Consider the following 57671-nt stretch of genomic DNA (forward strand, 5'->3'; position numbering starts at 1 on the left):
TTTCTTTAAGAATTTAACTAGAAAAATAACAAACTTCGTCAGAAAATTGTCGTTTTTTTATCTAAAATTCATCAAATCTTCAATAAAATAAAGTATTTATACGGTTGTTACAAAATAAGGCAGGAGAAAGAGTCTGTTTTACTGCTTTTAGTACAGCGGGATGTAGCCAATTCTGACTTATGAATTATGTCCTTTGTCATACGGCAGATGTCATGCTGGTAGCTGTATTAGAGATAACTACATTTGTTTGAGTGCGCTGTGGTTCACCAAGCATGACAATAGAGCAGGTGAGTTGTCTGGCTAACTCAGTAGTGACATCGCTGATGGCTAACCCTCCAGGGCTAGTACGATTACGTATAAAAGGTAAAACGACTAAATCATATAATCGTGCTGCTTGCAAAATTGCTTGAGCAACATTTTCATGAGCAATAATTTGAATTTCTGGGGTATTGGGCAAAGCCAATTTAGAGACTAATAAGGAGAGATGCGATCGCCTCCAAGCAATTTTACTGGAACTGGTGCGGCGATCGCACACATTTAGTACAGTAATGTGGCTCTGATTAGCCTCTGCCAACATCTGAGCAAATTGTACAGGCTGTAATATGGGTGCGGTTAAATTTTCTACTGGCACTAAAATGCGCTGAATTTTTTTTGGTGATTCTACCAAACGTGTAACTGCTACCGGGCAATGAGCTGCCCAAAGCACACCATCAATGACATTACCAAATAACAGCGCTCGCAAGCCAGTACGTTTACCCCAACCCGTCAGAATTAAACTAGCTTTTTGTTCGCGGGCGGCTCTGCTAATTCCCTGAGCAAAAGCATCATCAATTCGCAGCACTGATTCTGCGGCTACACCTAAGGCTCGACTTTGGGCGGTGGCTTTTGTTAATAATCGCTCACTTCGTTCTAGAGAGGCTTCTAATTGGGGTGCATCCATATGAGCAGTAGCAGTAGCGATCGCTAGCGGTACAATTTTACCCTTTGACTGATGTGCCAATAGCGCGGCCATTTCAATCAAATACTGCTGGGTTTGAGGATTATAGACAGGTACAACTATAGTAAAAGCACCATCTGTTTCCGGTGTATCTCCATCGGATAAAGTTGTTGGTGATGGATCTGTCGCTAGTGAAGAAGTCAAACCGACAGCTATTCGACCAGTTATAAACGGTCCCAAAGTTGATGTGACGAGCATTAAAACAATAATGCTGTGTAATATTTCTGTTGAGAGTAACTCAGCGCGATATCCAACTAACGTTGCTGCTAAGGTTATACCAACTTGGGGAAGTGATAGCGACCACATTGTGAGCATTTCTCGCCAGTTATAGCGGTAAAGCAATTTTGTTAAAAAAGCTGCGATCAATTTACTGGCAATCAAACCAACTATAATTAATAACGTTAACTTCAGGGTGTTGGGGTTCTTCAAAAACGTTGGTAAATCGATTAGTAAACCAAGGTCAACAAAGAAAATGGGAATCAACAGAACACTGCCAATAAACACCACCTTTTCTTTCACTGGCCCTTCACCCACAGCTTCATTTACCGCCAAACCGACTAAAAAAGCACCAACAATTTTATCTACTCCGATCAATTGAGCGCCCACAGCAGCGAGAAACACAGAAAGCAATACAAATAAAAACTTGTTTCCTTCATCGTCTCCGGAACGCCGAAAAAATTCTTTACCAGCCCAATCAAATCCAGCGACAACAGCAACAGAGTAAATTGTTAACCAACCCGACAAGGTGAGTAGTTTAGCTAAGCTGAATGCCCCAGGATGACCGACAGCTACACAAACAGCTAGTATTAGGATTGCGCCAATATCTGTAAAAATCGTAGCTCCAATGGTGACAGTAACAGCTTCATTATTGACGACTCCCAAACGAGTGATTATGGGATATGCCAAAAGGGTATAGGAAGCGAATAAAGAGCCAATTAAAATTGAAGTGTTCCAGCCATAGCCGATAATCAAGCCTAGTAAGATTCCCATAAGTAGGGGTACACTGAAAGTCAAGCTAGCAAACCCAAAGGCACGACTTTTCCTTTTGCGGAATTGTTCTAGATCGACTTCTAGTCCGGCGACAAACAGCAAGTAAATTAACCCAATGTCTGATAGTAGGTTAATCATCGGTGAGTCAGACTGAAATATATTCCAGCCCGAAGGTCCAAGAACTAGCCCAGTAAAAACCAAACCCACCAATCCTGGTAATCTTAGTCGCTCAAAGATTATGGGTATAACTAAAATCACCACCAGTAAAATAGCAAAGGAAATAATTGGTTCCTTGCCAAGAAGTTGGGAAGTTGGTTCCAGAGCAAGAACTTGTAATGTGAGTTCCATAGGTAGGAATTGAAGGGGCTATGGTAAAACTGCGATGACCTTTGGGGCGATCGCTTGATTGATATAAATGAATGTAGAAGCCACTTGAGGAAAAATCAAAAATCTTAATTTACACTAAACTAGACAATTGTCTAACAACTAACTACCTACGGGTGGATTTGACTCAAAATGAACCGCAAGCGATCGTAGTCGTCTTTCAGTAACACGCTCAGATTTCGCCCAGCTTTAATTAGCCATTCTCGGTCAGCTTTGCGTAACTGGTATACATCTCGAATGGCAGCTGCGGTCAAGGATTCTATGGGCGCACCATTGATACAAAGGAGTGTCCGTAAAAAATCTAGTTCTTCAGTAAATTTAACGATCGCTTCTGGTTCGCACCGATAAACAGCTTGATGAATTTGCGGAGGACGGGGTGGTAGATACTGATATACTCTTCGGTTATAACTTGGATTTTGTGAAGATAGTTCAAATCCAACAATTGCAGATCGAAATTCGGTTCTGAGCATAGCAAAAATCTGGGGTTGTTCCTCACGTAAGTCTTGCAAGGACAACCCCAAAGCTCTAGCGCGGTGTACGGAGTCTATAGGCATGGTCGTGGCATAATACACCACAGCGTAAACGATATTCCCCGATTCTTCATCCACAGCACAAACCCAACTACCAAAAGGCGGCATCGAGGGAAAGCTCAAATCCTCCGGTTCTAAACACTGAGCCAAAAATTCGGTAGTAGTAGTTTCAATCACCTCCGCAAAGTGGTTAGGGTGGCGATCGCTTCTGTCAAACTGTGGTAAAGGGAGGCGCATGTGAGTGCTGAGTTAGGAGTGATGAGAGTTAAGAGTTAGGAGTGATGAGTTGACAAATCCTAACTCCTAACTTCTCACTCCTAATTTCTAACTCCTAAGTAATCTTATTTGGCTTTTTTACGTCCAGCTGTAGTTTCTACAAGTTCCAATTCCTTCAGGCGGAAGGTAACTAATTTATCCCAATTACCACCTTCAAATAATACGGCGACCTTACCATCACTCACCCGTTGAACGAGTCCTTCAGAGCGATAATAGGTATCTGCGGGATTGTTGACGCGAACAGTTGCTCCAGGCAGAATCATCTTTTTAGCCTCGCTTGTTTCCTGTTAATAGCTTAATACTTCTTAATGGGCATTGGACATTGGGTATTGGTGAGGAAGGAGAGATCTGTCAACGACAAATGACTAATGAAAAATAACGAATCAATAATACTTCTGTCTTTGACGAAAATTTGCTACCGATTCGACTATTCCCAAGGAAATGAAGTTGGTCAGCATAGCAGAACGCCCGTAACTCATCCAAGGTAGGGGAATTCCTGCTACGGGTGCTAAGCCAACAGTCATACCAACGTTGACAATCACCTGAAATACAATCATCGACAAAACACCAATAGCCAACAAAGAACCAAAATTATCTTTGGCGGTTTGAGCAACATGCAGTAAACGGAAGCAAATGAGGCAGAAGACAAATAATACTATCAAACAACCAACAAAACCGAATTCTTCGCCCACTGCAGAGAAAATAAAGTCTGTATGCTGTTCAGGTACGAAATTCAGTTGCGTCATTGGACCTTTAAACAAACCCCATCCCCAAATTTCGCCAGCACCAATGGCAATGCGAGATTGAATCAGGTGATACCCAGCGCCTAAGGGATCGTGATCGGGGTCCATGAATACAGTTAGTCGGTCTTTTTGATAGGGTTTGAGAATATGGTTCCAGGCAAAAACTCCTAATTCGCCGCCTAGTATATTCAGACTCCAAGCGCTGATAGCACCCAAACCAAATCGACGCCAAGGAAGAGTTTGCCAGCCCACAATAACCATAGCAAGTGACCAAGCTATCCCTAATGGACCAAAAGATAGTTCTTTAAATAAAACTATCGGCTTTGCTAAAGGCCAAGATATACTCAACAAGATGGCAGCAACCACAGGAGAAATCATCAGAATTAACCAACCTGGGTTGGCATTTGCCCAATACAGCATTCCGACAACGATCGCCCCAAATACCAGTGATGTTGCTAAATCTGGCTGTAGAAATACCAATCCCCAAGGGATAGCAGTAATTGCCAGAACGCGGAAAACACTTTCGAGGTTAGAAGCGGTACGTTTATGTAACAAAGCTGCTAAGGTGATGATGATACCGACCTTGGCAAATTCTGAGGGTTGTACATTAAAGCCAGCAATACTAATCCACCGCTGCGCTCCTTTGGCGCTGGTACCAGCAATCATCACGGCGATTAAGCTGAAGTTCGTCAGTCCGTAGATTACCCAGTGCCACTGCATTAAGATTTCATAACGGGTACGAGCTAAAAACACGGCTATCAAAACGCCGATACCCGCAACTAACCAGTGCCACCACCAATCAGTTACCGGCTGTTTCAGTTCTGTACTGAGAATCATAGTGCCGCCAAAAATACTGACAGCAATCGGTAAGCAAAATAGTAACAAATCTACATATTGCCAGGGCTTAACCCAAGACTTCCAGCGAATTTTGGGGAGCGATCGTTTTAATAACATTGTGCCAGTTTAGACTTTAGCTTTAATTGTTGGGGATTGGGCAAAAGAGTGCTGAGTTAAGAGTTTTGTTTAGGGACTTCCAGAAAATAAATTATCCCATTTTCATCGTGGCAGATTCTTTCTCCTCTGCGTCCTCTGCGTCCTCTGCATACACAACGATGGAATATTTTTTTACTTGGAAATCCCTCATCTCCCTCATCTCCCTATGCCCAATCCCTAGTATTCCCAGACAACAGCCCAAGAAGCAGGTAGAAATTAAAATTATGTCAAAGCTGCAACCGATACTTTACCAGCAATTGTAAGGGCGATCGCTTTTAATGCTTTTGCTGAAGCTGAATCTGGATCGCCAACGACTATTGGCACACCGCTATCACCACCAACTCGTGTGGAAATTTCTAGTGGTACACAGCCCAAAAGTGGCACTCCTAATTCAGCAGCGGTTTTTGAGCCACCGCCCGAACCAAAGATATCATACTGCTTATCTGGTTGATCGGGGGGTATAAAATAACTCATATTTTCCACGATACCCAATACCGGAACGTTCATCTGTTGGAACATCCGCAATCCCTTACGAGAATCTAAGAGTGCTACGTTTTGCGGGGTAGTAACAATTACTGCTCCTGCCATCGGTACTGCTTGGGTTAAAGTTAGTTGAGCATCTCCAGTTCCCGGAGGCATATCTACAATCAAATAATCCAGATCTCCCCATTCCACTTGATAAAGAAACTGGCGAATTACACCATTTAGCATTGGTCCCCGCCAAATTACTGGTTGATCTCGGTCAATCAAAAAGCCCATTGACACTAATTTAACGCCGTGATTAAAAGCAGGTTCCAGGATCTCACCTTTTTCGGTTGACCGCACAGTAATTTGGGCATCCGCTAGTCCCAGCATAGTGGGATCGTTGGGTCCGTAAATATCAGCATCTAGCAAGCCGACTTTCGCCCCAGTTTGTGCCAAAGCCACTGCGACATTCACCGCCACAGTGCTTTTACCAACGCCACCTTTACCACTGGAAACAGCAATGATATTTTTTACCCCAGAAATTCCAGTTCGGTCAGGTAAACTTTTTTGTTGTGGTGTTTCTGCCGTCACTTCTATGCTGACATCTGTAACACCTGGTAGCTTATTGACAGCTTTTTTACAGTCTTCAACAATAAATTCACGTAAAGGACAGGCGGGAGTAGTTAAGACCAAAGTGAAGCTAACCTTCCCACCATCAATTTTGACGTTGCGAATCATATTCAGTTCTACCAGACTTTTCCGCAGTTCTGGGTCTTCCACTGGTCGCAACACTTCTAAGACAGAGCCGGAATCAAGCACATCGTACATAAAAAATTCAAAATTCAAAATTTACCGAAGTTCTCATCTAAACAAAGCCAGAAGTTTCTGACTAATCTGAAAATGAAGAAATACAATCGTAGTCAGCATCTTAGCTATTAATGGGATGCAAATAAAAGCCAGAGCAGATTAGTATTATCACTATTACTGCCGTAATAAAACTTAGGAAATTGCATTATTGCCTAATAGAATCTTAACTTTCTTTAGGGATTGAAGATTGGGGGCTGATTGAGAAGAAATTTTCCCAGTCCCCAGTCCCAATTCCTAAAAATCTAAACAACTATCATTAAGGGATTTTTTCTTAGTTGATACTGCTGGTAATGCCGTCTTTTCTGCTGCTTCAACTAAAGAGCGTGCAACCCGGTCTACATAAGGACGAGATAAAGACCAAATCAGGGGCGATAACCAACCGCGTAGGGTTACAGAATAAGATAAACAAGTACCACAAACCGTTGACTCTACTTGGTAAGTCACTCGTTCTTCTATCCCCGGAATTGCCAGCACTCGGATACTCAGCATTTCTCTCGGATTGACGCGCTCGACAAAAATTCGGATGGGAATCGGCGAAAAGCGTGTTACAGCCTGAAAAATTAATCCTGGTTTTGGTACTAATCCATAGGGGACATTAGTACTTTTAAGTAGGGGATGCCAAGAAACATCTGTTAAATCAACTACTTTTTGCCACAGTTCATCTACAGAAGCAGAACTAATCTCTCGATACGTCCGCACCAGAGAAGCGCAAAACCGACGACGTTTGCGGTGGATGAATTTGGATAACCAACCTTGCATTTTCCTAATCCTCCTCCTCGCTAGACACTTTCTGGTAACTTTAGTATTTTATAAAACTACGGTTAACCCTTAGATCAAAACTTTCTCAAAATTGCTTTCAGCATACTAAGGCAATATTTGGTGCAGATCCCAACCGCCAACATGATAATATGGCGCATAAGTTTTTAGCAGACCAGTCAAACCCTTGATACCTCAAGGTCGAGACAAAAGTCTAGTGTTTATAGCAGAATATTTCCATTAAAAATTTCAAAAAAAACTCAGTCAATATACAAGCCTATACGCATTTGAGGGAAAATAACTCTAATGATGCCCATCAATCCTATAAATACTTGACCAGTAAGAAAAAAGCCGGTTGGGTAAATAGAGCTTGATTGGTGCGGTGTGTTTCCCCAAATTTTTAAGATGAGAAATTTGTGGCTTTCTGGAAATTGTAATTTAGGTTCGGGAATCTATGTTGATCGACTCGCAAAAACCAACTGTAGTAGCAGAATTATCGAAGTCTTTGCCACCAACTGACTCTCAAGCCAGAGTCAGTCAGTTTATGAAACAGCTGCAAGACGAAATTACGCAAGCGTTAACAAAACTAGATGGTGTGGGCAAGTTTCTCGAAGATAGTTGGGAACGTCCAGAAGGGGGTGGAGGGCGATCGCGCGTGTTGCGCGATGGTGCAATATTTGAACAAGGTGGCGTAAATTTCTCGGAAGTTTGGGGCTCCCATTTGCCACCCTCAATTTTAACTCAACGTCCGGAAGCCGCAGGACACGGTTTTTATGCCACGGGGACTTCAATGGTGTTACACCCGAAAAATCCTTACGTGCCTACAGTCCATCTAAATTATCGCTACTTTGAAGCGGGGCCAGTGTGGTGGTTTGGTGGCGGTCTGGACTTGACGCCCTATTACCCTTTTGCCGAAGATGCGACACATTTACACAAAACATTAAAACAGGCTTGTGACCAACATCACCCAGAGTATTACTCAGTGTTTAAGCGATGGTGTGATGAATACTTCTACCTCAAGCATCGAGATGAGACACGCGGTGTAGGTGGTCTATTTTTTGATTACCAAGATGGACAGGGTGCTTTATATCGCGGTCCCAATCCCAATGGAGACGCGGCGATTCATAGCAACAAAGTAGGAGAGCCAGCGCCACGTAATTGGGAAGATTTATTTGCTTTTGTGCAAGATTGTGGTAGAGCATTTTTACCAGGTTACGTGCCAATTGTAGAACGGCGACATGGAATTGAATATGGCGATCGCCAACGAAATTTTCAACTCTATCGCCGAGGACGGTATGTAGAATTTAACTTAGTTTACGACCGAGGCACCATTTTTGGTCTGCAAACCAACGGCCGCACCGAATCAATTCTCATGTCCCTACCCCCCCTAGTCCGCTGGGAATACGGCTATCAGCCAGAACCTAATTCCCCCGAAGCCGAATTGTATGAAACATTCTTAAAACCTCAAGATTGGATCAATTGGAAATATTAGACAGTAGGGAGTAGGGAGTGGTGAGCCATCATAACTTTCCCTAATTTACGCAATTCTCCACTCCCTCTTGAATTGGCTCAGTGAAACTACTCAAGGTAAGCACCTAGCATAAAAAAGTGACAATTTTAGCTGGAGTTTGTTAATCTCAAGTGGCAGCGTTAAATGATTCTGTAGTTAGTTAATCTTTAAGAGGAATGCCACGGGGAGGGCTTTAGTGATTCATATAGACCAAAAAAGTTATACAACCCAAGACGGGAATACCGTTATTGTCTTGACACCAGCAGGCCGACTAGATATTACAACTGCTTGGCAATTTCGCCTGAAGTTACAGGAGTGTATTTCCAAACTCAGCCGCCATGTAGTTGTAAATCTGGGTCAGGTCAATTTTATTGATAGTTCTGGTCTCACATCTTTGGTGGCTGGAATGCGTGATGCTGATAAAGTCAAGGGTAGTTTCCGGATTTGCAATGTACATCCAGAAGCCAAACTCGTGTTTGAAGTGACAATGATGGATACTGTATTTGAAATCTTTGAAACTGAAGAGGAAGCTTTAGAAGGTGTACCTCGTAGTATCGCCAGCTAAAAGAGTGCTGAAGGGAGTAAAATAACTCAGCACTCAATACTGATTTCGCTTGGTGTAGCGATAAGGACCCAGAATTGCTCCCCAAGTTGCTTGTCCAGTTGCTTGGTCAATTCCTTTGTCGTAGCTATGAAATTCTGTTGCTGTGGCTTCAAAACCCAAGGAAACTTGGACGGTATTACCAAGATAATTGAAGGTACAAGCAGTTTCTGGTGGTGGGGTAGCGGTAAACTTGTAGCGATCGCCTACTAGTGTTTGTTGAGTAACTATCAAGATACAACCTGGTAGTAAATCTAATTCACTTGGTGAAAGTGTATTCAGTAGGGCAGAGTTCTGACCTGCGCCTCTTAATGCATCTGGATTTTTAGGCATATAATATTGCACTTCCAGAGGTGCATAAGAATCACTTCCGTGACGCAACCGAATAATTCGCTGGCGGTAAGGTTGATCTAGCTTAATCACATTAGCCTGTTCCGCAAATAGGGTGATACTATCTTCTGTGAACAGATTCACTCGTCTTTGCCACAGACACAGGTGGACATACCAAACCGGTTCTGCTATGGCTTGTTCCCGATTATCAAATTCACCAGCTAGGTACTCACCTAAAGCAATTAACTGTGGCGAGAAGATCATAAATGGAATAAATGAATTATTTAAGGATGATTATTTCTAATTAGTTGTTTAAGCCAGAAAGTTCTTAGCCCTTGTGGCTACTACTTACAAAGTACTTGTGAATTGTTTATATTGTAAATGAAACCGTCACTAGCCAAAACCTAGCCTTGGCAAAGTAGCCTTTAAGCGAGAAAATAAAGATACGTCGCCCTTAACATTTTCTTTGTGAATAACGTCCGTACTGTCTCTGATACAAAGCGAACTTTCTACAATCTGCATACCCGTCCGATTAACACTATTTATCGGCGGGTGGTGGAAGAGTTGATGGTAGAAATCCATTTACTCTCAGTAAATATCGATTTTAGCTACAATCCAATTTATGCCTTGGGCGTCGTCACTACTTTTGACCGCTTTATGGAAGGCTATCAACCAGAACGGGATAAAGAATCAATTTTTAACGCCTTATGTCAGGCCATAGAGCAAGACCCGCAACGCTATCGACAGGATGCCGAAAGATTACGAGTTTTAGCTAAAAGTTTGCCAGTTAAAGATTTAATTGCGTGGCTAGGCCAAACGACTAACTTAGATCGAGATGCTGACTTACAAGGACAATTGCAAGCGATCGCCAATAATTCTAACTTTAAATACAACCGTTTGTTTGCAATTGGTGTATTTTCGTTATTAGAATTATCAGATCCCGAATTAGTCAAAGACGAAAAGCAACTGACTGAAGCACTCAAAGCGATCGCTGCTGGCTTGCACTTGTCTGATGACAAATTCCAAAAGGATTTGGAACTATATCGTTCTAACCTAGATAAAATGGCTCAAGCGCTGATAGTAATGGCAGATATGCTTTCGGCCGATCGCAAAAAACGGGAACAACGCAAACAACAATCAACTACCCCAGTTGCTCCCCCAAGTTCTAACGAATAGTCAAAAGTTAAGAGTGAGGAATTAAAAGTTGTCAATAACTCCTCACTCCTAACTTTTAACTCTATAGCTTTATACACCCAATATTTTGTAGATTAAGCTGTTAATTAAAGTCAGTGCAAATGCACCAATAACAGCACTCCAAACACCATAACGTAAGCGAAAGCCTTCGACTAACCAAGCAGCAATACTAAAACAAACCACGGCTATCATAAATGTGAAAATGCTGGATAATAAGTCCAACGTGAGTAAATTTGGTACTGCAAAAACGAGGCTTAGAATAGGTCTAACTATTGCTGTCACAATACCAAGCACTGCTGCGGACAAGAAGGCTTTACCTGGAGTATCAATTTCAACTCCTAAAGGTAATTTACTAATTATCAACAAGCTGATAGCTGTTACTATCCAAACAATTAAAAGCGTCACAATATTCATGCCACAACCCCTGAAACGTGAATGGCAATTGGCGATCAATTAGTCAATCTACCTATGGAAAAATCTTTCAAACTCAACCAATTATTTGTAAATTAACAGAAATTTTTTCTCTAACCGAATTTTATTCTGGATATCTTTAGCTTTGGGAAAAAGCTTGAAGCAGGAGTGAGCAAGAGGGACAAGGAGACAAGGGGACAAATCAATTCAAAATTCAAAATGACGCTCTCTACGAGAGGCTAAAAGCATAGCTTGCAACTCTTACAGAGTAAGCGGACTCGCTAACGCTGCGCTAACAAAATTCAAAATTAAAGAACTTCTGCCTCCTGCCTCCTGCCTCCTGCCCCATGCCCTTATCTCATCTTTTTAGAGTAGATCGCCTTGGTTGAGGAGCTACAGGTGGTTGTGATGCTGGTGGGTTGGAAATACTAGGATTGATGTCTTGCCCACTTGGAGGTGGCAAGGGGACAGAATTAGGCGCTAAGGGAAATGTAGGAGTAAGACTGCCTTCGGAATTGTTGTTTGGAAGTGGTGCTTCGCCAGGGTTAATTGGGAAAGAAGGGGCAGGAGGCTGATTGAGTGAGTTTGTGGGTGATTGAGATGGTCCAGGAATAATTCCCAAAGAAACGCGATCGCCCCCTACTTGGCGCAGCAAGTCTAATGTTTCAATTACATCATTGTAAGTTGCTGTCCGCGAAGCATTTAAGACCACAACGGAGCCGGGGTTAGCTTGGAGATATACTTTTAACCTTTGTGCTAAATCTTCACGTTTTACAGGCTGTTTTTCTATGTAAGTGTTGCCAACAGCATCGATAGTGACAATTTGACTGGCAGTTGATGCCGTTATCCCAGATCCAGTACTAGGGCTGACTTTAGGTAAATCAACATTTATTGCCTGTTGGCGCGTAAATTGTAATGCCGCTAACAAAAAAAACGTCAAGATACAAAAAACGACATCAATTAAAGGAATGATTTGAATTTGGACTTCTTCAATTGGAGTATGTAGATTAACTTTCATTTTTTCACTCTAAAACCTGGTTTTGAAGTTGAATTTTTGATTATTACTCAGGTAAATTCGGGGGTGGAGGAGGTTCAGGAAACCTATTTTTCCCTGGCTTGCGAGGTGGAGTGAAATTTTCCCGCACAATTGCTGATGTACTATTACTAAAGTCAGGCGGGGACTGGCGGTAGAGTAATTCCAACTCATTTCCGGCCTTACGAAAAACTTTGACTTGATTGACTACAAAACTTTGAAATAGGCGGTAAAATACCAAACTAATGATTGCAACTATTAGTCCTGTTGCCGTACTAATTAAGGATTCACCAATACCAGTAGTCACTCCAGCGGTAGATTCAGTTCCCAAATCGCCAATGCGAATTGAGCGCAAAGAGTGGATTAGACCCAAAACTGTACCCAATAATCCTAGCAGCGGCGCCAGAGCAATCACGGCTTCTAAAAGTTTTTCGCCCCGCCGCATTCCTGCTAATTCATCTTCGGCTGTGGACTCCAGTGCTAGACGGAATGTTTCCACATCAGCTTTGCCCAAGTGTAAGGGGGCATAGAGAAAACGCCCCACAGGCTGATGGGTTGCAACTCTGGCAATTTCGGCAGCTGCTTGCCAATTATCATGGGCAGCATCTAAGACGCGATCGACTATTTGCTTTTCTTGAGTTAAAATTCGCAACCAGAACCATAAACGCTCGAAAATCACACTCAAAGAAAAAATCGACAGAACAAGCATTGGCCACATTGCTGGCCCGCCCTTGTAAAACAAATCTAAAATATCCACTGTTTTAGCTTCCTCCCTCCATAACTAAAGCAACTATCCCCAAGCATTATTAATTTTAGAGATTAATGCACAACTACCGTAATCGTGAGTCAAATTTCAGCATAGTTATATTGGGCATTAGGCATTGGCAAAACAGTTCTGACTGGTAGTTAGTCTTATCTCCTTGTAATTGGTAGCGTGGTAGCGTCTTCCAGACCAGATGGGACGGTTATTCCCACCAGAAATTAAAAAGATAATTTGTCAAAATAAAAAATAACTAGAGGTTCAAAATATGAAATTTTCAATTCAATCAGTTTATACCTGGTATCGCAATTTGCTTCGTAACCCCAAGTACCGTTGGTGGGTAATTTTAGGAACATTAGTTTATTTGGCCAGCCCAATTGATTTTATCCCAGACGTTTTCCCCATCGTCGGACAGATTGATGATGTTTTCTTGTTGACCCTGCTAGTTAGTGAGGTATCTGGCCTAGTGATTGAAGGCTGGAAAGCTCGTAAGGGCGATCTAAATACCGAAGCACCCAATAATACTCCAGAGGGTTCTACCTCTGCTGCAAGCACCATTGATGTCGATGCTGTCTCAGTTAAGTAGTTTTAACAACAAAATAAAATTTAATAAACCCCTGCTTTTGGCGTCTGAAGTAGGGGATATTTTTTTAACGCATAGCCACGAGTTTAAAAATCTTTCACAAACTCAGTCAAGAAACGGAAAGCCTTCAAAATATAACTAGCGCAATCTCTAGGAGAGGTGTTGTAAAACGATCGCCACGCACTCGCTTTATCTTCATCATAGCGATCGCTGCGTTGACTATGATTCTCTAACCACGCCAATCGTACTGCGTGTCCAATTAACACATCCAACACGATATATTCTTCGATTTGCAGCTTGGGATTATTGGCGGCGATCGCAGCTAATTCGATTAATGCTTCAATATTAACTTGGCGATATTCTGGAGCTTCGATTTTATTCAGCAAATGCTCAACTAACAAGGCAAAATTTCTTTCCCCGGCTGTCATTTCCGACAGCATGATGTCACTATCTAAACGATTGCGGCGCTCTAGTTTATCGCCAATTACTAGACCTTTGCAATGCTGCATTAATAGCCAAACTTCTTTAAAAAATTCTTTTGGTACGCGCCCCGTCGCACCTTCAGCTTGGCGAAACCGTCGCCAACCCCCCGGCGGCACTTCTATTCCTTCGGCGATTCCTGGTAATACTACCCAAGCAATATCACTTTCTTTTTGTTTGACGTGCAGTGATTCTTGTTGGCGTAACAGGTTACTCATGCCAGTATATCCAGTTAATACCTGACGCAAGCGCATTTTCACTTCAAAGGGTGAAAGTTGCATTAGGTAATCGTAAGCTTCATCTTGAGTAACGTGTAATTCCCGCGCTAGTTCGCTGGTTATCAACAGGATGAGATAGCCTACTCTCAGCGTTAATAGCCCCTGGAATAATTCGGGTTCTGAGCGAATTAAGATACCAAGATAGATTAAAATTTCTTGAGTGAGGACGCGATCGCGGATATCCTCACGACAAAAATGATTAATTTTATCGGCAATTTCATCGTGGGACATGGGTACGGTAATCAAGGACGCTTCACTGTAAGCTTTACCCACAGCAATTTGCTTACCCCTTACCAAAATACTCGTTACTGCATCTGATAGGCTGATATCAACCATCTGCCGTAACCCCGCAGCCCGACGCACTACTGCCCAAATGCCTAAATCTCCAGCTTTGGTGTAAACTTCATCGAGTAAATCGCCTACAGTGACAGGATATCCTGGACCACCATACCCGGTATCAAATTCCATCCCCTGCAAGCGAATTAAAGTTTGTAATAACTCAATTTGCTCATAGATATTTTCTGATGAGCGCAAATAAGAAAGTAATAATCCGAAGTTAGTTTCATACTCCATTTGAAATTCTTGGGTATGTCCTAAGCGCCAGTTTTTCTCAGGATGATAAGCTAAATAATAGCAACGTGGGCTAGCATTTTTTACTGGCGATCGCGAGAATTCTGCATTGGGGAGAAAATCAATTCTTTGGATTCCAGCTGTTAGCATTAGCTGATTTAGCCGCCCTAATTTCACTCGCACACCATTACAAACACCATCTTTCAGTTCTTGCATCAATTCTAGTAATGCTTCCGAACCGATTTCTAGCATAGTGTGCGTTAACATTAAAGTGAGAGTAGGACGCCCTAAATCGCTCCAATATTTTTGAATGTAAGCTAGTTCGCTTCTAATTTGATCTAACAGAAAATGGTAATCAAGGGTTAAGTAAAACTGTTGAGAATCGGAAAATGAAGGTAAAAATACAATTGTTTCACCGCGAATCCGAAAAATTCTAGATGTTGTTAAACTCCTCAATCGCCTGACTGGACGACCAGTTAAACCAAGTTTATCATTACGTCCAATTTGAGTATAAATAGCTGAAAATTCTCCAGCTTTTCTCACCTGAATTGGTTCTACTTGGGCTGGTGTTTGTGTTTCAATTCCGTGAACTTCTAGTTTAGCTTGTAAATCTTCATCTTCTGATAATAAAGCAATTTGTACCAATGACTCGCGCTGTTTTCCCACGCACAAATGTCTTCCCAAAGGATCGATATCACCAACCGCCAGTAAACCCTCACTCAACATTTGACTGAGAAAATATAGACTTTGCGCCCAGACCAAGGGAATATTTTCATTAGGTAAACGTAGTTGCGTTTGGGGTGCTAATTTTTCTGCTTCTATGTTTTCTGCTGGAACATAATAGAGTTCTGGTAGTAAACGCAAACCATCTTGTTCTATAAGTAATGATTCTAAAAGATTTTGGTATTTTTTAACTTGTTCTTGTTCGCCGCGAAATAATCCATCTAAAACTAAATAAGTGAAAAATAACGGCCATTCGCATTCAATATGCTCAAATTGCTTGAGTTCCCACGGTTCGTAATGTAAACGTTGATGATCTTCTAAAACGGTTTGGTGTCCATCACGCAGAAAGCGTTTGCAGCCGTATTTACCTGCGAGTTTATTGATAATATCGTTTAAAGTGCGATCGCGTAACTCCAAATCTTCCACTGCAAAAGCAGGATAACTAATAATACTTAACAGCGCCGCATCAATTTCTTTGGAACCAGATTCTCTCGGTAATAGCGATTCTAAAGTAATGCGGGCGCGGGCGATTTCATCTGGTAGCACATGAATTACCGATGCTTGACTACCACGCACACCAAACAAATCCAGTCCATTGATAGCTTCTAAAGCAGCTTTGGCCATACCTACAGAACTGGCATTTAACTCAGCACTACCACGATTAATTTTATTACCACGTTCCCAAATGCCATAATCTGGAGTGCGGTAAGCTCGTCCAATGTAGTAAACCAAATTTTGGACGAAATTTACTTCATCAATGGTATAAGTTATTTGCAATCCCGCAGCCGTCATTTGCCCCAACATCAGCAAAAATATAGATGTGGCATCAAGTTGCAAATGTCCCCATTCATCATCACCAACAACAATGTCACCAGTCGCGGTATTATATTTGGCGTGCAGTCCATCTAGTAGCGACTGAGTATGTTTAAATGTCTCTACTTTATGAGCCTGTCGCATCATCGCAAATAGTAACCCGCGCATCAATTTAATGACACTGTGTTCTAGTTCATAGGTGCGTCCTTCATCGTCGTCAATCTTGCGGTATGCAAGTCCTAAACCCCAAACTGCCAAAATGCTATAAACATTGTCTCGCACCCAGGCATCAGTATAATCGCCGTGGGCTGTAATCGCTGTACTCGCAGGTAGCAAACCAGTAATCGGATTTTGGCGAGTCAGGATGATAGTTTTAATTTGCTGGTAGTAATAGTCCAGGCGAGCTAGCAATTTGGTAGATGTTTTCATGGTTTGGTTCAGAACTACTTGCAAAATTTAACCCTGTGACTGTGAAGTAAATGACTTAAACCAAGCCAGAACAAGCTCTGTAATGCTTGATGGAACAACAGATGAGGGTGGTGTAAGTTTATTATTATCTCCTGTTAATAGGTTTCTGGGTACTTAATTTTAGTGATTTTATTTCGGCGTGGCACTGGCGAAATAGTGAAAAATTGGGGAGATTTTTGGGTGTGGTCAGAATTACGTGCTATTGAGTGCAATCTGGGAGATATGAGCTAGTATGCTAGTATAACAGCAGATTAACTTTTTTCATCATGGAAACTCGAATTAACAAACGCACCCATAGCGATTACACTCAAAGTGCTGCCTATCTGCCCAAGGATTTAGTTAAAATTTTCAAACAGCTAGCTCTTGAGTTAGAAATAGGGCACAGTGAGGCAATGGAAGAAGCTATCAGAATGTGGTGTGATGCGGCAATCAAAAAAGTAAGTCAACCTTAATGAGGTATCCTACACCCAAACAAAATCTGATTTGTTTTATTCTCTGTCAAAACCTCACAACATTTCTACTACCTATCTTTATAGTCAGATTAGATGAACGAACAGGAGACATCTATATCTTGGCTGGTGATGAAACAGGTATTGTAATTAACTCTAATGGTGAATGGAGATACGACGAATGACCAAGCCTAAGTTTGCTGCAATGAGTAAAATAGAGTTAAAACGTTATTTATTAGAGAATCGTAATGATACAGAAGCTTTTCACGCTCTAATGGATAAAATTAACGCTGAACCTAACCCGAAGTTTTATACCATAGATGAAATTGGTGAACTGGAAAAACTAATAGAAGCAAAACGGACACGAGAAAATCTCTAAAAATTACCTTTATCAACTCGCTTAAACAAAGTTATGAAGGATGAATTTTTCTCTTATGGGCTAAACAGCAATGCTTCCTTACCTTGGATAAAGCTATCTGAAGATGAGAGAAAAAAATATTTATCGCCATTAAAACTGTTTAAAGTTTTGCGATCGCATAATTCAGCTAACGCTATCACAAAGATTGCTATTGATGAATCCCAAGAAATTTTTGCTTGTTCATCAGCAGATGGAAAAAAGAAGTTTTGCAAGAATTTCCAGGTGAACACGAAACAGAAATAAGCTCATTAGCTATAAGTAATAGATATTTGATATCTGGAGATCATGATGGAAATCTTAAACTTTGGCAATTTACTGCCTAATAGACCATTTATCCATTTATAAAGTAGATCTCAAGAAGTTAATATCCGAGGGTTCATGGTCTTTTGTTGATCCCCCTAAATACCCCTTAAAAATACGGTAACCAGAATTAAAGTCCCCCTTTTTAAGGGGTATTTAGGGGGAGCTAGAACGTTTTGCTACCAACAACACGACTTTTCAAACACCTCTTAAACTCAATTAAAACTCTGAGGAATTTCCCAGTAGGGAATAAAATAGAATAGCAAAATATCCTGCTGGGATAACTTAATGAAAAGTTATAGATTTTTAAATAAAATTACCATAGCTACTATCATAGCTGCCCTTTCTTTTTCCTGTGAATCCAATGTTACTAGAAAAAATGAACAGGCAAAAGCAACTGATAAACCTAAAGCACAACCAAATATTGTCTATGGTGACTTAATTATCAAAGAACAATTAGATTATCTGATGATTCCAGTTAATCTCCCAGACCAGTATGAAGATGAAAAAAGTAATTTAACGTCTTCACGTTCTTACGAAAGAAATAACAAATTGTCTAACTTCATATTTTATCGCAAGCAAGATGGTGAATCTCATCTTTTATTGAATAAAAAAGCCATTATTAACTCCTTCGATTTATTGGAAGTCAAAGCAGTCAATAAGCCAACCACAAGAGTTTGGTTATATAAAATAGTTGACCAAGATACAAATGCAGATAAAAAAATAAACGGCGAAGATGCTATTATTGGCTATCTTTCTGATGTATCAGGTAAGAACCTCCAGCAAATCACTCCAGATAATACCCAAATAATTAATTGGGTGATTGTTCCCAGCCAAAATGCAATTTTTCTAAAAATTCTCAAAGATTCAGATAATGATAAAAAATTTACAGAAAAAGACAAGACAAATTTTGTTAGGGTTAATTTAGATAAACCCGCTATGGGAAATGAGATTATTAGCGATCAAATAGAGCAAGAAATTAAATCATACGTTTTTAAATAATTTAAGGTAATTCTCTTGCAAACTCAAATTTAGCTATTTTTAATAAAATCAGGTGAAATTGGGGGAAATTTGCGTCTTTGTAAAGGAGTTAAGTGCTTCCCAAATTATTTGTGAGATTTTGCATCTCTATATACCTAAAGTTATTGCTCACAGATTCTTAATTTTAATACCATAGGAATATCTTAGGGAAGAATAGATAATCTCTGAGAAATTATCTATTCTTCCCCTCGCAAGAGGACACAACTATAGAATTTTGGGACACTAAAACCATAGAAGTCAAGAGCTTGATGACTTTTAGAAGTGTCGGAGGTAAATAAATATGAAACCAATATTTTTGACGGCAGCAGCCTTACTCACCACGCTATCTTTAGCTGCACCCATTCCCGTCAAAGCTGAAAACTCCGCCCCTGTCCGGCGCTTGCTGGAAACTAGAGAATGTTCTGGATGTAATTTAACAGGAGCAAACCTCAAAGGCGCTCATTTGATAGGTGTTGACCTGAGGAATGCAAATTTAAAAGGTGCTAATCTTGAAGGCGCTAATTTAGAAGGTGCTGATTTAACTGGTGCTAATTTGAAGTCTGCTAATCTCACAGAAGCATTTGTGAGTGATACTATCTTAAATAATGCTAATCTCACCAATGTTAATTTGAGTAATGCCCGTTTATATAATAGTGATGTAAATGGTGCTGTTTTGGCTAATATTGATTTAACCGGTGCTGATGTGTTTAATACTGCTATAAGCGTTGGTGGTGAATATTAACGAGCAGTGAAGTAAAAGTACAGAGTTAAATTTAACTCTGCACTTATTAGATTTTATTCACCAGTAATCGACAACTCATTAACCCAGATTTTTGGACAAACTCCCCCTGGTGTTAATTCTGCCTCTTTTTCTACATAAATAATTGACTTCAAAAGTTCTAAGAAGTCGCCAGCAACGGTTGCTGATTCAATACTCGTCCTCACACCCTTGTTAACTAGCCAACCATCAAACGGCAAGGAAAAGGAACCTTGTAAGGATTTAACTCCTGCATGGAGAGCTTGTAAATCATCGATAAAAATGACATTTTCAGCAGTTTCTAAACTAAACTCCTGTTCAGGAGTTGCAGTTGTAAAAACATGATAAAAATTTGGGCTGACGCTGACTTTTGCGCCAATACTGGCATTACCTGTTGGCTGAGCATTTAATCTTTTGGCAGTGCCGGCACTGTGAAGAAAGTTTTTTAAAATACCATTTTCAATCAGCGAAATCTGACGAGTTGGAGTTCCTTCACCATCAAAACTTTCTGCGCCTATATTGGCTGGATGAAGTGCATCATCATAAACCGAAATTAAAGGAGATGCGATTTGCTTACCTAAATCATCAGCAGTAGATAAACTTTGGTTGTCCAAAATACTTTGGGCATTGAATAAGTTAGAAAAAGCGCCCAACAAACTTAAGAAAGCTTCCGCAGAAAAAACTACTCGATATTTACCAGTGGGAATTTTTTCATAGTTCAAGTGGCTGATAGTTTTCTCGGCGGTTTCTTTGATACAACCATTAATGTCTAGATTATCTAAACTGTAATTGATTCTAAAAGCGCCTCCACTACGAGGTTTTTTTCCTTCTTCTTCAGTTTTGCTGTAAAGATAAACTGATGCCAAGGAATGAGATTCAGTTCTGAGGCGCCGTCGCTATTGAGATAAAACCTGTCAATATCTCTTTGAGCTAAATTATTATATGGCACTCCTTTAATTGCTGGATGCGCTGCTAGCAATTCTTTTTCAGCTACCAAGAGTTTTTCTATCAGTTCAGCAACAGGTGCTTGGGGTGTCTTATCCTGAGGTTTATTGGGGATAGGAATAGTAGCTTCAGGACTAAAATCAGGGACATTTTCTTTAACACCAAAAAAACTGGCTTCGTAGGCAGTTTTCAAAGCTAGTTCTAATCCTTTGGGATCTACATCTGTGGTGCTGGTTACACCCATTGTATTATCTTCATTCCAAACACGAACAGTCACACCAGAGCGATTTGAGGCTTTGACTTGTTTTGGCTCACCTCGATCTACTTGCACGCTAGTATCATCTACTGTTGAGCCATAAATGTCAAATTTTTTAATGCCAAGCTTGTGAGCATTTTCTTTAGCATGATTTGCAATTTCAGTGATATTTGGCATAGTCAATTTTTTATTTTGGATATTAGATTTTATTTTGGATTTTATTTTGGATTTTGGATATTAAACTGTTCCACATAAAAGTTGCATATCTTGGGCGGGCGAGACGCCCACCCCACAATAAATATACAATTTAATATTATGCAAACTAGATGTGGTTTAGCTTATGACTTAATATTTTTGTCGTAGTGTTTTTTTGACGCAGCATCCTGCACATTCACAATCCAAAATCCAAAATCTAAAATCCAAAATTTTTATCGCCCACCGACGGTAATTGAATCAACCTTAATGTGTGGTTGTCCGACTGTGGTGTAAATACTGCCACTGACGGAACCACAAAAACCTGGTGCAAGTTCTAAATCTTGGGAACACATGGAAATTTTATTCATAATTTCCTTGGCTTCACCGATTAAAATTGCTCCCTTTAGAGGTTTGGTAATTTTGCCATTTTCAATCAAATAAGCTTCATCGACACCAAAGTTAAATTGACCTGTAGCACCAACGCTACCGCCACCCATTTTTTTACAGTAAATGCCTTTATCAACAGAGGCAAATAAATCTTCAATGGTGTAATCGCCAGAATCAATATAAGTATTACGCATCCGGCTAGCAGCAGCAAAAGTATAGTTTTGGCGACGTCCACTTCCAGTTCTGGGGTGTCCGGTGCGTGCGGAACCTGTTCTATCTGCTAAGAAGTTTTTGAGAATGCCTTTTTCAATTAAGAGGGTTCTTTGAGCTGGCATACCTTCGTCATCCATGTCAATTGTCCCGAAGGCATTTTCCGATCGCCCTTCATCCCAAGCTGTTAAACTTTCGTGGGCAATTTTTTCGCCTTTTTTATCAGCAAAGGGTGAGGTATTACGTTCAATTTGAGTGGTTTCTAGCAGGTGTCCGCAAGCTTCGTGGAAAATGACCCCACCAAAGTGATTGGCCATAATGATGGGGTAAGTTCCTGATTCTACATAATCTGCATAGAGCATTTTTCCGGCAGATTCGGCGATTTTTTCGGCGGCTTGTTGATAATCCCAAGTTCTTAAGAAGTTAGCATCGCTAGTGTTACCAGCGCGATCGCCAATTGAGGTACGATTAGCACCATCAGCACATAATAGGTTAAATCCTACTGACTGGGTGAGGCGAATATCACGGGCAAAAGTACCGTCACTGGAAGCGATTAAGACTTCTTGCCAATCCCGAAAGTAGCTAGCGCGACGGGATTGCACGTGGCTAGCTTTTTGCTTTAACTGGGCAGTCCCATCAAGAAGCACTTCTCCCATTTCTCGGATAGAGCTACATAGTGGTAGCCATGCATCTTTGCCTCTTTTAGTGGCGTAATCTCTCAGTAATTCCAGGTTGATTTCTGGGATGAAAGAACTAGGTGCAGGTAATTGCAATCCCAAGATAGAAAGACCTTTTTCTAAGGCTGCTTTCAAACCAGAAAAAGAAAGGTCATTAGTGCTAACGTAGCAGTCAGCTTTGCCGCGAAATACTCTAACTCCGGCGCCTGTAGACAAACTCGGTGAAATACTAGTGATGGCGTCGTCTTCTGCAAGAGAACTGATATAATTACGACGCTCTAAAAATAATTCGATGAAGTCAGCACCAGCGGCGCGTCCTAGTCCCAGGAGGGTAGCCAGAGGGGCTTCCCAGGTTTCATCGAAACGCTCTGGTGTGGAAGAATATTGTAAGGTGGGAAGTTGATTCGAGAGAAGTAGCGTAGTTGTAAGCATGGGTAGCCTCGTCTGCTGGCGGAATTCAGAGATTTGACTGAAAAATCCTGGTGTGTTCACTCTAGCAAATTTACTCAACTGCCATCTTGACCCATTCTGGAAAAAGTAGCTTGTTAGGTTTGCTAGAAGTGCGCGTTCGGGCAAGTTTGACGGATTTGTCATGTCTGCCCAAAAGACCTCTCCCTGGTTTTACTACGCAAAACCTGTCCCTCTCCGAGTCGGAGAGGGACAGACTTGAACTTTAGTTCAAGGTAGGGAGAGGTTTTTAAATCTTCAGTGATGAGACGAACGAAATAGATGACTATGTTCAGGATGATATAAACGCGATCGCCCTGTTGCGCCAGAAAGTGCTGGACTGATGATATAAAGTGTAGTGCGAATTAGTTTTTCTTGATCGGTACAGTCTGCCATTTGATTCAGGGGGACAACCCTAATTTTTTCATCAGGCCATCCAATGCGAAAGCAAATCGCTACTGGGGTTTCGCCTGAGTAATGTTCGAGTAATTTGGCTTGAGCATTTTCCACATGACGCGCACTTAAGTATAGACAAAGGCTAGCCTGATGTGCTGCCAGAGTTGCTAATTCTTCAGTTGGTGGGACTTCTGTACGTCCGCTGATGCGTGTCAAAATAATCGTTTGGACTAAACCAGGGACAGTCAATTCTACTTTCAGTTTGGCAGCAGCGGCTTGAAAAGCACTGATCCCAGGTATAACTTCAAAAGGGATATTTGCCTCTGCGAGGAGGTGCATTTGCTCGTGGATGGCGCTGTAAAGGCTGGGATCGCCAGAATGGAGACGTACTAAAGATTTATGTTGCGATCGCACCCTATCGATCATAATGGCCAAAATCTCTTCTAAAGTCTGATTTGCTGTTTTAACAATCTCCGCATCTTTTCGGCAAAGTTCTAAAATCTCTTCGGGTATTAAAGAATCAGCAAATAAAATCACATCAGCAACAGCCAGTAGTTTCTGCGCCTTAACTGTTAATAAATCAGGATCTCCAGGGCCTGCCCCCACAATGTACACAGATGGTTCTATTGGATATAGTGTTTTTTTATCAGTCAGATTTTCTGTATATTCACCTTTAAAAGAACACACGGCAATTCCTCAAAAAACTTTTTTGGTATTTTCTCAGTATCTTTCCGGATTCACCCTCTTTCCCTAGTAGAGAGTAATGGTAGATGCACCCTGGTTAAGCCCTAGAGAATACTCTGGGGCATTTTTTATTTTTAGGCATAGGGCAAAACAGTTGTGAGTGCTGTTAGCGGTAGCGGGGCGTTTAGCCCGTGCTGAGTTAAGAGTTAGTATTATCTTCTCTGCCCCTCTGCCCCATCCCCGTGTCCCTCATCCCCTAATCTCCCCATCTCCTCTAGGAGTAGGAACTACATCAGGCAAAGGACGTTTGAGTAAGTAAAGCCAAGCTAATCCAACTAATCCCAATAAAATTCCCAGACAACTGACGACTTGTGCCATCCGCAAAGGTCCTAGCATCAAGCTATCAGTACGAAATCCTTCAATCCACAGGCGTCCTAAGCTGTAGGCTGGCCAGTAGACTAGAAACAGCGTGCCGACTTTCAGGCGTCGCTTACCGGCTACAGACCGGAAAAACAAGGTTATTAGCAGCGTAAACACCATTAAATCCCACAGAGATTCGTAGAGGAAGGTGGGATGGAAGTAATCAAAATTAATATATTCCAGAGGACGACGTTCTGTTGGAATATATAGCTTCCAAGGTAAATCTGTAGGATCGCCAAAAGCTTCAGAGTTGAAGAAATTGCCCCAACGTCCGATCGCTTGCCCTAAAATCAGCGAAGGCGTTACTAAATCCGCCAATTGCCAGAAAGAAACTTGCTTGATTTTGGCAAAGATTAATGATGCCAAAACCCCACCAATAATCGCTCCATGAATGGCAATACCTCCTTCCCAAATAGCAAAGATTTTTTCTGGAGTTGAGGCATATTTTGACCATTCAAACAAAACGTAATATAGCCGTGCGCCAGGGATTGCGCCAATTAACAACCAAAAGAACAAATCGCTGAGCAACTCAGGATTAACATGACGACGCTTTGCCAAGTTCTGGGAAAGCATAACGCCGATTAATACTGCTGTGGCAATCAACAAGCCATACCACCGGATAGTTAGTGGTCCTATTCTCAACAGAATGGGACCGGGAGAAGTAAATTGAAACGCCAAGGGCAAGGTAGAAAAATCCAGTGCCATGAAAAATTACCTAGAAGAGTTCGTTAACTACCCATGTACTTTGCTAAGTACTTCTTACGTGTCGAATACCGAATTACCCTGAAATCCTTTACAACATTAATTGTGGGGATAAAAGTAGAAATCCAGCATCCACATTTAGGAGTCTAGTTCCTAACGCCTAGTTGAGCATAACTTGTGTCACCAGAACAATTGACTTTAGCATTCTGACTCAGAACACAAGATGATAGATTTGAGTAAGTTACACAAAACAGTTTCGATATAATCACCTAAATAATTTTGATATATCATTGTGATTGCGATTTATCCTGGTAGCTTCGACCCCATTACCTTGGGACACCTTGACCTCATTCAGCGCGGTAGTCGGCTATTTGAGCGGGTAATTGTTGCTGTACTGCGGAACCCTAATAAAATGCCACTTTTTAGTGTTCAGCAACGGCTAGATCAAATCCGTCTTTCTACACAACATTTACCTAATGTAGATGTGGATAGCTTTGATGGTCTTACGGTCAATTATGCCCAAATGCGACAAGCACAAGTTTTACTCCGGGGTTTACGGGCTGTGTCAGATTTTGAAGTGGAACTGCAAATGGCGCACACAAATAAAACTCTTTCTACTCAAATAGAAACAGTTTTTCTCGCAACCTCAAATGAGTATAGTTTTTTAAGTAGTAGTGTGGTAAAAGAGATTGCAAGGTTTGGTGGCTCTATCGATCATCTCGTTCCTCCACACATTGCCCTAGATATATACCAATGCTACAATCACAACTCTCCAATGCTGAACCCAATCTCAACGGAAGCAATCCCCCCCCTCAAGAGTATCTCGATGGAGAGGGAAGCATAGATATTCAGGAGGAACTCAACCGCCTAGAGGAACTAGTTCTATCTAGTCTCAGGATTCCCCTGACAGGACGCACACTGATTGATGAAGAAAAGCTGTTAGATCAGCTTGATTACATCCGTTTAGCTTTGCCATCACTTTATCAAGAAGCAGCAGCAGTTCTCCAACAAAAGGACGAAATTCTCTTAGAAGCAGAAGAGTATGGCCAGCAAGTTGTTGAAGCAGCTCAAGCAAAAAGAGCGCAAATTTTAGCTGAAAGCGATATTATTCAACAGGCACAGCAGGAAGCTGAACAATTGCGGCGACAAGTGCAACAAGAGTGTGAGGCAATAATGCAAGAAACTCTTGGAGAAATTGAGCGCAAGCGGTATGCTTGTCAGCAAGAGTTAGAGCAAATGCGACAAACTGCGATCGCTCACGCTCAAGAAATTGAAGATGGTGCTGATACTTATGCCGATGGTGTCCTCCAAAATATTGAGCAGGATCTCAAAGAGATGTTGCGAATTATCACTAACGGACGGCAACAACTGCAAGTTGACAACCTAACGCAGCGCAATTCACCTCCTGGCAATAAAAGATAGAGGTTCTGAGAAAATGGGCAAGAATTATCAGTTGGGTTTTGCTATGGCTTAACCCAACAATTTTTATTATGGAAAACTTTTAATTTTCTATACCTAATTGGTAATAGGTTTAAAATTTTGGCTTTTAATTAAACAGGATTTTTCAAAAATGCTTACTTTGGCTCAAGTTAACTTTGGAGCAAATTCAGCTAGTATACTGGGAATTATTTATTTGCTTTTAGGAGTAGTTTACTTGATTTTTATGGTATTTTGGCTAGTCAAACGTGGAGAAAGACTTACGAGTTGGGCTTTAGCACTTTATATTATCCAAGCGATATTTACGCCAATTATAATGTTATTGTGCGGGTTTATTTTGGTTTTTCAAGGCTGGCGGTTAGATCCAATTCTTCAATTTGGGCAATTTTTATTGAGCTTATTAATTATTTACCTGATTATCAAAGATATTGTAATTAATGCAATTTACAGAAATAGATGATTTTATAATTTGGTGTAGAGACGTGAAATTTTGCGTCTCTACCAGGAATACAGTATTTTTACACAAGATCCTTACAAAGTATATGTAAAATCTTCTACTAGCATACCGGGAACTAAACTACCTCCTAGTTGGCGACTTTCATAAGTTCCTACTTCGGGAATAAATTCTTGAAAAGTGGTCAAATCTATGAGGTTTTCTCCCCAGAAGCGATAGAGACTTTCATCAAAACGTAGGTTTTCAATGGGGGCGATAATTTCTCCGTTTTCTACCCAAAAACAAGCATAACGGGTCATACCTGTAATTCTACCAGTTGGGCGATCGCTCCAATTCAAATAATGCAAATTCGATACATATAAACCTGTATCTAAAGTCGGAAGAATCTGCTCAAATACTAATTTTCCCGGAGTGACTTCTGGCGCTCTTAACATCTCTGAACTATTAGCACCGTTGGCAGTTTTGTGATATTCTTTAGCAGTACGAGAATTCACCAGGCTATTTACCAAATATCCTTTTTCTATTATAGGTAACTCCGGTGCAGCTATTTCTCCTAATTCATTAAATCGCGGAACTAATCCCCGTTGAAAGTTTTCTTTCAAACTAAATTTTGGAGAAAGTTGTTTTTCTTGACGCGATAAAGCAGCTAAAGAACTGTTTCCTTGTTGGATGTCAGCTTCGCTTACAGATCCCCAAGAAAGCATCGTTAATAAATCAGCAACAGCAGCTGGTGCAAAATAAGTTTTGTACTGTCCCCTTGGTAATTCTTTAGTTGGACGAGCAAGCAATTCTATTTGCTTTTTAGCTTCGCTAATTTGGGCTACATATGCATTTTTATCCCAATCGCTACCTGCAAATGTACCTTTAACAGCTTGTCCAGTTGTCATGAATAAAGAATAATCTAAGCTAAAAGAATCAGTAGCAAACCAGTGTTTTTGTCCGCTGGAATCACCATAAGCTTTAACTACGACTCCCCCAGCGTATATACCAGTAAAATCTAATTCGGCAACCAACTCCAGTAAAGTTGCTGCTACTGTTTCCTCTGCCAATAAATTACCAGAATGTATTTCTCGACTGGTATTATTTCCTGATGGCAAAACTAGATAAGGATCGATGGGTAGTAAAATCAGTTCGTCACGTAGTTCTTGCAAAGCAATATATGATAATTGCCAGTCTACCTCCCAATTTCCCGTAAAAGGAAACAGCCGAAAACTGCTGCGTTGATCTTTCATCAAAGTCAGTTCAATCCAACCATCAGCCACACAACCAGTTTGTCGCACTTTGGCATGATTGAAACGAGTAAATTGACTTCTTTCGCTGCTTAGTTTCACAGTAAATTGTTCATTGTCTACCTTTTTAATCAGTAGAGTTTCAATCAGTTGATTAAAGCTGACTTCTAATGCAGATAATTCCTCAATTTTCATGGATATTTCTTAATAGGGAATAGGGAGATGGGGAGACTTGTACTGAGTTTCGACTACGCAAAAATCGAGCGTTCGCGTAGCGTCTCCGTTAGGAGAAGTCGAGATTCAACTACCGCGGTGCTGAAGTATGGGGAGATGAAAGGACAAGGGGACAAGGAGATAAACAAAACTCTTAACTCCTAACTCAACACGGTCTAAACGCCCCGCTAACAGCACTCAGCACTCAGAACTCTTTCAACTTCCTCCGCCAAAAACTTCGACATTAGCAAATACACAAACAGGTGAACCGTGTCCTACGGAAATAGATTGATTTGGTTCTCCTTTGCCACAATGAGGAGTACCATACATTTGCCAGTTTGTGGCATCTCCAACTTTAATTAAACTATGCCAAAACTCTGGTGTGGTAGCCCGATAATTGGGATTGCGGAGGGTTTTGGTAAGTTTACCATTTTCGATTAATTTAGCGTACTCGCAACCAAATTGAAATTTATAACGGCGATCGTCTATTGACCAAGATCGGTTAGATTCCATGTAAACGCCATGTTCTATGCTGCCAATAATGTCTTCAAAAGTGCCGTTTAAAGGCTCTAAATTCAAGTTTGCCATGCGATCGATCGCTGGCCGATTCCATGAAGAAGCACGGGCACAGGCTACTCCAGGTACACCTGCTCTGGCTTGACTCTCCAGACTGCCTAAACCCCGTTGGAGTACACCTTCTTTAACCAAATATTCCTTTGTTGCTACAGCACCTGTATCATCAAAGCGATAGCTGGCAAATTCACCACGGACGGTGGGATCAAAGGTAATATTCATCAGTGGCGAACCATATACTAGGTTGCCAAAATCACTTTTATTAATGAAGCTGCCCCCAGCATAGTTTCGCTCATCTCCCAAAATTCGGTCAATTTCTAGGGGATGCCCGACACTTTCATGGATTTGCAGCATCATTTGGTCTGGTGCTAAAACTAAGTTGGTGCAGGTGGTTGGGCATTCTTCTGCTGTCAAAAGTTCTACTGCTTGTTCCCCAATTTGCCGCACGCGATGCCATAGGTTGTCTTGTTGTAAAAGTTCTAGTCCGCCTTGGTAACAGTTTGCTAGGGAGCCGTTATGACTGCGCTGCTGTACAATTGCTCCATCCTGAGCAGTAGCTCCGTAATGAGTGCCTATAGATAGAAATTTTTGATATACTTCTGAGCCGTTGCTACTGACAAACCAAGATTCTCTCTCGGTAGTGCCAATATTGGCTATAGTTTGCACAATTTTGTCATCAACCTTCAGGGTTTGGCAAATGCGAACTAATAAATCGTTGATTTCTCCTGGACTCAAAGCATCGAATGGCTGAAGGAATGGAGATTGATATTCACCAACGACTTTGGGGCGCTCACTTTCGCGGAAGGGATGTATCCACCATTCGCTGGCTGCTAGCGCATGGTTGTAGGCTGTTTGGGCAGCAGCTTGTAGGGATGATAATTCTAGGGAGTTAGTAGCTGCATAGCCGATACAGCCATTAACTAAGACTTCCAGCATGGCTCCGACTGTGAAAGATTTGCCGTTGACTTGGGGTAAGGCATCACGGACTAAACGGTTAGTAGAAGTCTCTTTGACGGCTCTAATACCAATCCAATCAGCAGGAATATCGAAACTAGCGATCGCTTTTTTTAATTCAGACCACATAATTTGGGGAATGGGGAATGGGGAATGGGAAATGGGGAATGGGAAATGGGGAATTTTACCCCTAGTCCCTACTCCCCACTTTTTCTAATTCCGGTGCCAGCGTGTACCATCACGGCTATCAATTAGCGTAATACCTTGTGCTTGCAGTTCATCACGAAGGCGATCGCTTTCGGCAAAATTCTTGGCAATACGGGCTTGTTGTCTTTGCTGAATTTTCACCTCAATTTCGACATCACTTAAACCTTCTATTGTAGAAGTTCTGACTTCTGGCTTGGCTTCTAAACCCAATACTCCAGCCAAGGTAACGAGTGTTTGCCATTGACTTTGTAACTGATCTGGTGATGTTTCTGTTTTTCCTTGATGCACAAGGATATTTCCTTCACGGATTAGTTCTTTCGCTAATTCAAACAGCACTGTTAATCCACCAGGAAAGTTAAAGTCGTCATTAACAAGTTCTTGGAAACGTTCAATATAGGGATTGGGTACTGGGTATTGGGTACTGGGTATTGGGATATTCCCAGTCCCTAAATCCCAGCCTAGTTTTTCCCCATGTTGATAGCCGAAGAATAAACCTTCTTTGATGGTGTGCCAGCCGTTGGTTGCTGCGGCGATCGCTTCGTCGGTAAAATCTATGGGTGTGCGATATTGCGCTGTCAGTACAAATAACCTTACTGCCATCGGGTCAACTCCCCGATCCAGCAGTTCTCGAATCGTGATAAAGTTGCCCAAAGATTTGGACATTTTTTCACCATCTACTTTCACCATGCCGTTATGCAACCAATAACGCGCTAGGGGTTTTCCGGTGACAGCTTCAGACTGGGCAATTTCGTTTTCGTGGTGGGGAAAAATTAAGTCAGCGCCACCAGCATGAATATCTATGGTATCGCCCAGGCGATCGCGCACCATTGCCGAGCATTCTATATGCCACCCCGGACGACCTGCACCCCAGGGTGATTCCCAAGCTGGTTCTCCCGGTTTTGCTGCTTTCCACAAGGCAAAATCAAAGGGATCTTTCTTTTTCTGATATTCTGGATCTTCGAGGTTGACGCGATCGCTTTTCCCCGCTTGCATATCTTCTAACTTGCGTCCCGAAAGCTTGCCATACTCAACAAACTGTCGTACCTCATAATACACATCGCCGTCGGCGGGGTAAGCAAAGCCTTTATTTTCCAAGTCATGAATTAAGCGCTGAATGCCGTTCATCGTATGGGTAGCACGGGGATACTCATCAGCTTCTTTGATTCCCAAGCGTGCCATATCCTCAAAATATGCTTTGATAAAGCGATCGGCTACAGCCTCCATTGATGAATTTTCTTCCCTCGCTCGATTGAGGATTTTGTCATCAATATCAGTAAAATTTTGAATATAACGTACTTCATAGCCGATAAACTGGAGGTATCGGCGTACTACATCCCAAACAATGCAAGCTCTAGCATGACCCAAATGGCAGTAATCATATACCGTCACGCCGCAGTAATACATCTTAACCTTGCCTGGTTCGACTGTTTGAAACGGTTCTTGACGACGGGTGAGGGTATTGTAAAGAGTTAGGGTCATAATCAAGTAATGCTGAAATAGAGAGATAAGCAATAATAAGGTAAGCAGCTAGGATGACAGTCCAGCATCCCTATGCTAGTGTTTTCTGGACTATCTGCGCTACATTACTATTTTTGATTTTTTTGATAACAGCGCTATGCAATCAGCAGTTACTTCCGAATCCCAAGCAATGGATACGCCTAAACAAGGAATGCCAGTAACAATTATTACGGGTTTCCTCGGTAGTGGCAAGACAACTTTACTTAATCATATTCTCAACAACCAACAGGGTTTAAAAACCGCTGTTCTCGTGAATGAATTTGGTGAAATTGGCATCGACAACGAGCTAATTGTTTCCACTGGCGAGAACATGGTGGAACTAAATAATGGTTGCATTTGCTGCACTATTAATAATGATTTAGTAGATGCAGTTTACAAAGTTTTAGAACGCCAAGAAAATCTCGATTACTTGGTAGTAGAAACAACTGGATTGGCAGATCCATTACCAGTAGCTCTAACATTTTTGGGCACAGAATTGCGAGATTTAACTCGCTTAGATTCGATTATTACTGTGGTAGACGCGGCGAATTACAGCCTAGATTTATTTAATTCTCAGGCGGCATATAGTCAGATTGCCTATGGTGATGTAATTGTCCTGAACAAAGCTGATTTGGTTGATGAAGCCACTTTGACTGAGTTAGAGAGAAAAATTAACGAAGTTAAGGAAGGAGCAAGAATTCTCCGCACAACGCGATCGCAAGTGCCGCTTCCCTTAATTCTCAGCGTCGGTCTGTTTGAGTCTGATAAATATTTTGACACAGTGGTGGATGACCACGATCATCACGACCACAACCATCATGACCACGATCATGACCATTCAACATGTGGTCACGATCATCACGACCATGACCACGATCATCACGCTCACAATCACTCCGATCATTTAGAAAATGATGGTTTTACTTCCATCTCTTTCCAGAGTGATAAGCCTTTTTCCATTAAGAAATTTCAGTATTTCTTAGATAACCAGCTACCTTCAAATATTTTCCGTGCGAAGGGAATTATGTGGTTTGATGAAAGTCCAAAGCGTCATATTTTCCACCTTTGTGGTAAACGTTTCACCTTGGATGATGATGATTGGCAAGGTCAACCCAAAAACCAAATAGTACTGATTGGTCAAAATCTGGATCGTGAGGCTTTAACAACTCAAATACAAAACTGCATTTGTCTACCTTCTACCAGTCGCGGTAAAGGGTTTGGCAAATAAAAGTAGAGACCTAATTAATTGCGTCTCTACAGAAATTAAGAATTAAAATTGTGTACTCATTCCCAGGTTTATCCCTGGGAATTTGTTTTTATTGGTTCAGATATTACAGCAGTTTTCTTTGTATGAAGTACAAAGCTACGGTTTGGAGGCAGGATAGCGCAGCGTAAACCCTTCTCTAGGAGACGCTCTGCATGAACGAACGGCATAGCTTCTCTACGAGAGACTGCCATTCTGCATCTCAATTGATTGGCAAATTGCCATACTATATATTAATAAATTTTGCAATGTGTTCCAGTTTACACTAGGTTAAGAAAATTCACCGCTACAATCGATTTTAGGCTTATTTTAAGTCTGTAAAACCAAGGATCTCTATCAAACTAGTGATAATTTTTTGAAACATGCAAACAAGAAATTTAATTACATCATTTGCATTAGGTATGACATTAACAGCAATATCTGTAATCCCATGTCATGCAGAAACAATTACACCCAACTTATACAATCTCAGTGGTCGTAATCACGCAGGAAATAAAATCAAAGTTACTTACTCAACGTCAAGCATTACTGCTAAGCCTCTTTTTAGCTATCAAGACCAGCAACAAACATTAAATTTTTCCGGAGATGAGATCCGGACTGCGGAATCGGAAATTGGCACATTAGTGACGGTAACTATCCAGAGGACAGTAGATACTGGTTCTACTACATTTAGCTTGCTCATACCTAGGGTAAATTTAGGACAGAATTATAAATCTGCCCCAATTGAAACTAAGGGAATCACAACAGTTAATCGCTTTTCCGTAATTCCTGCATTTAATCTTGGACAAACACAGACTTACACAATTACTCCTTTGAAAGGTACAGCTCAATCTGTAGCGTTTTAACTAGAATACGCCTACGTTGAGAACTGTAGTTTTTTAATTAGGGTAAAGCTTTAATGCGTGTTATCATCCAGCGAGTTAAATCATCTCAAGTTATCGTTAACGGCGAAATTGTTGGCAAAATTGGACAGGGGCTAAATTTGCTCGTGGGTATTGCTAATACCGATACTGATGCTGAACTCGACTGGATGGTGCGTAAATGCTTAGAATTGCGGTTGTTTCCTGATGAAGAAGGAGGCGATCGCTGGCAAAAATCTGTACAAGAAATTGGTGGTGAGTTATTGGTAGTCAGTCAGTTTACCCTTTACGGTGACTGTCGCAAAGGGCGTCGTCCTTCTTTTGACCGATCAGCCGCTCCTCAAGCAGCAGAAGATTTATATAATCATTTTGTGACCAAGTTAAAAGACAGTGGTGTACAAGTGCAAACTGGTAAATTTGGGGCAATGATGCAAGTGACAATTGAAAACGATGGTCCTGTAACTTTGTTACTTGAGAAAGAAGCAATTTAAGTACATATACTAAAAATATAAAAAACTCCCTGACCTTAGCCAGCCAGTTACCCGCCGCTTTCAATGAATGAATAACAGCAGCCTCTAGACCGTGGTGTTCTAATTGATGAGAGAATATTAAATTAACCATCACAAAAGTTTAAATTCATTCATCATGGCGAAAATCCAGTTTTCCAGAGGTGTTGACGAAGAAGTGGTTCCAGAAGACGTGCGCCTAACGCGATCGCGCGATGGTGGACAGGGTACAGCAACGTTTATTTTTATAAATCCAAAAATTCTAGACCAAGGTGGTACTGACGATATTACCGGGATGTACTTGATTGACGAAGAAGGCGAAATAGTTACTCGTGAAGTTAAGGCTAAATTTGTTAACGGTAAACCGGAAGGATTAGAAGCACTTTACGTCATGAAATCTTCTGAAGAATGGGATCGCTTTATGCGCTTCATGGAGCGGTATGCAGCTCAAAACGGTCTTGGACTCAGCAAAAATGAGGGGTAGAGCATAAGGCATTTGGCATCATAGGGCATTGGTTAATTGTCATGCCCTATGCGTTATTCTTGATGCCCAATTACTCATTATGAAAATTTAATAACTTTTCCATGATACAACAACCCCACCCAGACTCGGCTGGAATTACACTAACTTGTGCTGTGGTTACTGTCAGCGATACACGCACCCCGGAAACAGACAAAAGTGGTCAGCTAATTCAGCAGTTGCTCGTTGATGCTAATCATACCGTGGGAGCCTATACAATTATCAAAGATGAACCAACAGAGATTCAACAGCAGATAGAAGAGCTAGGTAAAAGCCCAAATTTGGATGCTGTAATTTTCAATGGTGGCACAGGTATTGCGCCGAGAGATACCACCTACGATGCAATTGAAAAGTTATTAGAGAAAACCTTACCAGGATTTGGTGAGCTATTTCGTTTTTTAAGTTATCAAGAAATTGGCTCGCGGGCGATCGCCTCTCGCGCTGTTGCTGGTGTTTATCAAAATAAATTAATCTTTTCGCTTCCCGGTTCCAGTAATGCTGTCCGGTTGGCTATGGAAAAACTAATTTTACCTGAATTGACTCACTTGATAAGTCAGATACGGAAATAAGCTGATGCGCGTCTAAAGTATATAAACACTCTTGATGGTCGTTAACAGTCATCAGTCATCAGGTAAACGTACAAATTAAATGCGTAACAACTTAGAGACTGGTGTTATGGCCACCAGTCTCCACTCTTCAGCTAGGACGGTTATTATTCACCGTTGGTATTTCACCACCAAATAAAGGATTAGAGTTTCCATCACTAGTGTCTGCAACAATGGAACGCATCCCTTCTAAAGTTGCAGGAATACTCCGGGGGTCCATAAACATAACCTTACTGCTTTCGCTACTGCCAATCTTCGTACCCATTTCTAGATAATTTTGGGCGAGTAAAAACTGCAAAATTTGCTGTGCCTTTGGTTCAGTTTTCACCGTGTTGGTGATAATTTGCAGCGCCTCGGCGGTTGCTTGGGCTTTGAGAACTTGTTGCTGGCGTTCGGCTTGAGCTTGCAACACAATGGTTTTTTGTTGTGCTTCCGCTTGCAGAATTGTCGCTTTTTGACGCGCTTCTGCATCGAGGATTTGCGCCTCAGCTTTACCTTTGGCGCTATTAACAGCAGCTTCGCGATCGCCCTCGGAAGTTAAAATCGCTGCGCGTTTGCGTCGTTCTGCCGACATTTGCAATTCCATCGATTCTCGTACCGCTTGAGATGGTATGATGTCTCGCAGCTCTACCCGTGTCACTTTCACACCCCAAGGATCGGTAGCAACATCCAAATCTTGTAATAAAAGTTCACTGATGTGGGAACGAGCAGTAAAGGTTTGATCTAACTCCAATTGCCCCATTTCCGCACGGATTTGAGTCAGAACCATGTTTACCATTGCCGACTGGAGATTTTCTACCTTATACCAAGCTTTTTCCATATCAACAATGCGCCAGTAAAACACTGCATCGACCTCAATACCAACGTTGTCACGGGTAATGCACTGTTGGGGAGGAATATCTAAGACTTTTTCGCGGATAGTTTCTTGGTAGACAACTCTATCTACAAAAGGGATAACAAAGTTCAGTCCTGGTTCGAGTTTTTTGTTATAACTACCCAATCTTTCCACCAAAGCTTCATTACCCTGATTGACGACTTTCACAGATCCCGCTACGGCACCACCACCAAGGGCTAAAAATACTAGTAAAAAGAACTGTTCCATTGTGAATCTCCTGATTTTAAATATGAAAAAGAGAGTGGGGAGATGGGGCGGAGGGGCATAGGAGATAATGCTAACTCCTAACTCAGCACTGCTAATGCCCCATTCCCAACAGCTAAGAACTCAACAAATTTTCTGGTATCACAATTAAAGTGGTACCTTCTCTCCTAACCACATAAACTCTTTGATGGGGCGCTATGGTGAATTTGTCATCATCACATCGGGCTTGCCAAGAATTTCCCTCATACAGCACTCGTCCTGTTTTCCCAGGTGGAATTTCTGTTAGGGTTTCAGCGATGACTGCATCTTGAAGTTTTGATTTGCGTCGTCGCGGTTGGAAAAACCGACGAGAAAGCAGAATTAATGTTGTGGAAAGCAACAGCCAAACCACAATCTGCAACCATACACTTCCCAAACCCACTCCACATAGTAGCGCCACCACCAAAGCGCTAACTCCCATCATGAAGGCGACAAACGCCGATGGTAAGAACAATTCCATTAAACATAGAACTGCTCCTGCAAGAAGCCAAATTAAAGTAAAACTTGGCATGGCGCTATCCTAAAACTCTACATTGACGTAAATGCATTTATACGATTAGATACACCCAGACGTAAGCTATTGACATAAAGCAAAACTTGGTATTTTTACCAATAATTTTGATAAATTTCAGTAACAAGGTGTAGCCAGTGGTACACAAGTCCAGTCTATTCTAGCCTTCAACTTGTTGACAGCTAAATTTAATCGAAATTCATGAGTTGATTTATTTGTTTCTTGAATTTATACCCTTATGATTTTTACTCAACGGATAATTTATTGTATAAATCCAAATTGTAATGACCCGATTAATCCTGAGGGAAATGATTTTTGTGTCAGTTGTCAAACTCCCCTAGTTCACCGCTATCTCTGGGCTGTTGGTTCTTTGTCTGCCAAAATTCCACCAAACACAAAGGTAGCAAATAGATATGAGGTAATTGAACCGCAAGTTTGGCTAGATACTCAACCAGGATTACCTCCAGATGTACCTGAAGAATTACCAAAAGAAGTAATTCCTTATTTACGGTTATATCAAGAATGGTTACATTTGCCCCAGGCTTATGGGTTTGCTCACGATCTTGAGGAAGGTGTTGCTGATATCCTGTTATTGGAAAATGTGCCCATAGATAAAATGGGACATATTTACCCAACTATTGCTGAGGCGTGGGAGGAAGCAACGGCGGTACGACAAGTTTATTGGCTGTGGCAAATTTTCCAGCTTTGGACACCTTTATCAGAATTGGGGGTAACCCAGAGTTTATTGGTGCAAGGTAACTTGAGAGTTGAAGGCTGGCGTGTGCGACTGTTGGAACTTGTAGAGACATCTTATGAAACATCTCTACAGAAGTTGGGACAGTTTTGGCAACCTTGGATAGCCTCTGCAAAAACATCCATAGCCAAAGAGTTACAAAAAATAGTCGAGCAGATGTGTGAAACTGAGGTGGAGTTGGATGCTATTACTACTCAACTTAACAATTTACTACTAGCATCTGCGGCAGAGTTGCCATTGACTTTGAAGGTTTCAGGTTCTACAGATGTTGGACCAGTAATGGTACAAAATGAAGACAGTTGCTATCCCAATACTGTTAGTCAATTAGATGACACCTTATTGCCTTATTTGTCGATTGTTTGTGATGGTATTGGTGGACACGAAGGTGGCGAAGTTGCCAGTCGGTTAGCAGTAGAGTCTGTGAAGTTGCAAATTCGTGTGTTATTGGCGGAGGTAGCAACACAAAGTCAACTTTTATCACCAGAGTTGTTGCAAGAACAACTAGAAGCAAGTTTGCGGGTGGTGAATAATGTGATTTCTGCGCGCAATAACGAGCAAAAACGCCAAGGCAGAGAACGTATGGCGACAACTATCGTTATGGCTGTGCAAATTCCCCAAAGAAGTCAAGCGTTAGCGTACACCTTGGGAGAAGCAAGCTACGCGCAGCGTCTCGTAGAGAAGCTTACTGAAGGTATCGCTACATCACAATCAAACAATAGCCATGAACTATACTTAGCTAATGTTGGCGATAGCCGCGCCTATTGGATTACTTCTCAGTATTGTCATCTACTCACAATAGATGATGATGTCGCAACGCGAGAAGTACGCTTAGCGAAAAGCTTGTATCGAAAGGCACTCTTTAGACCAGATGCTACTGCCATAACTCAAGCATTGGGGACAAGAGATGCAGAATCCTTGCGTCTGAGGGTTCAGCGCTTCATTGTCGAAGAAGATGGTATACTGCTGCTGTGTTCTGATGGTTTAAGTGATAATAACTTGGTAGAACAATCTTGGCAGGATTATGCAAAACCTCTATTAAGAGGTGAACTTACACTTGAAGATGCTGTTGGCAACTGGATTAACCTGGCAAACGAAAAAAATGGGCGTGATAATACATCGGTTGTTCTAACTTATTGCCGTGTCTCTCCAGAATACATAGCACCTGTTACTCTCACACCGCCAGTAGAAAATCTAGAACCAGAACCAGCACCAGAACTAGAACCAGAACCGGAACTAGAACTAGAACTAGAACTAGAAGAATCACAAAAAGAAGAACCAACCTCTTTTACAGATAGTTCGCAAGCATTGCTAGATTTGCAGCTAGATTTGGATATTTCAGAGGAACCAGTAATAGACCCAGAAATTCCACCAACTTTAATTGAAAAACCGAAGCGAGATAAACGTTTGGTAATGGTGGGGGGAGTATTGGCGTTGCTTGCGGGTGGTACAAGTTTGGGATTATTTGCTTGGTGGCAAATTAATCCTCAAGGATTCCAGCAAATGTGTCGGCAACTTCCTCCAACAATACAGCAAATGTGTTCGGGTGGGAAATAAAGCGATGTCTTCGACGGTCACTGAGCGCAGCCGTTCGCGGAGGGTCTCGCAGAGAATTGCGGGCTACGCCTATGCACTACACATAACTCTACATCACAATGGCAAAGGCGATCGCTAGCTAGTAATATTACGTGAGTTCGACGGCACTAAAAAACGGCAAGAGGCAATGCAGGCAAATCTTTTGGGTAAATGTCAATTGAGGGTTTTTTGGGCAGATAGATGTAAGCAGCCAAACCAGCCATCAAGTTGACCAAAAAGTTAAATACACTACGACGCCCTTGAGTGTTCTATTTGACACATATTTTTGAGATGGTCATTGACCGACTCGGCGGACTGCTCGCTTGCCTAAAAGAATTTTATCAATCATTATAACCAAATACCTTATACCAAGTTCTGTTATTTTTTCACGAATAATTTAAAATTGCCGTCTAGAACCCTTAGACAATAGAATCATAATTAAAAATTACGAATTACGCATTGCGCTACTATTGGTAAGGGTTACGGTCTTTTGATTCACGTAATTAGACAGACACTATAGCAATCATAAATGATTCATAAACAACAAGACTCCTGACTTCTCAAAGAAGTCAGGAGTGTGAGTTTGCTATTTTCACAAATCAAATAGAATTTCTATAGCGATTTTGATAGTAATCCAAAATCTGGTTAACTCGTCGCCGACTTTCTGAATCAGAGTTTGCTGTCCACGAAAGCCTTAAGCCATCAATTTGACTTTGATTGTAATCAAACTGTTGGGATGACTGGGGAATTAAATCTACTTCTACGCCTTCCACTTGACGTAAATGCGCTGCTATTTCTCTATAAACTGCTAAAGGCAAACCAGTAAATTCAATTTTTTCCTTAGTCACCATCTTTTACGAAGCTCCCACATTAACTGTATTTGGGAGGGGTGTTGTCCCTAAAATAGAGTTGCCATTAGCAGATGCAGCTGATGGCGTTGAGTTGACAGCCCCTTCCCCTACCATTTTGGCAACTTCTATACCATATTGTTCCAAAATGACAATCGGGTTGGAGCCTCCATTCATTTCAATGCGTTTAATCAGTACACCGTTCGCTAATCGCTGTCCTGCTTCCACATAACGACTTGTCGGTTCATCTGGTACTTTGATAATTGCCTGTGGTTCTTTACTAATGAGAACGACACCACTCACAAACACTGCTTTTGCTAAGTCAGGTTGTGGTGCTGGTGGTAATACAGATACTAAAGTTGGGTTAGGAACAACTTGAGGCAAAACCTTAGGCAAGACTGAAGTCAAAGTAGTATTAACTTTTTTCGGTACAGAAGCAATATTATTTTTCTTTGGATTTAAAGCTATGGTTCTTGTTGGAAGTTTTCGGACTGCTAGTGATGCAGTAGGTAGCTTAGGTACTATGGGAATAGGTCTTCCAGATGTTTTAGGTATTCCAGTAGACGTCTGCCCAAAAATTTGTCCAAAAGGGTCAGTCCGGTTTTTTGATACCAAAACTAACCGTGCCCGTTCTGTAGGATTAGTAGATTGAATTAAGTTAAGACTTGGAGAAGAAACTTGTGAAACCTGTTTGGCAGGTATGACTGGATTTTTAAAGGATTGAGCCGCTGGTGGCGAGTTTTTCGCTATTTTGGGAATCGGCGCGGGATTGATGGCTTGTGGTGTCTCTTCAGAAGCACATCCAGCGATCGCCAAGGTTAAAATAGCTGCAATTGTAATTGTTGAATTTATGCCCATGAGTCTTTCTCAAAAGCCATTGGAGAATTGAAAACTGGAAATCAACATGCCTGAAATTTGTATTACAGGCAAAGCATGTTCCCTTTATAACCTAATTTTCTGTTTTTCAAGGGTTATTTTTCGCACCATCAGCCCAGCATAATTGCGGCTTAAGGTTTGGTGCTAGTTAATCCTCTGCCACACCCATTAGCTGTTTCATCAAATCTAGGCCTTTCTTCACCCTACGGGAAACCGTTACTACACTGATTCCTAGATGTTCTGCAACTTGTTTTTGTGTCAAATCCTGCAAAAATACACATTCTAGGACATCGCGGGTGCGTTGTTCTAACTGAACTAATGCTTGTTGCAAGCGAAGTTGGTCTTCTTGTGCTAGTTGAAAGCTGCGATAGTGAGGATCTGGAACTAATTCTCCTAAACAAGTAGAGCCTTCTTCACCATCTTGGATTGGTACATCTAAACTCAAGGGAGCGCGATTAACCCATGCTAATTTAATTTCTTGCCATTCATTTGGAGAAATTTCCAATGCTGCTGCTAATTCGGAGTCTGTTGGTTGGCGATTATGTTTTTCACGCCAAGAACGTGAAATTCCTATTGCTTGCTGTTGCAGCGCTAACCACCTCCGAGGAATTCGCACAGTGACGCCTTTATCTCGAAGATAGTGTTGAATTTCACCCCGAATATAGGGAAGAGCGTAAGAACTGAAGGCGTGTCCCTTAGAAAGTTCAAATCTTTCAATAGCTCTAATTAAACCCAAACATCCAACTTGGAGCAAATCATCGTAGGTTTCATGACATTGATTTGTCCAGTAGTGAGCTTCTTTTCTCACAAGTCCAAAATTGAGTTTTACCAGTTGATTGCGAATATTTTCGGAGCGACATTGCTGATATTCTCGCAACAACTGCCAAATTTCATGCTTTAGTTCATTGGTGGCTGTGGTAGTCATAGCACCGGGTTTATTGAGCAAATAAAGAATCAAGAACTCGCGTTTATAGTTATTTGCGATCGCTCACTAAATTAAGTAAAATATCGTGCTGTATGCCCTAGCAAATCTATGGTAAATAACAGATATTTCTCTCCAAAATTCCATAAATTGCTTGAGAACCAATCAATATTTCAATGAGCTAAATCTGTGAGTATTTATTTAGTTGTTTAGTTTGGGTTTTAATCTGTAGTTTTTTTATAACTACATAGGAATAAAATATATAATTAATCACTAAAGATCAAACCGAGATTGTACTTAATTTTATTTATTGATTCTAAGATGAACTTTTAGAAACAAAACTATCGTATTCAGAATTTTATTGGATAATTAAAAATATAATTTACAGTAAAATTACATATAAATTTTAAAGACATTCATTTAATATTTAAAAATTACTAAATAGAAATCACAAATTAGTATGTATATTTACGCAAGCAATAAAAAAAGGGCGTTTTGCCCTTCGTTGTAGTTATTTATAACTATTTCGTAAAAACCTAATTAACCTCGCTTTATTTAGGAGGGTAATTAAGTTAAATTTTCTGATGAAACCTGATGCTTCCAGAATTGCAGTTCTGAATACCGGTCAGTTACGTAACTCAAAAGGATTTAGCTACGATTTTGATTCAACTCGGCCGTAGAATATACCGCGAATCTTAACTTCTTTAGGTTCGCCAGCACCTAAATCGGTATCAGATGGCTGTTCGCTCAGGAAAGTACCAGCAATTTCACCACTACTGCTATCTACCTTAGCTATTTGCAGAGAAATCTTACCATTGAGATTTTCTGCGCGCTTAACATTAGTACGGGTGAGTTCTTCATCATCCGCTTGGGCAGGGAGAGCAACGGCGTTATCATAGCCACTAACGACACCACGACCTTTGGGATCTAGGAAGGCTGCACCACGATAGGAAGGAACTTTGAAAGTGCCTTCAAAGTCCGTAGAGGTGTTGATACTGGTCAAACTGGGTTGGGTTTGAGCCACCAAGTTTTTGATAGTGAAGAGGAAAGGTACTCGCTCACCACCTGGGAGTTGCACAGTGATGGCTTGGAAGTCAAGACCATCAGTTTCTGCAAAAGTCAGGCTATTATCTGAGTTAATTTTCAGGTCGCCTTGTACTTGGTCAATGGTGGAAGTGTATCTGGTCAACAATTTGCCAGCAACAAATTCTGCTTCTTGGCGTTTGTTACTAGGTTCTTCTTTGACGAAGAAACTGGTTGGTTCCAAGCAAAGTTCTTTGATGGTATATGACTGGCTAGAATCAAGGGGAATAGAACCACGGCTTGTTTCTGTTAGTTGAGGGCATTTGTTAGCCAAGCCAGTGCCTCGAATTTGTTCGTAAGTGAGTACATCCCTACCACTACTAGCAGCAGGAGCATCACTACAAGCAGTTATTAGCCCCAGGCACAAAGCCAAAAATGCAACAATTAAAGCGCGATACCTCATGGTCAACCTCAATCTCAAAAATTAATATCTAAGTTGTAAAACTGCATGGAAGCTTTGAACTCTGACGATAAGCCGCTACTCTGCGCTCAAACTTTTCTTTGCTAAAGGTCTTGCTCTCTTGAGTTTGGGGTGTAAACCCAGAATCAAGTAGGACACTCCACCCATTTTGTATGTGTGTCACTAAGGGAGCAAAAAGCCAGCAGTTTTACTGTTGATGGCATTTGCGAGAGTTGGACGCGTGAATGAGTAAGCCTCACACAGAGCGGCATCAATGCTTGCCTCGAAGAAAGTTGTCTCGAAGAAAGTTGTCTGCTTCACACATTGCTCTTGCTTGTGACAAAAGCAATGTCGCCCAAGTCATTTTGTATTATGTATGTGACGCTACTACATACAGCCCATTGTTTAATGGGTAAATCAGCCAGATCATACGATTTTTTTTAACTCAAAATCAAAGTACTCTAGTCTCAAACAAGAATGTTTTGCTCCTATCTAGCTCCAGTAGAGGCTATGTTAAACGGTACTGCGCTCTTGTAGGAGCGATCGCAATTGCTTTTCATAAAGATACAAATCTAGTTATATTCACCTTGATTACGGGAATGGGGACACGGGGAGTTGAGAAAAAACTTGGAAAAATCCTACAGAAGATTTGTCTACTTGTGTAAGATGACAGCTAATGAATCTAGACTGGCTGGGAAACTAGGGAAAATTAAAAATCTCCGGTAAATTTGAGTTGACCTCATTTATACGGAAAGGGTGGCATGGATAATAACAAAACTATTGAGGCAGAGAAGTCCTGCTTTAAACTGGAAGCAATCTCAACTGTGGTGTATGATGCAGTTGCGAATTGTGAAGGCGAGACTGTAGCTCTTTTAGCTTTGCTGCGAGAATTAGAGCGGTTACACCGAGAGATCCGAGATGGGATTTTTCAAGAGAGTTTGCCTGTTAACCGTCGGCAACTCTACTCACTGCTGAAAGATATTGAGTCAGAGGGAGGCTGGCCTTATATTGAGCGTATGAGATTACAAGCACTTTTAACGAATTTGCCACCAGAGCCGACCCCAGAAAATAGTCTTGAGGAGTTGGAGAGCGATCGCTCTTTTGGTTAATTAAATCAAAATCAGCTAGACCAAGAGTTATTGGTCATTTTTTCCATCAACTCTGCCCCCTGCCCCTTTGCCTAGAATTTCCGGTTTATACCATCGCAAAGACGGCGATCGCGTTCTTCCAGATTGCGGTTGTGCTTGAGGTAATCACCTACCCAATCGCAACCACGAACAAGCAAATCATCAAGATCTAAATTCCACAAAATTATTGTATTGTCATCACTAGCTGATGCTAGTGTTTGACCATCTGGGCTAAAGCTGACACTTAATACTGGGGCACGATGCCCATTAAGACTTTTAATTAATTTGCCTTCACGGCTCCAGAGTTTCACTGTGCCGTCCCAACTAGCTGCGGCGATTAATTTACCGTTGGGACTAAAAGTTACGGCGTTAACGCTATCACTGTACCCCTTTAATAAGGTTTTTAACAACGTACCATCCCGTCGCCAAAGTTTTATAGTGTTATCCCAGCTAGCAGACGCCAGCAACTCGTCAGTGGGACTAAAGCTAACACCCAATACCCAGCTTTCATGGGGAGAGAAAGTTTTCAGCAAAGTACCATCTCGCTGCCAAAGTTTGACTGTTTGATCGTCACTAGCAGAGGCTAAAACCTGGCCATCAGGGCTGAAATTGACGCTATTTACCCAATCTTTATGCCCCACTAAAGTTTTGAGTAACCTACCTTTACGGTTCCAAAGTTTTACCGTTTTATCTTTGCTTGCTGATGCCAAAATCTCACCATCAGGGCTGAAACTTACACTCATCACACTATCAGTATGTCCGTGGAGAGTCATGATTAAAGTACCGTCAAGCCGCCAAAGCTTTACAGTTTTGTCATAACTTCCAGAAGCGAGCATTTCACCTTTAGGGTCAAAACTGACACTAGGAACTTTATCTGTATGTCCTACTAAAGTTTTGTAGAGTCGGGTTTTCACCTCACCATCACTGGCGTCTCTTTGCCAGAGTTTGACGGTGCGATCGCTACTACCAGAAGCTAGCATTTGTCCATTGGGACTCCAAGCAACGCTCAAAACTCGATTCTGATGTCCTTGGAGAATAGACGGTGTTGGGGCATCTAAACTCCACAGTTTCACTGTTTTATCAAAACTTCCCGAAGCGAGCAATTTATTATTGGGACTGAAAACTACGCTAGCAACACCATCATTATGTCCTTTGAAGGTTTTGAGTAAGCTGCCATTAATACTCCAAAGGTTTATGGTATTGTCTTCACTTCCGGAAGCTAACTTTTTACCGTCGAAACTAAAGCTTAAACTCCATACTGTATTGGTATGTTGTCGTAAAGTTTTGTAAGGAACAAAGCCAAAACTGTCAGTATTGGTGCTGCGATCGCCCCGCCAAAGTCTCACTGTTTTATCTCGACTTGCGGATGCCAAAAATTTACCATCAGGGCTGAAAGCAACCACAGTCACACCCTGCTGATGCCCGTACAAAGTTGTCACTAGGCTGCCATCCCGTCGCCAGATTTTCACTGTTTTATCGTCACTTGCGGAGGCAATGAATTGACCATCAGGACTGAAGGTTACCCAGTTAACCCACCCACGATGTCCCTTTAGTATTTTTACCAGGCTACCGTCTTGATGCCAGAGTTTTATGGTTGTATCTTTACTGCCAGTGGCTAATAACTGGCCATCAGGACTGAAATTAACGCTGTAAACCCAATCTCCATGTCCTTTTAAGGTTTTAGATGGTTGGGGATAAAATTCACCTGTAAGCGGGTTTTTACGCCAGATCTGGACTGTTTTATCGAGACTGGCTGAGGCTAGGGTTTGACCGTCAGGGCTGAAAGTGACGGCGCTTACCGCGTCGGTATGACCTTTGAGGGTTTGGAGTAAGGTTCCGTCAGGACGCCAAAGTTTTACCGTTTTATCTCGACTCCCTGATGCTAGCAAGTGACCATCTGGGCTAAAATTTACTCCCCAAACAATATCGGTGTGCCCTTCTAAGCGGTTGACCTCTGTTACCCCATAAACTGCCTGTTGGAGGGCTGTGACTACCCGCATTCGGGTATCTGGTTGGACAATTTCTGACTGTCTAAGTCGTCTCCAAGCCCGTAAACTTTCTAGTAAGGCATCAAATTCTTTATTAGAGGCAAACAAAGCTTCGCTAGCAGCAGCGATCGCACTAATTTTCAAGTTGCTTTCACTGCGTTCAGCCCGTATCGTTTGGCGAAATGCTGCTCTTTTCTGTAAGTCAGCTTGCCACCATAATGCTGCGATTGTTCCGCCCATAATTGCCAGCACTGCCCCTGCCATTCTTGCTTCTTTTAAGCGCCTTTGCAACACCAAATTGAGTTCATTTTGACTAAGTTTTTGGGCTACTTCTGCTCTAGTTTTTTCCAGTTTGATTTTTTCTAATTCGGCGACAATTCCATAATTGTTCTTTTGGCGGATTGGTTCAACTAAATAATCGTGAACTAGCTGATAGCGATCGCCTAATTCTTGTCTGACTCGCAACACCAACCCAGAACCTACTAATATTTCTAAAATCAGTTCCCCAACTATTTCAAAATCTGATATTGTCTCAATATCATGGTTATTAACTAATGCAACGGCTAAATCCGCTTTAGTTTTTAACGGTCGCGTACCTTTTTCATCAGTTAATTCAAATAATAATTTCCAACTTAACTCTTCGTTTTCTTGACCGCAGTCTTTGATAACTTCGCCAAGCCAGCGTTCTACTAATTTTGTCGAGCCACCGCAAAGCTTGTATTGTGCGAGTGTATTAATGTTTTCTATTTGCAGTTGAGCGCCAACTATTTGTAATTCAATTGGATGTACTTCGTCTAGTTCTCCTGTTAAATCCTGCACTAACCGATTAATTAATTCATCACTCAGTTCATAATGTGAACGTTGAGTAAGAGTATGAATTATCATTTTAGCATCCTGGCTAGAGAATTTTCCTAAATAGTAGCGAATATCTTTATCCAGAATATTTTTGTTAATTATTCCTAAATCATATAGTCCAATACTATTTTTTTGGCTCAGCCTTTCAAATTCTAATAGATAATGTAAATAATCTTCTCTTAATGAAAGAATAATCTTTACAAATGGGATATTCAAACATTCACTAAAGAATTTATAAAATTCTATTCTTTGTGCTGAAGAATTACTCACAAAGAAAAATTCTTCAAACTGATCTAATACAATAATTATTGTATGATTGCGTTCGGTTGCCAACCGAATTTTGTCGATCAGTATAGTAGGTGTGAAGTTAAGATCGATAGATATTCCTGTGTGTGTCAGCGCTTGGTTTATACTACTAACAAAAACTGTAATCCAATCAGTATAAATAGACAAAACAATAGGTATAGGAATCCGTCCCCCAATAACTTTTCCTCTCAATGCCGGCACTAAGCCAGCTTTGATAATTGAACTTTTACCTACACCTGATGGACCATAAATAACGGTGAGTTTATAGTCAGCACGTGTAATTCTTTTAATCAAGCGATTGACATCTTGTTGTCGTCCAGAAGCAGATATTTCTTGGGCAACTTCCTCTGGAGTAAACGGTCTTTTTTCAGGTTCTAATGCTGGGTTAATTTTGGAGCGTTGCGGCTGCAATTGACTTGCTCCAATAAAGGCACGAAAGCCATATTGATGTTCTATTTGAATTTTTTCTTGCTTGAGCTTAAAGGCTTCTATATAATCATGACGCTCAAAAAAGTAAAGCGATCGCAATTCTTCTAAAATCTCTAAATAAAGTGATGGCTGATGTTGTAGCTCACAAACGACCCTCGCCCATTCCAGATTATTGATTGCTTCTTCTCGCTCACCTAAGTGCCGTTGTGTACGTGCTAACAAGAGAAGATACCAACTTTCTTGTCTTCGTATTCGCAAAGCGTCTCGCAGAGAAACTTCTGTTTCTTCTTCACAGATAGAAAGTGCTGTATTCGCTAATTCATGAGCTAGTACCCAATTCGATTCAGAAGCTGCCACATTTGCCAAAAAACCATAATTTTGAGCAATTTGTGCTCTAGTTCCATAAGTTTTATGTAGATTTAATGATTTTTGCGCTAATTCTTTTAATTCATCCCAAGCTTGTAAACGTTGTAACATTTCACAAGCTGGTGAAATAAATTTAGCAACTAAATCTTCTCTTTGTACCTCTTTTAATATTTCCAGACATTGTTTAAACCATAAAAGAGCATGTTGGCAATAGCTCCTATTCGCACTTTGGTTTAAGTCTGCCATCCGTCGATAACATAGCCCCAGGTGAAATAGTACTATTGCTTGCTTGAGTAAAGACGAGGGAGAAATCAGAATCGAGGAAGAAGGGGAGAAAGGAAGAGGAGGAGATAAGAGTAATTGTTCGCTTACTTTCCCTACTTTACCAGTCTCCAATTGTGTAACTCTCTTTGTTTCTTGTTGCCACAAAGATATGCTTTTTTGATAATTGGCTAAAGCAGCATTAATTTGATCGTTGGCGTATTTATCCCGCCCTAAAACAAATTCTAAACTAGCTTCTAATCCTGGTGTTAATTGAAAGCCATACAGACGTAATAAATCATTACGCGCTGATTCTATCTCGTGGCGATGTTGTGACTTGGGATCTAAATCTAAAGAAGCATTAGATAAAAACGTTTCGGCACCTGCTTCTAAAACTTTAGCAAATAAAGATTCTGCTTCTTGATGAATCAAAGAAATTAAATCTGTTTTTGCCATTTCAAATTTAATCGTGGTTGCAGCCCAGCTTTTGAAATCAGGAGCTAATCTGGAAAGCAATGATGCCACTTCATCTTGTAGCCACAATACTACGGGAAATGGAAAAGTCACAGCATAGATATCTCGTGCTTGGTTGATGCCTGTAAGTAAATTTTCTAGGTCGATAACTGACTCAATGCCAAAAACCATCACAGCTGATGGCAAAGAGTCTGTGACAACCAGAGGATTATCTAAAAATAATTCTGATACTATTGTGCTGTGTAAGGAACTAGTTGATGGATTGAGAAAAATTTCTCTGATATTAATGTCTTGGGTGCTAGAGCGAATATTATCTAACATTTGCTCCCGTAATTGCCCATAGTTACAGCGAACTAAAATTAGGGCAAATTGACCTTCCGAAAGTGCGATCGCTCTAATCAGTCTTTGCAAAGTATGCTGATTTTCTTTGGTCATGGGGCATTGGGCATTGGGCATGGGGCATTGGGCATTGGGTATGGGGTATTAGTCATTAGTTATTAGTCGAAAAACCAATGACAAATGACTAATGACTAAGGATAAAGAATAATTGACTTACCCAGAATTTGTTATTTGTTTTGTTGCCAAGCCAAAACTTTTTCTGTTTCTGCTAGGGCTGGACTGATACCAAACCAGCGCCCCTGAGGATCGCGATATTCAAACAGATACATGCTTCGTAGTAAGCTTTGGTAGTCAGACTCACCTTTAACTCTCTGCTGTTGTACTACTTCAAACAATAATTCCCATTGAGATTCATCAATAGCTAATAGCAAATCATCGCGGTAATCCTTAATCACAGCTTCTAAGCAATCCTGAGAAAAAGGTGGATCTTGTCTTTGCAAGCAGCTATAAAGTAAACCCAATAAGTTACGAATGTGACCACCACTAACGCGACATAAACGATCCAAAGTTTCAGAGCGATCGAATAATTCTGTAATTAGTAAAAGTCTTGCACTCAAAGGAACTTCTGGAAAAGCTCTTGCTAGGACTAGCTGGCGCACTAAGGATATCCCTGGTTCGTAGTCACTACCATCTCTTTGCCGCACCAAAACCATTGGTAATACCTTCGGGGCAATTCCTCCCCCTAAGCGATTTTTCAGTGTCTCGTACTCATTAGAAAAAATTAATGCTAGGGGAATTGTGTAAACTAGATGGCATTTGAGTCGGCGTAACTGTTCCCCTCGGTCGATGAAAAGATACTCAGGTTGCGATCGCCCAGATGCTAAAGGACGCATATCCACTCGATCTAAGTTATCTACAATCACTACCAGTCCTTTTTGACCCCGTAGCTTTAGCTGTTGAACAGCTTTTTCTAAAATTTCTTCGTTAATCGCTTGCAAAATACTGTTGGTACGTGGTTCCAAATATTGCCTCAGTTGATTACGCAACTGGTTGCTATCTTTGGTTTTGGCAGTAATTTTGGCAATACCCAAAGATAACTCTGCTTCTGCTGCAAGCTCTATGGGGCTTTGCAAAAAATCGCCTACTTCTTTAAACAAATTAGTAAAGTAGCCAGGTTTGAGTTTGATACCAATTCCTTCTAAACTAACACTGACTTGACGAGCTACACTCAGCAAAATATCGCTGACATCAATATCCGCCATATCTAAGTCTTGACTGGACTCAAAATAAACTACATGAAATCCGGCCAATTCTAGTTCTGTTTTGAGACGTTGCAACTCTGTAGATTTACCACAGCCAATGTGACCTGTAAATAACTGGCAGGTTGGCTCATCCGGAGAAATACGGCAGATCGTCCGTTGCAATTCTTCAACAATCTTGCAACCACGTACATCAGCAAAGTCTATATAGTACTGCCGATCTATGACGTTACCTATATTTAAGGTGTAGCTGGGATTACATGCTTTATAAAAACGTGACAAATTTAATGTCGTTCTCATGTATGTTGAGGTGTATGTAGATGTGTATGTAGATGCAGTTTAATTCGTATTTTTTATACAAATAATCTCTAGCCCGCATTTAAGCACACGGTTAATTTGCAAGTTGGTAGTGTCTTGCAATGAACAAATCTCGTCGCTCAAACGCTACGAGTAACCGTCAGTATATGGTAGAGATTTAATTGACCCTAATAACGTTAAGCATATCTGTCCTTTTTACACCTGCTATTAAGGTTTTGACAATCTCTTCTAGCTCCTGCTTGAACAGAAGAACACAGGGGGAGGGGGAGACAAGGAAAAAAAACCTCTTGTCCTAAGTCGTCTCCCCTTGTCTTCTTCGCTAACCTGGCACAAATCTTTATGCTTAAGTTTTTAAGTGCAAAAAGCTACTAGACTGGACGATTATCAGTTTGGATAGCTGATGAGGTAGAACTGGTATGAATTATAGCAAGGTATACAGAAATTCAGTAATACTTCGTTATCATTTCACATTGTATTTGTCAATCAAACAAAATCATAAATATCATTTATTATCATTAGGAAAAAATCTTCGATCAACACTTGTCAAAAAGACAACAGTCAGTTAAAAATGAACACCGGAAACTTTTATAACAACGATGACTAGCGCCAAGATTTTTGTGTAGTTACTGTAAAGTGTTACTAAAAATAAAAAAACTCTTGAAAAGAGCGGCTAACAGATGCCGACAGTGTTTACTGAGATTAATCATGATACCAACAAATCAAGGAATTTGGACTGCAAGGAAAAAGGGGTTTCAATGGCTGGCATAATATCAGTTTCCCGCACGGATTTAGCCCAACGTCGTAAGAAATTGCGTCGCCAACGACAGATGAAAATTATTCAGGCTATTTGGCGAACCTTTGCTATTACTGGTTTTGCAGGTGGATTGTTCTGGGTGGCAGTCCAGCCAATATGGATGCTAAAAGCTCCCAAACAAATCGTGATGAAATCAGGCAATAAATTACTTTCACAGGAGACAAGTCAATCGCTTTTGGTGCTATCTTACCCCCAGTCTTTGTGGCGGATTCAACCATCGGCGATCGCCAACTCTTTGGAAAAACAACCAATTATTGCCAGCGCAATCGTTAGACGCCGCTTATTTCCTCCTGGATTAATCATTGATATCCAAGAACGAGTGCCTGTGGCAGTAACTCAAACTCCAACAGTGCAAAATCAGGGCAATAGTAACAAAAAAGTCACAATCGGCTTACTAGATGCAACTGGAGTCTGGATGCCGTTAGAAAAATACACATCACTGAATCCCACCAGGAAATTACCCGATCTCAGAGTTATTGGACTGCCACAAAAATACTGCCACGACTGGACTCAACTTCATCAAGCTGTCAGCCACAGTCCAGTGAAAGTGATGGAAATTGATTGCCAAAATCCAACGAATTTAATTTTGAAAACAGAATTAGGAAATGTGCATCTTGGCGTTCCAGGTTCCCAGTTATCTGAACAAATCAAGGTACTAGGCCAAATGCGCCATTTAGCAGCAAAACTCAAATCTGGCGAAATGGAGTATATTGATTTGAAAAATCCTGAAATTCCATTAGTACAGATGAACCAAATAAATCCCAAATTAACTCCCAAAACCCCTGGAAATATCTAGGATGTTTGATATATTGAACGCTCCTAGTAAATTAAGAAGCTTTCTGCTGATAAATATATTTATTATTTTTAGTTTTCTCGCAAATCGCAGAAAAATCGGCATTAACTTCTAATTAAAATGAGAAGATCGAGCATAAAATCTTCATTGGGTGTCAAAGACCCCCAATTGCGACCCTAATATCTAGATGGTGGGGTGCAAGATGTCGGATAAAGAGGGCATATCGCGTGAAAAACGCCTTATGCCCACAGATTCTTTCACTGAAGACAATGCACAAAATAAAAAAGTGTTTGATTTTTTTATTAAGATCTGACTCACGAGCAGAGGACAATCATAAGAACGGTTTCCATCCCAATCCAAGTGCAGAGCCACAAACAGTATAGTTTTGGTCTGTTGAGGACACTTCCAAAGACAGTTGACCAAACTTTCAATCTGTGAAAATGCTGCTAAAGTTGCCTAAACTTTACTTCTAGGCAATCAGTTTTGACTCATCTGTGCTGTAATCTCTATTAGGTTACAAACCCTTCTCGGAAATTTTAGTTTATTGTCGGCATAAGCAAACATTCTCGTAGGATAGAATATTGGTCCAACAAAGTGTCCATTTAAACTCCCCAAATAACAAATTAATCAGGTATAGTCTGACAAGCAAATTATTCCTTGCTTCCAGCTTCAGGATAAGTAAGTATCAGGTAAACTTTGTGTCTTAAGTTGCAATCATGGCCAATGGTTAAATCTATTAACAATATTGTTAAGGCAGATCGGACCCCCTATGGTGTGTCTTTAGAAGTTATGCCATCCGCAGAGAATAATGAAGAGATTAATGTCTGGCTGAAGTTTTACAGAATACTTTTAGATACATGTAAGTATTTAAATATAGTCAATATGATTATGCAGAAATTGGTGTTACTTAAATCTATGTATAGTAGTGTGGCTATATTTGACTACGTAAGATGGAATTATGCTGCTCTAAAATTGGCTGTGCGATCGTCTGCCTTAAAACCTTATCCCATAGTAGCTTTTCACACAGCCAATTCTGTTAGGGTTGCCAGTAGTGAAAACAATAAAGAACACTGCCACAATATTATGGCAGTGTAAAACTATAGTTGACTCTTAGTTGAATAACACCTGAAAAAGTCGTTTATCTACCCTTTCACAAATCCAATGACACTTGATAATAACCAAGGACTTAGCTATAAAAATTCCCAATCTACGGGACAGCCGGGGTTCTCTCTGGCAGTTAACTCGACCAATCCCTTTAATAACTCTGGGTTAAACTTCGGACAAAATCACGATAGTAAGAAAATTTCTGCGGAAAATAGCCGAATTGGTGAGATTGTCCCTGGTCGGGTCGCCAATATTAAAGTGATTGGTGTCGGTGGCGGTGGTGGTAATGCTGTTAACCGCATGATTGAGTCTGATGTCTCTGGTGTAGAGTTTTGGTCAATTAACACTGATGCTCAGGCTCTTACCCTAGCAGGCGCTCCAAGTCGGTTGCAAATTGGACAAAAGCTAACACGGGGTTTAGGAGCAGGTGGTAATCCTGCCATTGGTCAAAAGGCGGCTGAGGAATCACGAGATGAAATCGCCACGGCTTTAGAGGGCGCAGACCTAGTATTCATCACAGCTGGGATGGGAGGTGGGACTGGTACAGGTGCAGCGCCGATTGTGGCAGAAGTAGCTAAAGAAATGGGCGCTTTGACTGTTGGTGTGGTTACACGTCCATTTGTTTTTGAGGGACGCCGCCGTACCAGCCAAGCAGAACAAGGTATTGAAGGACTAAAAAGTAGGGTAGATACACTAATTATTATCCCCAATAACAAACTGCTAGAAGTGATCCCCGAACAAACCCCCGTGCAAGAAGCTTTTCGCTATGCAGATGATGTGCTGCGTCAAGGGGTGCAAGGAATTTCCGATATCATCACGATTCCCGGTTTGGTAAACGTTGACTTTGCTGATGTTCGTGCTGTGATGGCAGATGCGGGATCGGCATTGATGGGAATTGGAGTGAGTTCTGGGAAATCTAGAGCTAGAGAAGCGGCGATCGCAGCTATTTCTTCACCGTTACTAGAATGTTCTATTGAAGGTGCTAGAGGAGTTGTATTTAATATTACTGGTGGTACTGATCTGACTTTGCATGAAGTGAATGCCGCCGCAGAAGCAATTTATGAAGTAGTCGATCCCAACGCCAATATTATTTTTGGAGCCGTAATTGATGACAGACTCCAAGGTGAGGTAAGAATTACCGTAATTGCCACAGGCTTTACAGGTGAAGTGCAAGCGGCGGTACAACAAAGCGTAGCAAACGTTCGAGTAGCACCTAATACTCCAAAGCGACCAGCAACACAGCAACCCCCAGTTAATCCTTCAACCCCAACTGCAACCCCAACTCCAATCCCAGAACCAAAAGAAAAACTTGGATTAGATATACCTGATTTTCTGAAAAACCGACGTACACCAAGGAATTAAGGGATTTTGAATTTGAGATTTTAGATTAACTTAACAGTCTGAGATCGGTTGAGCGCTGTATAAAATCTGCTAGTTCCAGGGTGTTACCAACGGCAGGGGTAAGCAATCCGTTGCCATCCCCAATTTTACTAATTGGTAAAGAAACTTCTCAAAGCTACTTACAGAATAAACTTGGGCAGGAATTTGGTGATTTCCATGTCTACTTATGCTTTTGTCAAAAAAACACAGGAAGACTTGCCCAACTTAAAGATGTATGGGCGTAACCTGTTTTGGACATCGGTACATATACCCCTGCAAGCCATTAAAATAATTCTTAATTTCTAAGATACAAGATTGGGTTCAGCCACAACGAAACCCAACACCAAAAATTCCTAGTTTTGTTGGTTTACCTACCGGAACGCCAAGGCATAGCAAAGCCTCAACTCAACCTACAAAGATTTTTATTTTTTGAGAGTAATAAAACAGCACCAATTAGGGGTATGTTCTAAATCTTAGAGACCCTGATTTTTGGCATGAAGTTTGGTGAAGTTGTATTAGTTGTAGTTAGCAAACATTAGAAATCGGGAAACCTGGAAGTAAAGCTTTACCCGATAAATAAAAAATAATGGATAAACAGCAACTAATAAAACTGTTAATTGGTGATTTTACTTGGCAACGACTGGTTAAATCTTTAATCTTTATCTATGTATTTTTTTCTGGATTTGTATATTTTCGTGCAGACAGCATGATTTTTTTATCTCAATCTTCTAGCTATCAAGATTATCCAGAAATTCTCAAGTTAGAAAGTGGGGAAGATACCAAGATTTCAGCTATATACTTATTGAATAATCAAGCTAAATATACCATTCTTTATTCTCATGGTAATTCCGAAGATTTAGGAGATATCAAACAGATACTAGAGAAATTACACCTATGGGGTTTTAGTGTCTTTGCTTATGATTATCGGGGTTACGGTACTAGTGAAGGAGAGGCAACAGAAAGGAACGCATATGAAGACATCAATAGTGCTTATAATTATTTAACCCAAAATTTAAAAACACCACCTGAAAAAATTATAGTTTTGGGGCGTTCGGTTGGTGGTGGTTCTGCGGTAAATTTAGCAATGCGAAAACCAGTAGCTGGTTTAATTATTGAAAGTTCCTTTATTTCAGCTTTTCAAGTAATAGTACCTTTTAGGATTTTACCTTTTGATAAATTTCCTAACCTGGATAATATCAAAAAAGTTAAATGTCCGATATTAGTGATTCATGGAAAAGCTGATGATATTATTCCTTTTGCTCATGGTGAAAAGTTATTTAATGCCGCAATATCTCCAAAACTTTATTTGTGGGTTGAAAAAGCAAACCATAATGATTTATTCTCGGTAGCTGAGGAAAAATATCGTTTAACTTTGCAGGAGTTTACTAACCTGATAAAGGCAAATCAGCAATTATCTCCTCCCAGTAAATTCTAATTGCGATATCAGTTCGATTTGATTAGTGAAAAAATCTAAGTAAGCCGTACCTAGCAAAAGCATTTGAAGAGGTGCGTTACGCTTCCCTAACAGACCATACATGTATTTCAAAAATCAAATAAATAGGAGTTCTATTTGTCATTTAAGGAAATAGTTTTTACTTTATTAGATTGGCATGGACGTTTATTTCAGGCATTCATAGATTCCTGAAAAACCGATATCAGTATATTTAATTTGCAGATTTATGACTCCGAAATGAGTTTGTTTCAGCATTTTCACTAGATTTTTTATCCGTTCAAATTATGCCATGTTCAAAGCTACAACATAAATACTGAGGCAGAGTATTTTTTCATTTGTTATGATTTTCTAGTGAAGGCAAACTACTGAAGTCATTCTTTTACAAAATCGATACCTTACGTAGATGCGTGACTCTGTAGTATCTAATTGTTGAACTTATAGTCAACAGAAAAATGTTTAAAAAAGAATTCATAAGTCAGAATATATTAGGATACTCATAAACATTCCTAATCGATTTTTGGCGAGTAAAATTATGATTTTGTAAGGCTTCTGAATCCCTTTATTCATTTACAAATCATACATACTTGATGCTGAATTCTGACTCCTGAATTTTTTTGTAAACCTAGCAGGGTGCCCGAATAACTACCAAAGCCAACACCTGATAAAACCAGACCACCGAAACAGTTGAGCGATGAATAGTTTGTTTGGTAATTGGGCCAGCACCCTGAGAAAAAATTTCCTATTGCTGGTTATTTCAATGGTGTTGCCCACGTTTGGAATTAGTAATTCTGTCTTGGCAGCAGAGCATATTTATGCATCTTATTCCGCTCTAGAGCTTTCCATTTCAGTGAAAGCTTTAGAAAACTATGCCAAAACAGGTGTAATTGACGATGATTTGGCAGCATATCAACAATATTTACCTCTTGAAAAGCTTCAGGAATTGCAGCAGATTTTACTCAACCGA

51 protein-coding genes and 1 pseudogene (1 of these 52 only partly in view) are annotated in these 57671 nt (G+C 40.9%); 24 read left to right on the forward strand and 28 right to left on the reverse strand.

The genetic code is table 11. From position 1 onward, the window contains the following. Nucleotides 1–196: 196 nt before the first annotated feature. The 6 genes from ACFG4S_RS02025 to ACFG4S_RS02050 form a co-directional block, all read right to left on the reverse strand. Nucleotides 197–2335, reverse strand: a complete 2139-nt coding sequence (locus ACFG4S_RS02025; RefSeq protein WP_392533231.1) for a cation:proton antiporter — start codon at nucleotides 2333–2335, stop codon at nucleotides 197–199. A 146-nt stretch (nucleotides 2336–2481) separates the two neighbouring features. Next, nucleotides 2482–3138, reverse strand: a complete 657-nt coding sequence (locus ACFG4S_RS02030) for an HAS-barrel domain-containing protein (protein ID WP_392533232.1) — start codon at nucleotides 3136–3138, stop codon at nucleotides 2482–2484. 104 nt (nucleotides 3139–3242) lie between these two features. Then, the gene (locus tag ACFG4S_RS02035) at nucleotides 3243–3440 is read right to left on the reverse strand and encodes an NAD(P)H dehydrogenase subunit NdhS (RefSeq protein ID WP_392533233.1); all 198 of its coding nucleotides are present in this window, start codon (nucleotides 3438–3440) and stop codon (nucleotides 3243–3245) included. Between the two features lie 120 nt (nucleotides 3441–3560). Beyond that, the gene (gene rodA, locus ACFG4S_RS02040) at nucleotides 3561–4874 is read right to left on the reverse strand and encodes a rod shape-determining protein RodA (protein WP_392533234.1); all 1314 of its coding nucleotides are present in this window, start codon (nucleotides 4872–4874) and stop codon (nucleotides 3561–3563) included. 261 nt (nucleotides 4875–5135) lie between these two features. After that, entirely contained in the window at nucleotides 5136–6206 is a 1071-nt protein-coding gene (locus tag ACFG4S_RS02045; protein ID WP_392533235.1) for an Mrp/NBP35 family ATP-binding protein, read from the reverse strand. Nucleotides 6207–6479: 273 nt separating this feature from the next. Next, a complete protein-coding gene (locus tag ACFG4S_RS02050) occupies nucleotides 6480–7004 on the reverse strand; it encodes an SRPBCC family protein (RefSeq protein ID WP_392533236.1) in 525 nt (174 codons plus the stop codon). 451 nt (nucleotides 7005–7455) lie between these two features. Between ACFG4S_RS02050 and hemF the strand changes: the two genes are divergently transcribed. Continuing rightward, on the forward strand, nucleotides 7456–8493 hold the full coding sequence (gene hemF, locus ACFG4S_RS02055) for an oxygen-dependent coproporphyrinogen oxidase (protein ID WP_392533237.1): 1038 nt from the start codon (nucleotides 7456–7458) through the stop codon (nucleotides 8491–8493). A gap of 214 nt (nucleotides 8494–8707) precedes the next feature. Further along, nucleotides 8708–9076, forward strand: coding sequence for an STAS domain-containing protein (locus tag ACFG4S_RS02060; RefSeq protein ID WP_096535210.1), 369 nt, complete (start codon nucleotides 8708–8710; stop codon nucleotides 9074–9076). Between the two features lie 33 nt (nucleotides 9077–9109). Here the strand turns inward: ACFG4S_RS02060 and ACFG4S_RS02065 are convergent, their stop codons facing one another. After that, nucleotides 9110–9706: a chromophore lyase CpcT/CpeT gene (locus tag ACFG4S_RS02065; protein WP_392533238.1), complete on the reverse strand. Its 597-nt coding sequence runs from the start codon at nucleotides 9704–9706 to the stop codon at nucleotides 9110–9112. Between the two features lie 204 nt (nucleotides 9707–9910). Here ACFG4S_RS02065 and psb29 point away from each other — a divergent pair, with 204 nt between their 5' ends. Then, nucleotides 9911–10618, forward strand: a complete 708-nt coding sequence (gene psb29 / locus ACFG4S_RS02070; protein WP_392533239.1) for a photosystem II biogenesis protein Psp29 — start codon at nucleotides 9911–9913, stop codon at nucleotides 10616–10618. Between the two features lie 69 nt (nucleotides 10619–10687). Here psb29 and ACFG4S_RS02075 read toward each other — a convergent pair whose 3' ends face one another. From ACFG4S_RS02075 to ACFG4S_RS02085, 3 genes are all read right to left on the reverse strand, one after another. After that, nucleotides 10688–11050 carry a phage holin family protein gene (locus ACFG4S_RS02075; RefSeq protein WP_190883338.1) on the reverse strand — a complete coding sequence of 121 codons (363 nt, stop codon included), beginning with the start codon at nucleotides 11048–11050 and terminating at the stop codon, nucleotides 10688–10690. A 355-nt stretch (nucleotides 11051–11405) separates the two neighbouring features. Continuing rightward, nucleotides 11406–12065: a biopolymer transporter ExbD gene (locus ACFG4S_RS02080; RefSeq protein ID WP_392533240.1), complete on the reverse strand. Its 660-nt coding sequence runs from the start codon at nucleotides 12063–12065 to the stop codon at nucleotides 11406–11408. Between the two features lie 43 nt (nucleotides 12066–12108). Further along, entirely contained in the window at nucleotides 12109–12837 is a 729-nt protein-coding gene (locus ACFG4S_RS02085; protein WP_392533241.1) for a MotA/TolQ/ExbB proton channel family protein, read from the reverse strand. Nucleotides 12838–13108: 271 nt separating this feature from the next. Between ACFG4S_RS02085 and ACFG4S_RS02090 the strand changes: the two genes are divergently transcribed. Next, entirely contained in the window at nucleotides 13109–13426 is a 318-nt protein-coding gene (locus ACFG4S_RS02090; protein ID WP_392533242.1) for a YkvA family protein, read from the forward strand. A gap of 83 nt (nucleotides 13427–13509) precedes the next feature. Here ACFG4S_RS02090 and ACFG4S_RS02095 read toward each other — a convergent pair whose 3' ends face one another. Beyond that, a complete protein-coding gene (locus tag ACFG4S_RS02095) occupies nucleotides 13510–16716 on the reverse strand; it encodes a glycoside hydrolase family 15 protein (protein WP_392533243.1) in 3207 nt (1068 codons plus the stop codon). Nucleotides 16717–17021: 305 nt separating this feature from the next. Between ACFG4S_RS02095 and ACFG4S_RS02100 the strand changes: the two genes are divergently transcribed. Genes ACFG4S_RS02100 through ACFG4S_RS02110 form a run of 3 tightly spaced genes read left to right on the forward strand, consistent with a single transcriptional unit; the run spans nucleotide 17022 to nucleotide 17583 of the window. Then, a complete protein-coding gene (locus ACFG4S_RS02100; protein WP_392533244.1) occupies nucleotides 17022–17207 on the forward strand; it encodes a ribbon-helix-helix domain-containing protein in 186 nt (61 codons plus the stop codon). Continuing rightward, entirely contained in the window at nucleotides 17207–17389 is a 183-nt protein-coding gene (locus ACFG4S_RS02105) for a DUF6888 family protein (protein ID WP_392533245.1), read from the forward strand. The genes ACFG4S_RS02100 and ACFG4S_RS02105 overlap by 1 nt, the downstream gene beginning before the upstream one ends. Beyond that, the gene (locus ACFG4S_RS02110; RefSeq protein WP_094341389.1) at nucleotides 17386–17583 is read left to right on the forward strand and encodes a DUF6887 family protein; all 198 of its coding nucleotides are present in this window, start codon (nucleotides 17386–17388) and stop codon (nucleotides 17581–17583) included. Before ACFG4S_RS02105 ends, ACFG4S_RS02110 begins: the two co-directional genes overlap by 4 nt. 53 nt (nucleotides 17584–17636) lie before the next feature. Here ACFG4S_RS02110 and ACFG4S_RS02115 read toward each other — a convergent pair whose 3' ends face one another. Then, nucleotides 17637–17834 carry a hypothetical protein gene (locus ACFG4S_RS02115; protein WP_392533246.1) on the reverse strand — a complete coding sequence of 66 codons (198 nt, stop codon included), beginning with the start codon at nucleotides 17832–17834 and terminating at the stop codon, nucleotides 17637–17639. 376 nt (nucleotides 17835–18210) lie between these two features. Here ACFG4S_RS02115 and ACFG4S_RS02120 point away from each other — a divergent pair, with 376 nt between their 5' ends. Beyond that, complete coding sequence (locus ACFG4S_RS02120) at nucleotides 18211–18924, forward strand: hypothetical protein (RefSeq protein ID WP_392533247.1); 714 nt, start codon at nucleotides 18211–18213, stop codon at nucleotides 18922–18924. A 319-nt stretch (nucleotides 18925–19243) separates the two neighbouring features. Continuing rightward, a complete protein-coding gene (locus ACFG4S_RS02125) occupies nucleotides 19244–19684 on the forward strand; it encodes a pentapeptide repeat-containing protein (RefSeq protein ID WP_392533248.1) in 441 nt (146 codons plus the stop codon). Between the two features lie 53 nt (nucleotides 19685–19737). Here the strand turns inward: ACFG4S_RS02125 and ACFG4S_RS02130 are convergent. The 4 genes and pseudogenes from ACFG4S_RS02130 to lgt all read right to left on the reverse strand — a co-directional run bounded on the left by ACFG4S_RS02130 (nucleotide 19738) and on the right by lgt (nucleotide 25021). Next, a pseudogene (locus tag ACFG4S_RS02130) lies at nucleotides 19738–21077 on the reverse strand (TldD/PmbA family protein). Nucleotides 21078–21328: 251 nt separating this feature from the next. Next, entirely contained in the window at nucleotides 21329–22801 is a 1473-nt protein-coding gene (locus tag ACFG4S_RS02135; protein WP_392536149.1) for a TldD/PmbA family protein, read from the reverse strand. Between the two features lie 273 nt (nucleotides 22802–23074). Further along, complete coding sequence (gene cobM / locus ACFG4S_RS02140) at nucleotides 23075–23866, reverse strand: precorrin-4 C(11)-methyltransferase (RefSeq protein WP_392536150.1); 792 nt, start codon at nucleotides 23864–23866, stop codon at nucleotides 23075–23077. 279 nt (nucleotides 23867–24145) lie between these two features. Next, complete coding sequence (lgt, locus tag ACFG4S_RS02145; protein WP_392533249.1) at nucleotides 24146–25021, reverse strand: prolipoprotein diacylglyceryl transferase; 876 nt, start codon at nucleotides 25019–25021, stop codon at nucleotides 24146–24148. Nucleotides 25022–25310: 289 nt separating this feature from the next. Here lgt and coaD point away from each other — a divergent pair, with 289 nt between their 5' ends. The 3 genes from coaD (at nucleotide 25311) to ACFG4S_RS02160 (ending at nucleotide 26915) form a co-directional block, all read left to right on the forward strand. Continuing rightward, nucleotides 25311–25862 (forward strand): pantetheine-phosphate adenylyltransferase, encoded by a 552-nt coding sequence (gene coaD / locus ACFG4S_RS02150; protein ID WP_392533250.1) that lies wholly within the window; start codon nucleotides 25311–25313, stop codon nucleotides 25860–25862. Continuing rightward, nucleotides 25772–26440, forward strand: coding sequence for a DivIVA domain-containing protein (locus ACFG4S_RS02155; protein WP_392533251.1), 669 nt, complete (start codon nucleotides 25772–25774; stop codon nucleotides 26438–26440). Before coaD ends, ACFG4S_RS02155 begins: the two co-directional genes overlap by 91 nt. 97 nt (nucleotides 26441–26537) lie before the next feature. Next, the gene (locus ACFG4S_RS02160) at nucleotides 26538–26915 is read left to right on the forward strand and encodes a Ycf66 family protein (protein ID WP_392533252.1); all 378 of its coding nucleotides are present in this window, start codon (nucleotides 26538–26540) and stop codon (nucleotides 26913–26915) included. Between the two features lie 71 nt (nucleotides 26916–26986). Here the strand turns inward: ACFG4S_RS02160 and ACFG4S_RS02165 are convergent, their stop codons facing one another. From ACFG4S_RS02165 to cysS, 3 genes are all read right to left on the reverse strand, one after another. After that, nucleotides 26987–28333, reverse strand: coding sequence for a TldD/PmbA family protein (locus tag ACFG4S_RS02165; protein WP_392533253.1), 1347 nt, complete (start codon nucleotides 28331–28333; stop codon nucleotides 26987–26989). 234 nt (nucleotides 28334–28567) lie between these two features. Then, nucleotides 28568–30007 (reverse strand): TldD/PmbA family protein, encoded by a 1440-nt coding sequence (locus ACFG4S_RS02170; protein ID WP_392533254.1) that lies wholly within the window; start codon nucleotides 30005–30007, stop codon nucleotides 28568–28570. A gap of 84 nt (nucleotides 30008–30091) precedes the next feature. Further along, on the reverse strand, nucleotides 30092–31564 hold the full coding sequence (gene cysS, locus ACFG4S_RS02175; protein WP_392533255.1) for a cysteine--tRNA ligase: 1473 nt from the start codon (nucleotides 31562–31564) through the stop codon (nucleotides 30092–30094). A gap of 136 nt (nucleotides 31565–31700) precedes the next feature. Between cysS and ACFG4S_RS02180 the strand changes: the two genes are divergently transcribed. From ACFG4S_RS02180 to ACFG4S_RS02200, 5 genes are all read left to right on the forward strand, one after another. Continuing rightward, nucleotides 31701–32810: a CobW family GTP-binding protein gene (locus tag ACFG4S_RS02180; protein ID WP_392533256.1), complete on the forward strand. Its 1110-nt coding sequence runs from the start codon at nucleotides 31701–31703 to the stop codon at nucleotides 32808–32810. 398 nt (nucleotides 32811–33208) lie between these two features. After that, nucleotides 33209–33691: a hypothetical protein gene (locus ACFG4S_RS02185; protein ID WP_392533257.1), complete on the forward strand. Its 483-nt coding sequence runs from the start codon at nucleotides 33209–33211 to the stop codon at nucleotides 33689–33691. 53 nt (nucleotides 33692–33744) lie between these two features. Next, nucleotides 33745–34197: a D-aminoacyl-tRNA deacylase gene (dtd, locus tag ACFG4S_RS02190; RefSeq protein WP_392533258.1), complete on the forward strand. Its 453-nt coding sequence runs from the start codon at nucleotides 33745–33747 to the stop codon at nucleotides 34195–34197. A gap of 154 nt (nucleotides 34198–34351) precedes the next feature. Then, nucleotides 34352–34696 carry a photosystem II reaction center protein Psb28 gene (psb28, locus tag ACFG4S_RS02195; protein WP_392533259.1) on the forward strand — a complete coding sequence of 115 codons (345 nt, stop codon included), beginning with the start codon at nucleotides 34352–34354 and terminating at the stop codon, nucleotides 34694–34696. 101 nt (nucleotides 34697–34797) lie between these two features. After that, on the forward strand, nucleotides 34798–35301 hold the full coding sequence (locus tag ACFG4S_RS02200; RefSeq protein ID WP_392533260.1) for a molybdenum cofactor biosynthesis protein B: 504 nt from the start codon (nucleotides 34798–34800) through the stop codon (nucleotides 35299–35301). A 127-nt stretch (nucleotides 35302–35428) separates the two neighbouring features. Here the strand turns inward: ACFG4S_RS02200 and ACFG4S_RS02205 are convergent, their stop codons facing one another. Next, a complete protein-coding gene (locus ACFG4S_RS02205; RefSeq protein ID WP_392533261.1) occupies nucleotides 35429–36439 on the reverse strand; it encodes an SPFH domain-containing protein in 1011 nt (336 codons plus the stop codon). A gap of 112 nt (nucleotides 36440–36551) precedes the next feature. Beyond that, nucleotides 36552–36986, reverse strand: coding sequence for an NfeD family protein (locus ACFG4S_RS02210; RefSeq protein WP_392533262.1), 435 nt, complete (start codon nucleotides 36984–36986; stop codon nucleotides 36552–36554). A gap of 238 nt (nucleotides 36987–37224) precedes the next feature. Between ACFG4S_RS02210 and ACFG4S_RS02215 the strand changes: the two genes are divergently transcribed. After that, nucleotides 37225–39294, forward strand: coding sequence for a protein phosphatase 2C domain-containing protein (locus ACFG4S_RS02215; RefSeq protein ID WP_392533263.1), 2070 nt, complete (start codon nucleotides 37225–37227; stop codon nucleotides 39292–39294). 617 nt (nucleotides 39295–39911) lie between these two features. Here the strand turns inward: ACFG4S_RS02215 and ACFG4S_RS02220 are convergent. From ACFG4S_RS02220 to ACFG4S_RS02240, 5 genes are all read right to left on the reverse strand, one after another. Then, nucleotides 39912–40163: a hypothetical protein gene (locus ACFG4S_RS02220; RefSeq protein ID WP_392533264.1), complete on the reverse strand. Its 252-nt coding sequence runs from the start codon at nucleotides 40161–40163 to the stop codon at nucleotides 39912–39914. A gap of 3 nt (nucleotides 40164–40166) precedes the next feature. Next, nucleotides 40167–41018, reverse strand: a complete 852-nt coding sequence (locus tag ACFG4S_RS02225) for a hypothetical protein (protein ID WP_392533265.1) — start codon at nucleotides 41016–41018, stop codon at nucleotides 40167–40169. Between the two features lie 166 nt (nucleotides 41019–41184). Then, complete coding sequence (locus ACFG4S_RS02230; protein WP_392533266.1) at nucleotides 41185–41961, reverse strand: RNA polymerase sigma factor SigF; 777 nt, start codon at nucleotides 41959–41961, stop codon at nucleotides 41185–41187. A gap of 649 nt (nucleotides 41962–42610) precedes the next feature. After that, nucleotides 42611–43444: a photosystem II manganese-stabilizing polypeptide gene (locus ACFG4S_RS02235; RefSeq protein ID WP_392533267.1), complete on the reverse strand. Its 834-nt coding sequence runs from the start codon at nucleotides 43442–43444 to the stop codon at nucleotides 42611–42613. A 180-nt stretch (nucleotides 43445–43624) separates the two neighbouring features. Further along, nucleotides 43625–43762: a hypothetical protein gene (locus ACFG4S_RS02240; protein ID WP_392533268.1), complete on the reverse strand. Its 138-nt coding sequence runs from the start codon at nucleotides 43760–43762 to the stop codon at nucleotides 43625–43627. Between the two features lie 440 nt (nucleotides 43763–44202). On the opposite strand from ACFG4S_RS02240, the gene ACFG4S_RS02245 reads away from it, so the two are divergent. Further along, nucleotides 44203–44550 carry a hypothetical protein gene (locus tag ACFG4S_RS02245; protein ID WP_392533269.1) on the forward strand — a complete coding sequence of 116 codons (348 nt, stop codon included), beginning with the start codon at nucleotides 44203–44205 and terminating at the stop codon, nucleotides 44548–44550. Nucleotides 44551–44621: 71 nt separating this feature from the next. Here the strand turns inward: ACFG4S_RS02245 and ACFG4S_RS02250 are convergent, their stop codons facing one another. Both ACFG4S_RS02250 and ACFG4S_RS02255 read right to left on the reverse strand, forming a co-directional pair. Continuing rightward, the gene (locus ACFG4S_RS02250; protein WP_392533270.1) at nucleotides 44622–49682 is read right to left on the reverse strand and encodes a hypothetical protein; all 5061 of its coding nucleotides are present in this window, start codon (nucleotides 49680–49682) and stop codon (nucleotides 44622–44624) included. Nucleotides 49683–49813: 131 nt separating this feature from the next. Continuing rightward, nucleotides 49814–51145 carry a P-loop NTPase fold protein gene (locus ACFG4S_RS02255; protein WP_392533271.1) on the reverse strand — a complete coding sequence of 444 codons (1332 nt, stop codon included), beginning with the start codon at nucleotides 51143–51145 and terminating at the stop codon, nucleotides 49814–49816. A 773-nt stretch (nucleotides 51146–51918) separates the two neighbouring features. On the opposite strand from ACFG4S_RS02255, the gene ACFG4S_RS02260 reads away from it, so the two are divergent. From ACFG4S_RS02260 to ACFG4S_RS02280, 5 genes are all read left to right on the forward strand, one after another. Further along, on the forward strand, nucleotides 51919–52773 hold the full coding sequence (locus ACFG4S_RS02260) for a cell division protein FtsQ/DivIB (RefSeq protein WP_392533272.1): 855 nt from the start codon (nucleotides 51919–51921) through the stop codon (nucleotides 52771–52773). Nucleotides 52774–53559: 786 nt separating this feature from the next. Then, nucleotides 53560–53865: a hypothetical protein gene (locus ACFG4S_RS02265; RefSeq protein ID WP_392533273.1), complete on the forward strand. Its 306-nt coding sequence runs from the start codon at nucleotides 53560–53562 to the stop codon at nucleotides 53863–53865. Nucleotides 53866–53931: 66 nt separating this feature from the next. Then, nucleotides 53932–55236 carry a cell division protein FtsZ gene (gene ftsZ / locus ACFG4S_RS02270; RefSeq protein ID WP_392533274.1) on the forward strand — a complete coding sequence of 435 codons (1305 nt, stop codon included), beginning with the start codon at nucleotides 53932–53934 and terminating at the stop codon, nucleotides 55234–55236. A 604-nt stretch (nucleotides 55237–55840) separates the two neighbouring features. Further along, on the forward strand, nucleotides 55841–56689 hold the full coding sequence (locus ACFG4S_RS02275; RefSeq protein WP_392533275.1) for an alpha/beta hydrolase: 849 nt from the start codon (nucleotides 55841–55843) through the stop codon (nucleotides 56687–56689). A 709-nt stretch (nucleotides 56690–57398) separates the two neighbouring features. Continuing rightward, nucleotides 57399–57671 carry the start of an alpha/beta hydrolase gene (locus tag ACFG4S_RS02280; RefSeq protein ID WP_392533276.1) on the forward strand. Its footprint extends 1443 nt past the window's final position, so the window shows 273 of its 1716 coding nt (coding positions 1–273); it begins with the start codon at nucleotides 57399–57401; its stop codon lies beyond the right edge, outside the window.

This window comes from Nostoc sp. C117 (genome assembly GCF_043099735.1).
Taxonomy (GTDB): domain Bacteria; phylum Cyanobacteriota; class Cyanobacteriia; order Cyanobacteriales; family Nostocaceae; genus Nostoc.

What these genes read in the sequence shown, in the direction of transcription:
- ACFG4S_RS02025 (WP_392533231.1), bottom strand. Translation starts at nt 2,335, where the DNA reads ATGGAACTCACATTACAAGTTCTTGCTCTGGAACCAACTTCCCAACTT.
- ACFG4S_RS02260 (WP_392533272.1), top strand. Translation starts at nt 51,919, where the DNA reads ATGGCTGGCATAATATCAGTTTCCCGCACGGATTTAGCCCAACGTCGT.
- ACFG4S_RS02080 (WP_392533240.1), bottom strand. Translation starts at nt 12,065, where the DNA reads ATGAAAGTTAATCTACATACTCCAATTGAAGAAGTCCAAATTCAAATC.
- ACFG4S_RS02250 (WP_392533270.1), bottom strand. Translation starts at nt 49,682, where the DNA reads ATGACCAAAGAAAATCAGCATACTTTGCAAAGACTGATTAGAGCGATC.
- ACFG4S_RS02200 (WP_392533260.1), top strand. Translation starts at nt 34,798, where the DNA reads ATGATACAACAACCCCACCCAGACTCGGCTGGAATTACACTAACTTGT.
- ACFG4S_RS02275 (WP_392533275.1), top strand. Translation starts at nt 55,841, where the DNA reads ATGGATAAACAGCAACTAATAAAACTGTTAATTGGTGATTTTACTTGG.
- ACFG4S_RS02185 (WP_392533257.1), top strand. Translation starts at nt 33,209, where the DNA reads ATGCAAACAAGAAATTTAATTACATCATTTGCATTAGGTATGACATTA.
- ACFG4S_RS02030 (WP_392533232.1), bottom strand. Translation starts at nt 3,138, where the DNA reads ATGCGCCTCCCTTTACCACAGTTTGACAGAAGCGATCGCCACCCTAAC.
- ACFG4S_RS02050 (WP_392533236.1), bottom strand. Translation starts at nt 7,004, where the DNA reads ATGCAAGGTTGGTTATCCAAATTCATCCACCGCAAACGTCGTCGGTTT.
- ftsZ (WP_392533274.1), top strand. Translation starts at nt 53,932, where the DNA reads ATGACACTTGATAATAACCAAGGACTTAGCTATAAAAATTCCCAATCT.
- psb28 (WP_392533259.1), top strand. Translation starts at nt 34,352, where the DNA reads ATGGCGAAAATCCAGTTTTCCAGAGGTGTTGACGAAGAAGTGGTTCCA.
- ACFG4S_RS02110 (WP_094341389.1), top strand. Translation starts at nt 17,386, where the DNA reads ATGACCAAGCCTAAGTTTGCTGCAATGAGTAAAATAGAGTTAAAACGT.
- ACFG4S_RS02120 (WP_392533247.1), top strand. Translation starts at nt 18,211, where the DNA reads ATGAAAAGTTATAGATTTTTAAATAAAATTACCATAGCTACTATCATA.
- hemF (WP_392533237.1), top strand. Translation starts at nt 7,456, where the DNA reads ATGTTGATCGACTCGCAAAAACCAACTGTAGTAGCAGAATTATCGAAG.
- ACFG4S_RS02255 (WP_392533271.1), bottom strand. Translation starts at nt 51,145, where the DNA reads ATGAGAACGACATTAAATTTGTCACGTTTTTATAAAGCATGTAATCCC.
- ACFG4S_RS02165 (WP_392533253.1), bottom strand. Translation starts at nt 28,333, where the DNA reads ATGAAAATTGAGGAATTATCTGCATTAGAAGTCAGCTTTAATCAACTG.
- rodA (WP_392533234.1), bottom strand. Translation starts at nt 4,874, where the DNA reads ATGTTATTAAAACGATCGCTCCCCAAAATTCGCTGGAAGTCTTGGGTT.
- dtd (WP_392533258.1), top strand. Translation starts at nt 33,745, where the DNA reads ATGCGTGTTATCATCCAGCGAGTTAAATCATCTCAAGTTATCGTTAAC.
- ACFG4S_RS02210 (WP_392533262.1), bottom strand. Translation starts at nt 36,986, where the DNA reads ATGCCAAGTTTTACTTTAATTTGGCTTCTTGCAGGAGCAGTTCTATGT.
- ACFG4S_RS02170 (WP_392533254.1), bottom strand. Translation starts at nt 30,007, where the DNA reads ATGTGGTCTGAATTAAAAAAAGCGATCGCTAGTTTCGATATTCCTGCT.
- ACFG4S_RS02035 (WP_392533233.1), bottom strand. Translation starts at nt 3,440, where the DNA reads ATGATTCTGCCTGGAGCAACTGTTCGCGTCAACAATCCCGCAGATACC.
- ACFG4S_RS02065 (WP_392533238.1), bottom strand. Translation starts at nt 9,706, where the DNA reads ATGATCTTCTCGCCACAGTTAATTGCTTTAGGTGAGTACCTAGCTGGT.
- ACFG4S_RS02105 (WP_392533245.1), top strand. Translation starts at nt 17,207, where the DNA reads ATGAGGTATCCTACACCCAAACAAAATCTGATTTGTTTTATTCTCTGT.
- lgt (WP_392533249.1), bottom strand. Translation starts at nt 25,021, where the DNA reads ATGGCACTGGATTTTTCTACCTTGCCCTTGGCGTTTCAATTTACTTCT.
- cysS (WP_392533255.1), bottom strand. Translation starts at nt 31,564, where the DNA reads ATGACCCTAACTCTTTACAATACCCTCACCCGTCGTCAAGAACCGTTT.
- ACFG4S_RS02215 (WP_392533263.1), top strand. Translation starts at nt 37,225, where the DNA reads ATGATTTTTACTCAACGGATAATTTATTGTATAAATCCAAATTGTAAT.
- ACFG4S_RS02230 (WP_392533266.1), bottom strand. Translation starts at nt 41,961, where the DNA reads ATGACTACCACAGCCACCAATGAACTAAAGCATGAAATTTGGCAGTTG.
- ACFG4S_RS02075 (WP_190883338.1), bottom strand. Translation starts at nt 11,050, where the DNA reads ATGAATATTGTGACGCTTTTAATTGTTTGGATAGTAACAGCTATCAGC.
- ACFG4S_RS02095 (WP_392533243.1), bottom strand. Translation starts at nt 16,716, where the DNA reads ATGAAAACATCTACCAAATTGCTAGCTCGCCTGGACTATTACTACCAG.
- ACFG4S_RS02100 (WP_392533244.1), top strand. Translation starts at nt 17,022, where the DNA reads ATGGAAACTCGAATTAACAAACGCACCCATAGCGATTACACTCAAAGT.
- ACFG4S_RS02180 (WP_392533256.1), top strand. Translation starts at nt 31,701, where the DNA reads ATGCAATCAGCAGTTACTTCCGAATCCCAAGCAATGGATACGCCTAAA.
- ACFG4S_RS02045 (WP_392533235.1), bottom strand. Translation starts at nt 6,206, where the DNA reads ATGTACGATGTGCTTGATTCCGGCTCTGTCTTAGAAGTGTTGCGACCA.
- ACFG4S_RS02155 (WP_392533251.1), top strand. Translation starts at nt 25,772, where the DNA reads ATGCTACAATCACAACTCTCCAATGCTGAACCCAATCTCAACGGAAGC.
- ACFG4S_RS02090 (WP_392533242.1), top strand. Translation starts at nt 13,109, where the DNA reads ATGAAATTTTCAATTCAATCAGTTTATACCTGGTATCGCAATTTGCTT.
- ACFG4S_RS02265 (WP_392533273.1), top strand. Translation starts at nt 53,560, where the DNA reads ATGCCATCCGCAGAGAATAATGAAGAGATTAATGTCTGGCTGAAGTTT.
- ACFG4S_RS02125 (WP_392533248.1), top strand. Translation starts at nt 19,244, where the DNA reads ATGAAACCAATATTTTTGACGGCAGCAGCCTTACTCACCACGCTATCT.
- ACFG4S_RS02225 (WP_392533265.1), bottom strand. Translation starts at nt 41,018, where the DNA reads ATGGGCATAAATTCAACAATTACAATTGCAGCTATTTTAACCTTGGCG.
- ACFG4S_RS02220 (WP_392533264.1), bottom strand. Translation starts at nt 40,163, where the DNA reads ATGGTGACTAAGGAAAAAATTGAATTTACTGGTTTGCCTTTAGCAGTT.
- ACFG4S_RS02205 (WP_392533261.1), bottom strand. Translation starts at nt 36,439, where the DNA reads ATGGAACAGTTCTTTTTACTAGTATTTTTAGCCCTTGGTGGTGGTGCC.
- ACFG4S_RS02235 (WP_392533267.1), bottom strand. Translation starts at nt 43,444, where the DNA reads ATGAGGTATCGCGCTTTAATTGTTGCATTTTTGGCTTTGTGCCTGGGG.
- ACFG4S_RS02135 (WP_392536149.1), bottom strand. Translation starts at nt 22,801, where the DNA reads ATGCTTACAACTACGCTACTTCTCTCGAATCAACTTCCCACCTTACAA.
- ACFG4S_RS02245 (WP_392533269.1), top strand. Translation starts at nt 44,203, where the DNA reads ATGGATAATAACAAAACTATTGAGGCAGAGAAGTCCTGCTTTAAACTG.